The sequence below is a fragment of the Pseudomonas sp. Sample_16 genome (genome assembly GCF_004307665.1).
Taxonomy (GTDB): domain Bacteria; phylum Pseudomonadota; class Gammaproteobacteria; order Pseudomonadales; family Pseudomonadaceae; genus Aquipseudomonas.
In genome coordinates, this window is record NZ_RCOB01000105.1 from 1 (window position 1) to 52995 (window position 52995).

A 52995-nucleotide genomic window follows, 5' to 3' on the forward strand; every position below is an offset into this window, starting at 1 on the left:
CATCCTGTCGGTGGTGGGCCTGGGCTTTATCCTGTTGTTGTCGCTGTTCGTCTAAACACACTGCACTGATCGTTTCCACGCTCCGCGAGGGAATGTCGCCATGGAAGCTCTGCGTCCACTGTGACGCGGAGCGTCACGGGATGCATTCCCACGCAGAGCGTGGGAACGATCAAGCACAAAAAAACCGCATCGCTGCGGTTTTTTGTGGGTGAAACAAATTTCTGTCAGTCGATGCATTTGTGGCGAGGGAGCTTGCTCCCGTCCGGCGGCGTAGCCGTCGTAAAATCGGCTAACGCGTTATGCCAGAAGAACCGCGGTGACCAGTTTGGGGTTCGCTTCGCAGCCCAGCGGGAGCAAGCTCCCTCGCCACAGGAATGTTGTTGCCACAGGTTTTGTGTCAGGCGTTGGTTTTCGGGGCCAAGCCATCCGCCCTGAACATCCCGCGAATCCCGCGCACCGCCTGGCGAATCCGGTCCTGGTTTTCGATCAGCGCAAAGCGTACGTGATCATCGCCATACTCGCCGAAACCCACACCCGGCGAGACGCAGACCTTGGCCTCGGCCAGCAGTTTCTTGGCGAACTCCAGGGAGCCCAGGTGCGCATAAGCCTCTGGAATCTTGGCCCAGACGTACATCGACGCTTTCGGGTTTTCCACCATCCAGCCCAGCTCGTGCAGGCCTTTGACCAACACATTGCGGCGCTGCCGATACTGCTCGGCGATGTCGCGCACGCACTGCTGATCGCCTTCCAGAGCGGCAATCGCCGCCACTTGCAGCGGCGTGAAGGTGCCGTAGTCGTGGTAGCTCTTGATCCGCGCCAAGGCGTTGACCAGCTCCGGGTTGCCGACCATGAACCCGATGCGCCAACCCGCCATGTTGTAGCTCTTGGACAGGGTGAAAAACTCCACCGCAATATCCTTGGCGCCCGGCACTTGCATGATCGACGGTGCTTTCCAGCCGTCGTAGACGATGTCGGCGTAGGCCAGGTCATGCACCACCAGCACGTCGTACTGCTTGGCGAGGGCGATCACCCGCTCAAAGAAATCCAGCTCCACGCACTGTGCGGTGGGGTTGGACGGGAAGCCGAGAATCATCATCTTCGGTTTCGGGATCGAGCCGCGAATGGCGCGTTCCAGTTCCGCGAAGAAGTCCACACCGGGCACCAGCGGCACCGAACGCACCTGGGCGCCGGCAATCACGGCACCGTAGATATGAATCGGATAGCTCGGGTTCGGCACCAGCACGGTGTCACCCTGGTCGAGGGTGGCGAGCATCAAGTGCGCCAGGCCTTCCTTGGAACCGATGGTGACAATGGCTTCGCTTTCCGGGTCGATGTCGACCTCGTAGCGATTCTTGTACCAGTTGGAAATCGCCCGGCGCAGGCGCGGAATACCTTTGGACGTCGAGTAACCGTGGGTGTCTTCGCGCTGGGCGACGGTGACGAGTTTGTCGACGATGTGCGGCGGCGTGGCGCCGTCGGGGTTGCCCATGCTCAAGTCGATGATGTCTTCGCCACGACGACGGGCGGCCATCTTCAGCTCGGCGGTGATGTTGAAAACGTAAGGGGGGAGTCGATCTATGCGCGCAAAGCGGCGCGGCGAACCTTGTTCGGCCATTGTTGCCTCGGATAACGTAAGCGCCCGGAACCGTCCGAGCGACGCAGGTCTGTGGTGACCTGTGGCGGAATGTACGACCAGCTGTGGCAGACTGTCCAGCCTCCTTGTAAACAAATTTTTCCGAAGGAAATGGAACGATGGAATTCACCAGTGGCTTTTTGCTGAGCCTTTCGCTGTGCCTGGACATCGGCGTGGCCAACATCGCGATGATCACCCTGGCGATGCAACGCGGCTATTTTCAAGGCTTTGCACTGGGCCTGGGGACTTGTGTCGGCGACCTGGTCTACGCGGTGCTGGCGCTGGCCGGCATGACCGTTTTGCTGCAATACGAAACCGTCCGTTGGGTGTTGTGGATCGGCGGTTCGGCGCTGCTGGTGTACTTCGCGGCGAAGATGATTTACTCGGCGATCCACCATGAGGCGCTGTTGGCGCAGACTGCTGAAGTCGGCCACAACTCCCATCGCAAGGAATTCTTTCGCGGGATTTTTCTCGCCATGTCGTCGCCCAGCGCCATTCTCTGGTTCGCGGCCGTGGGCGGCACGCTGATCGCCCGTTCCGGAGGCGGGGGTGGGTTGAGTTCGGCGCTGTTCCTCGGCGGCTTCCTCTGCGCCGGGCTGCTGTGGTGCGCAGGCGTGTGCTTCGCGGCGAGCCACGGTGGCAAGTTGCTCGGCGACAAATTGCTGCGTTACTCCTACATGGCATCGGCGGCGATCTTCTGCTACTTCGCCGTCTACGTGATCCTGTCTGGCTACAACGAGTTTGTGGGCTCTGGCGCCGTCGAGCAGTTGCACGCCTTGTAACTTGGCGATGCGGGATTGGCTTCTATACTCCCTGCCAAACCCACTTTTAAGCGCCAGGAGTCGAGTCATGGATGAACAAACACGTGTTGAGGTGTCCGAACCCCGCATTGAGCACGGGCACTTTCTGCTGATTGCAGGGCTTGGCGGAAAATTTACCCAGCAAACCGTGAAGGGCATTCCCGATCTCTGGGAAAAATTTATCCCCCATATTGGCAATGTTCCAGGGCAAAAAGGCGAAGTGACCTACGGTGTCTGCTGCAATTTCGATGGCCAGGGCGGTTTCGATTACATCGCCGGCGTCGAGATCAGCAAGCTCGACGATTTGCCGGAAACGTACCGCTGGGTAGAGGTCCAGCCCCAGCAATACGTAGTGTTCGAGCACAAGGGTGCGCTGGAAGACCTGCCGCAAACCTTCCAGTACATCCACGGTACGTGGTTGCCGCAGTCCGGACACGAGCAATTGGCCGCTCCGGAGTTCGAGCGCTACAGCGAAGATTTCAACCCGAAGCTCAACACCGGCAAGCTGGAAATCTGGCTGCCGATCAAGGCGTAATCGAGGCATCGGAGAGTAGATCGGTAGATTCGTCTCTCGATGTCGCGCAGCCGCTGATTTATGATCCCGGCCTTTCCCTCGCTGATTCCGAGCTGCCATGAACACCGTCATCCGCAATGTCACGCCCGCTGACCTGGACCGCTGCTACGCCATCGAAACCGTTGCCTACGAAGGCGACGAAGCCGCCACCCGGGAAAAAATCGCCACCCGCATCGCCACCTGGCCTGAGGGTTTCATCGTTGCTGAAGTGGATGGCGTGGTAGCCGGTTTCATCAACTCCGGTGCGGCATTTCAGGTGGAAATGTCCGACGAGGCGTTCAAGGAGCTGATTGGCCACGACCCGGCCGGACCGCACGTGGTGATCATGTCGGTGGTGGTGCATCCGGATTATCAGGGGCAGGGTTTGGCGAAACGCTTGATGGGCGAGTTCATCGAGCGCATGCGCGCGCTGAACAAGGCCAGTATCAACCTGATGTGCAAAGAGCGGCATATCCCGCTGTATGCCGGGTTCGGCTTTGCCTACATCAAGCCATCGGCGTCCGACCACGGTGGCATGGCATGGCACGAGATGGCTCTCAATCTCTAAATCCGACGCAACCCCCTGTAGGAGCGAGCCGGCTCGCTCCTACATTGGTTTTGTATTGATCCCCGGTTAGAAAAACAACCCCATCCGCCGCTCATACCCGATCCGCCCCTTGTACGCCTCGCCACTGTCGACAAAACCATACCTGGCATACAGCGCAATGGCGGTGTCGTTGTCCGCATCCACCGACAATTCCAACCCTTTGATCTCCGGCCAAGCCTGGCGCGCAGCCTCGGGCAAGGCTTGCAGGCAGGCCTTGCCGTAGCCTTTGCCTTGCGAATGTTGGTCGACTTGCAGGGCATGCAGGGTGGCGCTGTGTTCATTGGCCCATTCCGGCAATACCGGGGGGCGCTTGAGCAGCAGGAAGGCCACCGGAATGTCTTCAGCCAGCAGGGCAAATCCTTTGACCCCCGGGCCGGGCTTGGACAACAAGGTGTGCAATGCACCGTGGATGTCGCCGCAGAACTTTATCTGCTCGGGATGTACTTCAATGGCCTCGATCTGTTGGCGCTGCAGCGCATTCAGGCTTTCGTATGGCATGAGTCGGGTTGTCACGGGACGGTCCTTTTTCCAACATGATTAGAACCCCGGATTCTAGCGATTCCGGTGGATTGGATTATTTTTATTTCACCTGTCGATTCAGCGGATCGCCAGACGACTATGGGTGTCTTCCAACAAAAACCACGGAGAACCACCATGAACTCGCAAACCCAGATCCAGAACCTCATCGAAAGCTATCGCCAGGCCGTCATGGCCAAGGACGTGGATAAAGTCATGGCGCTGTATGCCGATGACATCGTCTCCTTCGACGCGGTCAAGGCTTTGCAATTCAAGGGCAAGTCCGCCTACCGCGCCCATTGGCAGGAGTGCATGCAAATGTGCCCCGGCCCGCACATCTTCGAGTTCCACGAAGTCACCATCGAACCGTCCCAGGAAATCGCCTTCGCCCACTGGCTGGCCCATTGCGGCGGCACCAACGACAAGGGCGAAACCCAGGCCTGCTGGATGCGCGTCTCGCAGTGCTACCGGCAGGAAGCGGGGTTGTGGCAGATCGTCCATGAACACTGGTCGGCACCGTTCGACATGCAAACCGGTGCACCGCTGTTCGACCTCAAGCCCTGAGATTTTTTTATCGCAAACAACGCCAAGGTGCCGATCTGCGGCCATAGTTGATCCGTTCGATGAAGGAGAACGCGATGAAGTATTTATGCCTGGTCTACAGCGATGAGCACCTGCTGCATTCGCTGCCGGAGAGCCCGCACGACTCCGAGTGCATGGCTTATGCCGAGTCGATCCAGGGCAGTGGCCGGATGGTCGCCGCCGAGGCGCTGGAATCCGTGCAGACCGCCACCACCGTGCGCATGCGCAACGGCAAAATGTCGATCACCGACGGCCCGTTCGCCGAAACCAAAGAGCAGTTGGCCGGTTTCTACCTGATCGATGCCAAGGACCTCAACGAAGCCATCCAGGTCGCCGGGAACATCCCGGCGGCGCGGGTCGGCAGCGTTGAAGTGCGCCCCGTGCGCCAGTTGAATCCTTGACTGATGGTGGCGCAAGCGGTCAAGGCGCGGGTCGAACAGGTTTATCGTGAAGACTCGCGGCGCATCCTGGCAACGTTGATTCGCTTGCTCGGCGATTTCGACCTCGCCGAAGAAGCTTTGCACGAGGCGTTCTTCGTCGCGGTCGAACGCTGGCAACAGGACGGCGTGCCGGACAACCCACGTACGTGGCTGGTGTCTACCGGGCGCTTCAAGGCCATCGACGTGTTGCGTCGGCGTGCCCGGTTCAATGCTTCGCGGCCATTGTTGCTAGCGCAACTGGAGGCGCTGGAGCAGGCGGACTGGAGTGACGAAGACGTGGAAGATGATCGCTTGCGCCTGATCTTCACCTGTTGTCACCCGGCATTGGCGGCGGATGCCCAGGTGCCGTTGACCCTGCGGGAAGTCTGCGACCTGACCACCGAAGAAATTGCCCGAGCCTTTCTCTCGGCGCCGGCCACCATCGCCCAACGCATCGTGCGCGCCAAGGCAAAGATCCGTGACGCAAAAATTCCCTATCAGGTGCCCTCTCTGGCGGAATTACCCGAACGCCTCGACAGCGTGCTGCGGGTGATTTATCTGGTGTTCAACGAGGGTTATTCGGTGTCTATCGGCGCACAGGTGACCCGCGAAGACCTTACCCGCGAGGCGATTCGCCTCGGCCGGTTGCTGATGGAATTGCTGCCCGAACCGGAAGTCATGGGCTTGCTGGCAATGATGCTGTTGCACGAGTCGCGGCGGGTGGCCAGAACGTCTGCGAGCGGCGAACTGATTTTGCTGGATGAGCAGGACCGAACGTTGTGGAACGGCGCAATGATTGCCGAAGGTTGCGCGCTGGTGGAGCGGGCGTTGAGCAGTCGCCGATTCGGCCCCTACTGCCTGCAAGCGGCGATTGCCGCAGTTCATGCCGAGGCCCCCTCGGTGGATGAAACCGATTGGGAGCAGATCGTCGGCCTCTATGACGTGTTGCTACGGGCAGTGCCTTCGCCGGTGATCGAGTTGAATCGGGCGGCGGCGATTTCCAAACGCGATGGACCGTTGGCGGGTTTGATCCTGGTCGAGGCGATTCTGGCGCGCGGTGATTTGCTCGATTACCACTTGGCACATTCGGCGCAGGCGGAGTTTTGCCGGCAGCTGGGGCGGGTGGAGCAGGCGCGGGCCGCCTATGAGCGGGCACTTGAGTTGACGCAGCAGGCGCCGGAGCGGCGGTTTATCGAGGGGCGGCTCAAGGCGTTGGAGTGATGTGACTTCGCCGGCCTCATCGCGGGCAAGCCCACTCCCACAGTGGTTTGAGGTGCACACAACTTTTGGTATCGACACAAATCCCTGTGGGAGCGGGCTTGCCCGCGATAGGGCCGAAGGACCTTCACTCCAACATCTTCCCCAACAACCAACTCCCCGCCGGCCCCGGTGGATGCAATCGCGACCACAGTGCATCCACCGACACCGTTTTCGGCCAGCCGCGCACGTGCAGTTCCTGCAAGGTGCCCGGGCCGAAGCGCGCCACCAGCCAACGCGGCAACGGCGCCCAGCCAAATCCACCCTGAGCCATTTCCAACAGCATCAAATAACTCGGCGCTGACCACATGCGGCCCTTCGCCCGGCTTTCATAAGGATTGACGATGGTCGCCAGGCGCAACTCGCGGTGTTGCTGCAACACGTCCTGGTCAATGTGATCCAGCGCGGCCAACGGATGCATCGGCGACACGAACAGCGCAATCTCCGTGCGTTCGTCCACTGTCGAACTGACCAGGTCCGGCGGATAGCTGTCCTGCATTTCAGCAAAGGCGAGCTGCGCCCGACCGCTTTGCACCAACGCCACCAAGTCATCGCATTCGGCGATCAGGCATTCGAGTTCCAGGTCCGGGTAACGCTGTTCGAAGGCGCTGAGCGAAGCTTCGAAGCGGTCGGACTGGTACGTGTCGGAAAGGGCGACCGTCAGTTTCGCCTCAACCCCTTGCGAGAGCTGGCTGGCAGTCATTTCCAGGCGACTGGTGGCGGCCAGTATGTCTTCCGCCCGTTGCAGTACTACTCGTCCGGCGGGCGTCAGGCCGGGTTTGCGGCTGCTGCGGTCGAACAACGTCAGGTTCAGGTCGATTTCGAGGCTGGCGACAGCTGCGCTAATGGTCGACTGACTCCGGCCCAGCTTTCGCGCGGCAGCGGAAAACGAACCTTGGGTGGCGGCTTCGACAAACGCCAGCAGCACTTCATGAGAGGCCATGAACTATCGCCTTGATCGATGGTTATTGATTATGAAGTATCGGTTTGTTGGCAGATCATGGCAACCATCGTTACCCAAGGAGTCCTGGCCATGAGCGCCAACAAATCCATCACTGAACGTATCTTCCAGGCGATCGGTTTCGAACTGCTGGCCATTCTGATCTGTACGCCCTTGCTGGCCTGGATCATGGAAAAGCCGATGCTGGAAATGGGGGCGGTCACCTTGCTGATCGCGGCACTGGCGCTGGCCTGGAACGTGATCTTCAACGGCCTGTTCGACCGGTTGCTCAAGCGTTTTGCCATTGCCCACAACGCCTGGGTCCGTGTGGTGCACGCGCTGCTGTTCGAAGGCGGACTGGTTGCCCTTGGCGTGCCCTTGATCGCGTGGTGGTTGAACGTCAGTCTGTGGCAGGCGTTCCTGCTGGATATCGGCGTACTGCTGTTTTTCCTGCCGTACACCTACCTTTATCACTGGGTGTACGACGTGGTCCGCGAGCGGTTGGTTATCCGCTCTACGTGTAACGCGTAACCTGTAGAGGGGCGATCACCAGCGCGACGCCCCTCTACAGAAGTGGCGCTTAGTAATCCCGCCGTTTGCGGAACGCCCAGCGCCCCGCGATCACGGTAAACGTCGCCACCAGCGCCACCAGAATCCAGAACCTTTCCGGGTCCTGGGAAAGCGGCACTCCGCCGACGTTCATGCCGAAAAAACCGGCAATGATGTTGATCGGCAACGCCAGTACCGTTACCACCGTCAGGGTGAACAGCGTGCGGTTGCTCTGTTCGTTGAGGTTGGCGGCGATTTCTTCCTGCAACAGCTTGATTCGCTCACCCAACGCCGTCAGGTCGTTGATGATCAGTGCGAATTCCTCGGTGGATTTGCGCAGCTCTTTGACGTCCTCCTTTTGCAACCATGGTGGCGGGCGATTGAGCAGGCGCAACAACGATCCCGGTTCCAGCGCCAGCAAGCGTTGCAGACGTACCAGCACGCGACGGTTGGCGCCCAGTTCGGCGCGGTTGGTCGACAGGCGTGACGACAGTAATTCGTCTTCGATCTGATCCACACTCTGGCTGGTCTTGCGCACGATCTGTGTCAGCACTTCGCCCTGATCGCGCAACAGGTGCACCAGCAATTCAAGGGGCGAGCGAAAGCGTTCGCCGGCCTTCACCGAGGAACGCAACTTGTCCACCGAGTGCAGTGGTTGCAGGCGCGCGCTGATGATCAACCGACTGCGCGCGCAGACCCACAGCGTCGAGACGTCCGAGGAGACCATGCTGCTGAGGTTGAACACCACATCGTTGACTACCGCCAGCAACGCCGAGTCGACATGCTCAATGCGCGTCGACCGTGAGCCTTCATGCAAGGCTTCGAAAAACTCACCGGGCAATTCCAGATGGCTTTTCATCCAGCGCTCACACGCAGCATGGGCGAGGTTCAGGTGCAGCCAGAGGAACTGCTCGTCGTCCTCCGGTTGTTGCAGGCAGCGCAAGGGGTTGGCGGAGTCGATTTCCTGACCGCGCTCGCCAGGGCGAAAACTGAAACCGTAAAGCAGGCCGAACAGATCCGGATCGCGATGGCTTTGATCGATGCTGTGGTTCATGAGAGCTCGCAAAGAGAGGCGCCCGTCGCGGGTTTTACAGGTTCACGTGAGCCGCATCATCGCAAGGCTGGATGACGTTTTTGTGACAGTCATACAGCGCAAACGATTGCCGTGCCGGCGGTCGGATTTTACTCAAGAACCGCTCTGGCACGCCGATCACGCTTGAGTTAAGTTGCGCGCCCTTGACCATTCGCCAAGGTCGCAGACAGGGATGTCCGGACACCTTTCACGCCTACCGGGGCGTGTCTCATTCCTGCCATGAGTACTTTCCGATGTTGTTTTTGCAAAAGTCCCTGAGAGCGCAAATTCTCGCCCTGTTGAGCGGCAGTCTTTGCGCGATGTTGCTGATCGCCCTGGCCTGTTTTCACTTTCTCTCCAGCGGCGTGCAGAGTTACACCAACCTGATCGAAGGGCCGCTGCACACTTCACAGTTAATCGATGAGGCCAATTTACAATTCAAGGTGCAGGTGCAGGAGTGGAAAAACGTCCTGCTGCGTGGCAAGCAACCGGCAGACCTGAACAAGTACTGGTCGCAATTCGAAGACCGTCAGCGTGATGTGCAAAATATCCTCGGCGAACTGGCAGGACAGAAGGGCATCGAGACGTCGCTCAAAACCCGCATCGAACGCTTGCGCGACGAGCACCGTCAGTTGGGCGCCGCTTACCAGAAGGGCCGTGATGCCTACATCGCGGCCGGTGCCGACCCGGCGGCGGGCGACGCCGCGGTCAAAGGCGTCGACCGAGCAACCAGCGAGCAGATGAGCGAACTGGTCAGCGAACTGCGCAAGCAGGGTAACGAGCAATCGAAGTTGATCAGCGCCGCAGCAGATCGCACCGTGTGGCTGGGGCTGATCATCATGCTCGCCTCGGGGCTGATGATCGGTTTGCTGAGTCTGTGGCTGGTGAACCGTAAACTGGTCGAGCCGATTCGCCAGTTGATCGAGTATGTGGCACAACTCAGCCAGGGGCGTTTCGCCCAGCGAGTGGCCAGCACCCGTCAGGATGAACTGGGCAAACTGGCGATGGCCGCCAACACCCTGCGTGATTTCCTCGCCGAAACCTTCAGCCGTTTGCAGCGCAGTGCCTCGGACCTGGACAGTGCCAGCGGCGAACTGAATTCGATTGCCACTTTGATGGCTGGCGGCACCAACGAGCAATTCAACCGCACCGATCAAGTGGCCACGGCGATGAACGAAATGTCCGCCACCGCCCAGGAAGTCGCCCGCCATGCCGCCGATGCAGCACGCGCGGCTGATGATGCCGACCAGTCGGCGCAGCAGGGTGAAAAAGTCATGCAGGGCACCATTCACACCATCACGCAAATGCGCGGCGAAATCGCCAACACCGCCACCGTTATTCGCCAACTGGAAACCGACAGCGGACGTATCGGCAAGGTGCTGGAAGTGATCCGCGGCATCGCCGAGCAGACTAACCTGCTGGCCCTCAACGCCGCCATCGAAGCGGCCCGTGCCGGTGAAGCCGGGCGCGGTTTCGCGGTGGTCGCCGATGAAGTACGCAGCCTGGCGCAACGCACGGCGGCGTCGATCATCGAGATCAACCAGATCATTCAAACCGTGCAGACCGGTGCGATCGATGCGGCGCAAGCGATTGAAAGCGGTCAGGCGCGCAGTGATGAAAGCGTCGAGCAAGTCACCCAGGCCGGGGCCATGCTGGAGCGCATCACGCTGGCCGTGGAAGCCATCCGCGACATGAATCGCCAGATCGCCACGGCGGCTGAAGAACAAACGTCGGTGGCGGAGGACATCTCGCGCAACCTCACCGAAATCACCAGCATCGCCAGCACCAACCTGGATAACGTGCAGCGCACGGAAGCGGCGAGCAACAATTTGCACGGCTTGTCGGGAGAATTGAATGAGGTGACGTCACGGCTGAGTGCATAACGAAAAGGCCCGTCAGCCCGAGCAATCATTCAGACGCAAAAAAGCCGCACGATCGTCAAATCGTGCGGCTCTTCGCGGTGTGCATCAGTCGTCTTTTTTGTTCTTCAGGACTTCGCCGGTGGCGGCGTTCAGATCCACGTCCCATTCAACGTTTTTCGCGTCGCGCAACTCGACTTCGTACTCGTAACCGTTGAAGTGGTTATCCAGGTCACTGTCGGTAATTGTCGCACCCGGATGCAGTTTCAGAACGATCTGGTTCAACTCTTCCAGTGGCTTGATCTTGCCTTCCTTGACCAACTGAGGAATCTGGTCGACTGGAACATCAGCCTGGGCCAAACCGGCGGTGAGCATCAGGGCGGCAGCGGTGAACAGAGCAGTCAGCGTCTTCATGAGTTCATTCCTTGTGTGAGCTGTTTAAGTGGGATCAGGTTAACTTTGGTAACTTAATCCACCCTTAAAATTCCCTTTGATGTCTTGCATCAATCACTGTGGGAGGGTGGCTTGCCCGCGATGGGGCCGTCAGCTTCAACATCAACGTTGAATGACTACACGGCTATCTCGGGCAAGCCACGCACAGGTTTAATACCCAATATTCTTCAACAGCTGATCGACACTCGCGGCGGCCGGGCGTTTATAGAACTTCAACAACTCGCTGGCGCGGTTGGTAAAAATGCCGTCGACACCGGCATCCATGACCTTTTGAAAATCCACCGCATCGTCGACGGTATAGACGTGCACCAACAGTCCCTGATCGTGGGTGTACTGGTTCATCCACGGTTGCACCAGGTCCGAGTAACTCTGATCGCCACCTTTGGTCAGTGTCGCGGAAGGACCGGTGCCGATCGCGCCCTGGGCTTTGGCGTAGTCGACCCAGCGCTGGAATTCGGCTTTGTCCTTGGGTGCCTGGCTGGCGTAGTAAGCGGCTTTGTCTTTCTCGCCGGATTCGGCAAACGGCACTTTGGATTTCGGTTCGATGCTGCCTTCGCCCACCCACAGCAGAAGGATTTTCGGTACTTGGGGCATTTCCTTTTGCAGCAGTTCCAGGCTGCTCTTCTCGAACGTTTGCAGGATCACCTTGCCTTTACCCTGACCGACCGCCAGCTCGCTCTTCGCCAGTTTCGATCCGGCCGGGCTCAGCCAGCCGCGGTCATGGAGTTTGTCCTTGAGATCGCGTTCGATGCCGGGAAACTGCTTGGGCTCCTTGGTTTCGATGTACAGGCCTGGCTTGTGCAGCGGGTTGCCCTGGGCGATGTCGATGATCTCATCGAGCGTCAGAATTTTCAGGCCTGCATAGGATGGACGCGCGCGATCGGGGTACGCGGTGTTGAACCAACTGCCGGCATCCAGGGTTTTCAGTTCGGCCATGGTAAACGCATTGGCGGGGCTGTCTTTGCGCTCGGGGAATTTGCTGGCGACATCGGTGGTGCGTTGCAGGTTGTTGTCGTGCAGGGCGAACAGCACACCGTCCTTGCTGCGTTGCAGGTCCAGTTCCAGGTAATCGGCGCCCAGGTCACGGGCCAGCTTGTAGGCGGCAACCGTGGACTCCGGTGCGTCGAACGAGGCGCCACGGTGGGCGATCACCGCCGGGTGCGGGATGCCCAGGCGCGTGGCCAATGCTGTGGGACCGGGCTCGCTGGCGGCTTGGACCTGCCCCAGGCCGAGCCAAAGACTCAGCAGCAGGGCGCTTTTGGTGAAGGTTGCAGGCATGCTCGAGATCCTTTCGCGATGGTTTCAAAGAAGTCCCTTTTAGCAACTGAGCGTCATCAACGCTATCGCAAGACCGACACAAACGTATTGAAAGCTGATTTTCGTCAGCGTTTTTGTGCGCTCGTTTGCAGTACGCTTGGCGGCAATTTCCCCTGCAGAGGGAAACAGCCATTGCTCGCCCTGTGTGTAAACCGACAATAAACACTGTGAGGTTTACCATGCGCATCACGTCCCAACTCATCTGCCAGGCCGCTGACCAACTCAAAGGCTTCGTAGGCCTCAACCGCAAGACCGGCCATTATCTCGTGCGCTTCAGCGAAGACTCTTTCGGCAGGGACGTGGCGGATGACGGCATCATTCCCGCCAGTGAATTCGTCTGGGCGCCCGGCTTCGAGGGCACCATGATCCTCAAACGCGAGCTGATTCAATTGCTGCTCGATCAGAACATCGACGAGCGGATCAACATCACCGAACCGCTGCGGGTTTACATGAAACGGCGAGAGGTGCCGGAGATTTCGGCGCTGCGGAGTTTGGTTCGTGGTTGAGGTTTTCATGTCGACTGGGCTTCAGAGCTGAACCCATAACCCGCTTCGACTCGGTATTCATGGCAACTCGTAGCAGGCCAGAAACATGTCCAGCGCCGACTCTGCGACGGTGGTCTGCATTTCGGGCGAAAGACTTGGCAGCCCCATGGAAACTTGCGGCCAGAACGCGAAGGATTTGAGCATTCCCTGAATCTGCTGCGCGGCAAATGCCGGGTCGACTTGTTTCAATCGGCCATCGGCCTGCGCAGCGCGAATCCACACGGTCAGGCTTTCTTCCCGCTCACCCATTCGAGCGACCATGTTCTGTGCGCGCTCGGGGGAATGGATGGTGGCAGCGATGGCCACCCGCGCCAAATCGAGAAAGTTTTCATCACCCAGCATCTGCAACTTGGCCATCAGCATCACGCGCATCTGCTCGCGTAATGGCTGTTGTGGGTGGTAGGACATTTCCTGCTCCGCCGTCACCCGAGTCCACAATTGATTAAGAATTTCGGCGAACAACTCTTCCTTGCTCGGAAAATGGTTATACACCGTGCGCTTCGACACGCCAGCGGTGGCGGCAATCTTGTCCATGCTGGTGATGTCGAAACCGTTGGCACGGAACTCAGCAATCGCGGCTTGAATGATGGCTTCGCGTTTTCGGTCGGTCAGGCGCTGTGCAACTGTCATAAATCCGCTTCGGCAGAGAGAAAAGGAAAATTACACTCGGTAGTTTACTTGTGGGCGGGATTGATGCAACCTTGAAACTACACTGTGCAGTGTAATGTTTTGTTAATCCTGCGCGGTAAACACTAGAGTGTTCGGCTAATGCGTGCGTGCCTTGGCCATTTATCGTCCCAAGCGGAAAATCGCCAACGCGCGGTTTTTCTGGAGTCATTCAGTTATGGCCAATTCAGTTTCCCCGGCGAATAACGCGTCTACCCTTGATGCCTCTCGACAGGCTCAAGGGCAATTCCAGAACCACACGCCGATACAGCGTTTAAGCATCGGCAAAACCCTGCGCATCTTGTGGAACGCGATGTTCCGCAAACCGCGCGACACCCGCCCGACGGCACCCGTCCCCGTGCAAGCGCTGACGCAAGCGGCACTGATTGCCGCGCCGAACCACAGCGTCTATCGCCTCGGTCACTCCACGTTGTTGCTCAAACTGCGGGACAAGTTCTGGATCACCGACCCGGTTTTCGCCGAACGTGCCTCGCCTGTGCAATGGGCTGGCCCCAAGCGCTTTCACCAGCCACCCATCAGCCTGGAAGAGCTACCGCCGATTGAAGCCGTGATCCTGTCCCACGATCACTACGACCACCTGGATTACCAGGCCGTGCTCAAGCTGGCGGACAAAGCCAACTATTTCCTCACTCCGCTGGGCGTGGGCGACACGCTGATCAGATGGGGTATCGACGCCAGCAAAGTCCGCCAACGGGACTGGTGGCAAGGCACGGAAGTCGACGGCATCCAGTTCATCGCCACCCCCTCGCAGCACTTTTCCGGCCGCGGCCTGTTCGACGGCAACAGCACCCTTTGGGCTTCGTGGGTGATGATCGACGGCGACACGCGCATCTTCTTCAGTGGTGACAGCGGCTATTTCGATGGTTTCAAACGCATCGGCGAACAGTACGGCCCGTTCGACCTGACGTTGATGGAAACCGGCGCCTACAACGTCGATTGGCCACACGTGCACATGCAACCCGAACAAACCCTGCAGGCCCACATTGACCTCAAGGGCCGCTGGCTGCTGCCCATCCACAACGGCACCTTCGACCTGTCGACCCACGCCTGGTACGAACCCTTCGACCGCATCCTGGAGTTGGCCTGGGAGCGCAGTATTTCGATTACCACGCCGCAAATGGGTGAGGCCTTCTCCCTGAGGCATCCGCAACGGGGCGGGGCCTGGTGGCAGGAGGTGGAACAGCGGATGTTTGAGGAGCAACAGAGCGTCGGATGAGCGGCTACGGCTCGCGACGAACTTTCGTACGAGCCCTGGTGATTTAAGACGACGGATAAATCTGACTGATTCTTTAGGCTGATTCGCGGGTGAGGTCATTGACCCGCAATCAGTCAGAGGATTTGTACATGGATGTATCTTTTAATGGCCGCATGACGCGGCTAGCCAGCATTGTCCTGTTATCGATGGCATCTAGCGCAGCCTATGCGCATAACCTGATATCCGAAACCAGGCTGGAATATTTAGGTGTCGATGAGCTCAACCAGAGGATGGAGCGTGGTCAACTGAGCTCCGTCATGCTGGTCAGGCACTTATTGCAACGGATCGAAAGGCTGGACAAACAGGGGCCGGCAATCAACGCGATCATCGAACTGAACCCCGACGCACTGGACATTGCACAAGTCCTCGATAAGGAACGCCAAGGTGGGCATGTTCGCGGTCCATTGCATGGCATTCCTGTGCTGCTCAAAGACAACATCGATACCTCCGATTCAATGCAGACCAGCGCCGGTTCATTGGCTCTGGTTGGGCAACCTGCAGCGCAGGACGCCTTTATCGTGCAGCGTCTGAGGGATGCCGGAGCGGTCATTCTCGCAAAGACCAACCTTAGCGAATGGGCTAACTTCCGCGATCCGGCCGTTCCCGATGGCTGGAGCGGGCGAGGTGGGCAAACCAGAAATCCCCACGTGTTAAGCGTAACGCCATGCGGCTCCAGCGCCGGTTCGGGCGCAGCGCTCGCGGCGGGTTTCGCACCGCTGACGGTTGGAACGGAGACGATCGGTTCGATCATCTGTCCTGCATCACTCAATGGCGTGGTCGGTATCAAACCCACGGTGGGCTTGCTCAGTCGCAGTGGCATGGTTCCCGTGACCTACAAACTCGATACGCCGGGGCCGATGGCTCGCACAGTTCGTGATGCTGCATTGTTGTTGAACGCCATGCGTGGCAGCGATCCAAATGACCCGATTAACAAGCCTTCTGTCATTGATGCAACGGATTACACCGCTTTACTGCGCACTGATGCACTGGCGGGACGCCGTATCGGCTTTCCATTGAAGTTCGGCACCAGCGCCGAGGGGCTTGAAAGCGATCCGCAATTTTCCAGGGCTCTGGAAGTGATGCAGGCTGCCGGCGCCATCCTGATTCCCGTGGAACTTACCGATCCGTTATCGGAGCAGGTAGATGAGGCGCTATGGATGGGTATCAAGCGTGATTTGCCGAGGTATCTGGCAACACGTACCGCAATGTCTGCTCCCACGCTGGACGCAATCGTGCGCTTTAACGAGGCCACGCCAGGTGATCCGGCTTACGGGCAAAGCGTCCTGAGCGCGGCCAACAGCATCGATTTCGATGAGCGCACTTACAATGCGCTATGGCAAAAAATCCGCCATGAAAACGCTTCTGTCATCGACGACTTGCTGAACACCCATCAACTCGACGCCTTGGTGCTGGATGTCGGCTCCCCCGGTTTGAATGTCATCCCGTTGGCAGGCTACCCCGGCATCATGATGCCGTCGGGAGTGGACGCAGACGGCGTACCGACCTCGGTGTTCTTCTACGGCGCTCCATGGAGTGAAGCCAAGCTTCTGGCACTGGCTTACGGCTATGAACAAGCCGCACACGCGCGGCAGACCCCTGCTTTCAAACCGTAGACATTCACTCGGCAAAGACCACCTCAAGCCGGCCCTCTCTTCGCGATCGGGGGGCCGACTTGACGACGATTTGTACATCGCGGCCGAGCAACAACAAACACTCCATCATCTTGGATTCGCTGATCCCGCGAAACTTGCCTCGCAGCATTTCAGAAAGCTTGGGTTGTGAAAGCCCCAGAATTTCTGAAGCCTGAATCTGGGTCAAATGGCGAGCCTTGATGATTTCCCCAATTTTTGCCGCCAACTGCGACTTGACTCGCATTTCATTGGAGTGGGGTATACCAAGGTCTTCGTAAACGTTGCCGCTGCTCTCTTCGATTTCAATCATTTTCCAATCCTTTCGCGTGATCCTGAGCTGCTTGTAGCCTTTTTCTGATCAAGTCGATATCGCACTGCGCAGTTTTAATGCCTGAAACCGACTTTTTCTGAAAACAGTGCAGAACGTAGATAGCGCTCCTGAAGCGAACGGTATAAACGGCGCGGTAAGTGTTCGTATCGAAGTCCTCAATCAACTCAAGGACCCCGGCACCTCCAAAGCTCTTGAGATGCTTGGCGTCTGGATGCCTCTTGCCGTTTTGCGCTAACTCGAGAGCGTGACCAAAAACATCCTGTAAATCTGCGGGTAACTGCTTGAGGTCCTTTTTGCTGCTGTAACCCACAGGAGTGGCTTCCTTGTACTCATGCGAAAATATACCTATATGGGAATAAACGTCAATCGTTGCCTTTACTCACTCCACCATTGCAAAATCCGCTCGCCCAACCGGATTCGGCGTAGACCCTCTCAGATTCATCCCACGCCCTGGTGCAAAACCGGGGAAAAACACCAAACCTTCCGATTCAAACCGGTAAGCCAAGGCCAACCGAGTGACATCCAGCACGTCCTGTTGCGCTTCGAAGCGCTGTATGGCTTCGACAGAAACCGACGCTTCCCGCGACAACTCTTCCACGCTCCAGCCCAGCATTGCTCGGGCCTGGGCGCAGTGGATCGGGGTGAATTGGAAAAGGGCGATACGTTCCAGGGTGATTTTCATCGCTTGAGAGGCCATGGGTATTCTCCGGGCTCGAGAGTGTTGATCCAAAATGTACTGTGTTTTTGTACAGTTGTTTTGAGCCCGAATCAAATCGAATTTTCAGTTCACACGCTTCCACCTGACAGGTGGCAAGCGTCAGCGTGGTGAACAAACCACAGGTTGCTCATCGGCGCTGATCTTCAACTGCGCCGAAGCAGCCAGCAATTTCTTCAGCCGCGTGCACAAGGGTAAAAAAATTACCCCGCTGGCTAAACCTCCGTCGCCCGTTATTGAAGACGATGGGAGCGATGAGCTTGCCGAACAGTGGCTGGTCCATGCGACCACCGTGCAACGCAAACACGTGCTGTATGTCATCCATGTGCAGACCCGTTATTGCATGATTTTCGCCGACGCGAAAAAGGCGGATGTCGACGGGTTCCTTAGGCGTTTCGTCGACCGTTGGATAGAGGGCCTGATCCGTCATGCCGGGCAACATGACATGCTTCGCTGGGTTGACGCCGAGCAGATGATGGAGGGTTTCGAGGAGAGTTGCCGCGATTACGCGTTTTACAAACGCGGCCATCGAGGTGCGCAAAAGCATATCAATGAGATCGCCTGGGTTTTCGAGGATTGCGCCGCCCAATGGGGGACTTTGCCCACTGACGAGTTTTCTGCCGGACGCTTCGATGGCGATATGAACGACACGCTTCGAGGGAGCAAAGGGCACAAGGACTATTACTACCCGGATGAGGAAATGATGGCTCACTGGTTGCGCCGGTACGCTGGCCTTGATGAGCCCAGCGTTCAAGCCGCACTTGAACGGCGCATGGAAGTGAAACGGGAAATCTGGGAATTTGAGCGGCAACAGGCGCATGACGCTCAGTATTGAATTACTGTCCGGTCAACCCCGGCGCCTCCCGCACTAGAAAGTGATCCAGATTTTCGATGCTGGCGCTGAATACCCCGAACGTCTGCTCGGGGTTTTTCTTGCTCGGTACCTGCTTCAACTCCGGCGTCACGCCATAAAAGAAGCAATACAACGCCTGCCCACTTTCGATGGCGTGCTTGATCTCCTCCAGGAACGCCTTGCGCTTGCGGTAGGTGTCGATGAGCTTCTTGCTCAGGTAAACATTGACCGAGTAAGGCTTCTTCTCGAACCAGACCTTCTTCTCGAAATCGATGCGAAAGCTCTGGGTGTAGTCCTTGATCTGCTTGACCTTGCCCCAGTAAATCAGCCCTTTGTTGTCTTGCAGGTATTCGATTTTCTTGAAGAACGAAGCGTAGGGCGCGGTATGTTCGCCAATCTTCAGCGGCATGCGCTTGAGCAAATCCTTGTCGTCGAAGTTCGATACGAAACATTCCACCGGGTGGGCGAAAACGCTGGTCTTGTCCGGGGCCGAGTCGCGGCTCGGCTGCTCGACGCCAGCGACGGCCGAAGACGTTGAAGGCTCATCAGGCTGAGTACCGGCGGACGCCGCAGCACTGGACGGCTTACGCACATACGCACGCCGGGTCAGTAACAATTCAGACGGGAAATTTTCCTCTCGACTGTCATCCGTTTCCGCTTCTTCCACACCCAACGCCGGCGTCTTCAGACTCACATAAGGACAACCCTCGACATGCCGCGTGCTCGGCAAATTCTTGAAGTGCGGCGTGCGTACGTAATTCACGTTCTTGGCGTTAAACGTGCCCAACTCGTTCGCTACATCGAAGGCGAGGCGGCAAGCATTGTTGGGGCATTGGAAATGCTCCTTCGCGGAATCGAAGGCCATGGTTTCGTCGAAATTCAGATCGCGCACGTCATAGATCGACAGCTTTTCGTCGAGGCTGAGGCAGTAGGCGAGGTCGAATTTCATGGGGCTTGGATCCGTGGAAGCAGGGTGACGTATTAATAGCGGGAGGCGGGGCGTGTTGCACTCATTGTTTTCATTCTCAATCCAATCGCTCACCCTGTTTCATTGGTTGGTACAAGTTCCTATGAAGTACTCCAATCCCGCAGGAAATCTAACGCCTAAAATTTCGGACAGCGCCATTACTTGAGACTCGTTCAAAAGTAACTCTCCCGGTTCCATTTCAGCGAGGGGCTTTGATTCAACGAGTTGAGCGACTTTTTCATTGAGTTCAATGCCATCGATGTCCAGTTCGAATTGTAAAGAATCGTCCTTCTTCTCGTCCGGATAAAAGCCAGTGATTGATAGGTAGCGCATGTGTTATTCCTTAATTTCTTGTGGTTTTCCTACCCGGTTTCGCTGGTTTTGTTTGCTTGCCGGTAGTGTGGTTATATTCACCAAGGTGAATCCCCAATTTGTCGAACTTTTCTACGGCATTACTTTTGTAGTCCCATTCATAAATTCGTCCCTTACGGTCAACCCAACGGGCGCGTTTCTTTCCACCTCCTTGAACAGATGACTTTGATTTTACTCGGACTGCATCGGGGAAAGCGGGTAGCGTTTTCGGGTGGTCATAATACGAATGATCTCCCATTTGGCTAATAACAATATAAACGGGCTTCACCAAAGCCCCCACCGGAAACACAAGAATAAAATCCTTGTACTCAGGCGGATAAATCGGATTGACGATGATGCCGTCAGCCTGTTTCGTCGGCGGATAAACCCAAATGTGCGGCGCTTGCGGGGCGGCTTCCAGCTTGGGGATGCCGAGAATGTCCGAGCCGTCTTCGGCGGGCGTCCAGATCAGTTCGATGCCTTCCCCAAGATCGGCAACGTACTGGCTACCGCGCAAAGCCACCTGCACGACATCGACCATTTCCCAATCGCGGTTCTTGCCGGTGTAAAAACCGTAACCCTTGAGGCTGCCGTCATCTTGCTGCTCGATGTTCAGGCGAACCCGCGTGCGGGCCTGTTCGAGAGCGCGCAGTTGGTCTTCGCTGTAGAGAGCGCTGTCGCCGAGAGTGGGTGCCCAGAACAGTGCGACCACGCCGGTCAACGCCGCCGTTGTCGCCGCGCCAAGCGCTCCCCCGGCGCCTATGACCGAGGCCATGAGCGCGGGGGCACGAAGTGCCAGTTGACCAATGCCCAGCGCAACCGTCGAGCCGCTGATGGTCTGCAAATCAAGCAGACCGTCGTCATCAACCTCCCTGGCACCCAGCAAGACGATGTCGCCATAGTCTTCAAGGCTGTCAGTCGGCACCATTCCTGAAGGATTGGAGTAGTTGATGACCGCGTCCGGCAACTTGCAGGATTTGGCGAACACGCATCCGACGCGGGGCACTTCATTTTTTATCGGAACCACCCCGAGCCGATCTTCGAATGCTTGCTGTCGGGCGAGCATCGCCTCGTAAGCCGAATGCCGGGCCTCGCGCTCGGCCAGTTCGCTGGGCGTCATCAAGCGATAGGTGACGTGATGCCCGTCACCCGATGGCGGGTTTTTAACCTGGGGAATGTCCTTGTTGCCAGCCACTGACTGTCCTTGTGCGTTCGTGCATCGGTGGCCCTAGGGCAGGGCTGCGCGACGTTAACGAACCAGAGGGACTGTGGCAGTAGGATGTTTCTGGGATGACGGCAGGAATTGTCTGTGTTCGTGCTCGGTTACTCAGGTTTCAACCGTTTCACCTTTGTATAAAGCAAAGCTGTGAACTCATCCCGATCACTCGAATGATGACAACGTCGATGACAGTTTGGGCATAACGCAACAGCATTGCTTGGGCGATCTGAACCTTCTTGTGCCAAATGCTTAACGTGATGAACCTCAAGGAACGGCATGCCCGACTTCTCAAATGGAGCCGGCTCGCCACATCCTTCGCACTTACCTTCAGCCTGCTGGCGAACCCACGCTCTTACTACCGGATCGCGTAAAAAAGACTTTCCACTGGAATGAGTCTGCGCGGGTTTCTCAATTCCCTTCGGCACCACTTTAATCGGTTGTCGCTCAAGCTTTGCAGCTCGCCGCTCCAGCGTTGCCTCGTCGGCTGTCGGGGCAAAGTCTTCAGGGGTTACAGGGCCAGGAGCATTGAGTGCTTCGCGAATGCTCTTCGCAACATTGGCACCGACATTTTTGGCAGGCTTGTATCCCTTGATAGGTTTTCGACCCAGCTCGACCATAACCGTAGAAATGTTCTGCATCCGAAACTCAACAGAACCTTTGGTGCGACCAACCAAAGCACCCTCGCGCAGGACGCGATTTTCATGAGCTTTGTTGATCGCCTGACCATTCTGCTCGCGAGAAAGCATGCTGAGATAGGCATCGACGGCCGCCCGAATCTCCACCTCACTCCAATCGCCGTTGCTGTTCTCCGTATCCATACAATCGCCGAGAGTTAAATACTCCCGGACGATACTGAGTGGCCACTACAACTGTCTACGAAATTTCCTACAGAAAATAGAAACGGATCTCGCATGATCCTACAAACACATCGCTAACCCATCGAGTGCTTTGACGACTGAAATATTTGCGCAACCCTTCGCCACCATGGTTTTGCCACCTTAACGCGTCGTTGGGTCTGATCGCTCAACAGATACGGCATATCCCGAAGTCGAATCCAACCTTCATCCTGCCAATGCAGCAAACTCAATGACATCTGCGGCCAATCCAACAAACTCAGCATCGGCCTATCCGAACTTTCAGGTTGCTTCGCATCGCGTAACGCCGATACCACCTGATGAGTCAACCACTCACGCAACAAGCGATTCCCTGGAACGTAGTGATAAACCAGCAGCGCATAAACGCCAGATTCACTCAGCATCAGCTGTTTTTCTGGTTGCCGGAAATACTCAATACATAGAACGCGTCGCTGATCCTTGTCCAGCTTGTTGACCATACGATCACTCAAATGGACACCCATCAATCGACCGATATCGCGGGCACAGAACCATGGCTGGTTTTCAAGGAGTAGAGCGTGAAGGAAAAGGTTATGGCGGGTGAAAACTGTCGGAGTGTAGGTATCAGGTATTACGGATCGGTGTTGAGTTCCTGCAGGCATAGCCATTACCTCTACGTAGGTAGGTGAAGGGGGGCCGGAACCCGACGTAGAGGACTTAAGAAATCCCAACAGGCTCTTTCTCTCACAAGGGTCCGCATATAAGGCTGATTCCAGCATGCGTTCAGTGTGAGCAAGTAGCTTCTACGTTGGGCGTTTCTTAGGCACCTGCAATGGAGCTTAGAAGTGCTTTGATCGTCTATCAATAAGGAAGGGGCTGGATTTGCTGTAGGAGGTTTAGCTGCTACTGAGATTGCGAGTAGGCGTTTTCCTACCCAACAAAAAGCCCCGATCAGATCGGGGCTTTTTGATTTTTTGATTTGCCGATTCAACTCGTCAAATCGCGGCTAGCTCAGGAATCAATCCCAGCTCAACGCCCCACCAGTCTGATACTCAATAACCCGCGTCTCAAAGAAATTCTTCTCTTTCTTCAAGTCCATAATCTCGCTCATCCAAGGGAACGGGTTAGTGGTCCCTGGGTACTCTTCCTTCAAACCGATCTGCGACAGGCGACGGTTGGCGATGAACTTGAGGTAGTCCTCCATCATCGCCGCGTTCATGCCCAGTACGCCGCGAGGCATGGTGTCGCGGGCGTATTCGATTTCCAGTTGGGTGCCTTGCAGGATCATTTGCGAGGCTTCTTCCTTCATTTCGGCGTCCCACAGGTGCGGGTTTTCGATTTTGATCTGGTTGATCACGTCGATGCCGAAGTTCAGGTGCATGGATTCGTCGCGCAGGATGTATTGGAACTGCTCGGCGACGCCGGTCATTTTGTTGCGGCGGCCCATGGAGAGGATCTGGGTGAAGCCGCAGTAGAAGAAGATGCCTTCCAGTACGCAGTAGTAGGCGATCAGGTTGCGCAGCAGTTCTTTGTCGGTTTCGACGGTGCCGGTTTCGAACTTCGGATCGGAGATCGAACGGGTGTATTTCAGGCCCCAGGTGGCTTTTTTCGCGACCGATGGGATCTCGTGGTACATGTTGAAGATTTCACCTTCATCCATGGCCAGCGATTCGATGCAGTACTGGTAGGCGTGGGTGTGGATCGCCTCTTCGAAGGCCTGGCGCAGGATGTACTGGCGGCATTCCGGGTTGGTGATCAGGCGGTACACGGCCAGGACCAGGTTGTTGGCAACCAGGGAGTCGGCGGTGGAGAAGAAGCCGAGGTTGCGCATCACGATACGGCGTTCGTCGTCGGTCAGGCCTTCCGGGTTTTTCCAGAGGGCGATGTCGGCGGTCATGTTGACTTCTTGCGGCATCCAGTGGTTTGCGCAGCCGTCGAGGTACTTCTGCCAGGCCCAGTCGTACTTGAATGGCACGAGTTGGTTGAGGTCGGCGCGGCAGTTGATCATGCGCTTTTCGTCAACGGCGACACGGGCGGAGGCGCCTTCGAGTTCGGCGAGGCCTTCGGCGACGTCGAGGGAATCCAGGGCAGCCTTGGCGCGGGCCACGGCGGCGGAGTCACTGGCGGTCACGGCGCGGGCTTCCAGCGCAGCGGCACCGCCGGCGCTGTCGAGACGGTCCATGTTGGCTTCGGTGGCGTGGCCAGCGTTAGCGCTCTTGACTGCTACTTCCGTGTCTTCTTTGTCGAATTCGTCCCAGCTCAGCATGACGTGTCGTCTCCTGCGTGAGGGCCAGATTGCCCGTGTGAAATGGATGAGTCGGTATTTCACACGGCCGTACTGGCCGCGTTGGATCTAAAGGAATCGTTTTTTGCACTCGCCAAGGCAGGCAATAAAACAGAATTTTGTACGGGGTTCCGAGAGCCTCTGATGGGCGCAATCAGCATCGAATGCTGTTGCGGGGCTTCAGACTGGCTATTGATCCCTGTAAGGGGATATTGCAGGCCCGTTTAAGGCGGCATTATAGGGAAATTTTCACGGGCGTGGTGGGGCGAATCCGCGCATGGAGCGGTCGAGAAGCAGGGTTTTTCGGTCGGAGCGAGGGTTTACAGGGCTTTGGCTGAGATTGGCGATGGCAAAATTTTTTTTGGCAAATTTGAGTTTGCTCAAAAAGTAATCAAAAAAAGGCTTTTTTCACTACATCTTGTGTTTCTGGATGCTTTTCGAGAGTTCCAAACACAACTGAGCCCGACCGAAGCCGGGCTGGAATCGACCTTCAGCAATCGCTGATATGATCCGATTCGGTGCAGTTACTCAGCCGCTGGAGCAGCCATTGCCCATGACGCTGTAACGCAAGATATGCCGTTGGCCTTTGGAGTCGTCATATTCCATTTTCATCGGGACAACTTCGCACACATTGGGGACTTCGCTCATGGAAACAACTTTGGCGATGTCCAGGTGCATCGAGTAAGTGTATTCCTCGATAGCCGGTTGTTGCTGCGCGACATCAGTCTGAACCTCGTCTGCCATGGCGGTTGCGCACAGACTGCTGAGGGCCAGAACCAATAAAGCTTTCATTTAAGTTTTACCTTTCTTGAGGCGAGAGGGGACACGCAATCTTTTTGGGATTGCGTGTGAATCTTTACAACTTGGGTTTGGGTTAACTGCCTTCGTGGGGGCTGTAACGTGGTTAACTCAGGTTGCCGGGTTGGCGAGGTGGATTTTAGGCGTGGGGGGGTCGTTCATATAGCCGTGCTTTTGATAAACACTTTTGACGGTTTTCGTAACAATCCTTCGAAACCTTTGTGTACGGCTATGTAGGGGCCGGCTTGTTGGCGAAATTGGCGACGCGGTGTGTCGGGCATAGCGTCATCGCTGGCAAGCCAGCTCCCACAGGAAATGGGGAATCTAGCTCGTCTGGAGTAGGACGAATTACCTCTGGCTTGGCAGGCTGAGTCGCTATTCACGACAAAATGTGTGGGCTTGTTACTACCATCGTCGAATGGTTCTATAGGCCCGGCCCGGGCTACAACGGTGCCATACAAAAACAACTATTCCACCGAGGTAAGAAAGATGAGTGCGGCTTCCCTGTATCCCGTTCGTCCCGAGGTTCTGGCCAATACGTTGACCGACGAGGCGACCTACAAGGCCATGTACCAGCAGTCGGTCGTCAACCCGGACGGCTTCTGGCGTGAACAAGCCAAGCGCCTCGACTGGATCAAGCCTTTCACCACGGTGAAGCAGACGTCCTTCGACGATCACCATGTCGACATCAAGTGGTTTGCCGACGGCACCCTGAACGTTTCCTACAACTGCCTCGACCGTCATCTGGCCGAGCGCGGCGATCAAGTGGCGATCATTTGGGAGGGCGATGATCCTTCCGAAAGCCGCAACATCACCTACCGCGAACTGCACGAGCAAGTGTGCAAATTCGCCAACGCCCTGCGCGGCCAGGATGTCCATCGCGGCGACGTGGTGACGATCTATATGCCGATGATCCCTGAAGCCGTGGTCGCCATGCTGGCCTGCACCCGGATCGGTGCGATTCACTCGGTAGTGTTCGGTGGTTTCTCGCCTGAAGCCCTGGCCGGTCGCATCATCGACTGCCGCTCGAAAGTGGTGATCACCGCCGACGAAGGCATTCGTGCCGGCAAGAAAATCCCGCTCAAGGCCAACGTCGACGACGCCCTGACCAACCCGGAAACCAGCAGCATCCAGAAAGTCATCGTGTGCCAGCGCACCGGTGGCGACATCAAGTGGAACCAGCATCGCGACATCTGGTACGAAGACCTGATGAAAGTGGCCGGCACCGTTTGCGCGCCGAAAGAGATGGGCGCTGAAGAAGCGCTGTTCATCCTCTACACATCGGGTTCCACCGGCAAGCCAAAGGGCGTGCAGCACACCACCGGCGGCTACTTGTTGTACGCGGCCATGACCCACGAGCGCGTGTTCGACTATCGCCCGGGCGAAATCTACTGGTGCACCGCCGACGTCGGCTGGGTCACCGGCCACAGTTACATCGTCTACGGCCCGCTGGCCAATGGCGCGACCACGCTGCTGTTCGAAGGCGTGCCGAACTATCCGGACATCACCCGGGTGGCGAAAATCGTCGACAAGCACAAGGTCAACATTCTCTACACCGCACCGACCGCGATCCGCGCGATGATGGCGTCGGGCACCGCCGCCGTGGAAGGCGCCGATGGCAGTAGCCTGCGCTTGCTCGGTTCGGTGGGCGAGCCGATCAACCCGGAAGCCTGGGACTGGTACTACAAGAATGTCGGCAAGTCCCGTTGCCCGATCGTCGATACCTGGTGGCAGACCGAAACCGGCGGCAACATGATGAGCCCGCTGCCGGGCGCTCACGCACTCAAGCCGGGTTCGGCGGCGCGTCCGTTCTTCGGTGTGGTGCCGGCTTTGGTGGATAACCTGGGCAACATCATCGAAGGCGAGGCCGAGGGCAACCTGGTGATTCTCGATTCGTGGCCAGGCCAGGCGCGCACGCTGTATGGCGATCACGACCGCTTCGTCGACACCTACTTCAAGACTTTCCGTGGCATGTACTTCACCGGTGACGGCGCACGTCGCGACGCCGATGGTTACTACTGGATCACCGGTCGCGTCGACGACGTGCTCAACGTTTCCGGCCACCGCATGGGCACCGCCGAGATCGAAAGCGCGATGGTCGCCCACCCGAAAGTCGCCGAAGCCGCTGTGGTCGGTGTGCCGCACGACATCAAGGGGCAGGGCATCTATGTCTATGTCACCTTGAAAAACGGCGAAGAGCCGAGCGAGCAACTGCGTCTGGAACTGAAAAACTGGGTGCGCAAGGAGATCGGCCCGATTGCTTCGCCGGATGTCATCCAGTGGGCGCCGGGGCTGCCGAAAACCCGTTCGGGCAAGATCATGCGGCGGATTCTGCGCAAGATTGCGACCGCTGAGTACGATGGTCTGGGGGATATCTCGACCCTGGCGGATCCGGGTGTGGTGCAGCATTTGATTGATACGCACAAGACGATGAACGTCGCTTAACCCGCCGTTCCTGAGTCACCGAAGCCCCGCCCGGCATTGCCTGGCGGGGCTTTTTCGTATCGATCGTTCCTACGCTCTGCGTGGGAATGCCGCCATGGACGCTCCGCGTCCGCCGTTGACCTTGTGACGCAGAGCGTCACGGGATGCATTCCTGCGCGGAGCGTGGGAACGATCGACGGAGGAGCCAATAATTATCGGTTTCGTCTGTAGGGTGTTTCCCTATGTTACCCGTCACCGTTCAAGTAACTGAATGTGTAACCGTGCGTCCAATAACGAGGCATTGGGAAACGCAAAGCCTCGTTTCAACACCTCTGAATCGGTCATAAAAAATAAGACCCAACGCTACACTTGCCGGATTAGAAGGCTTTGCCAATAATAGGCCCGCAATTTGCAGCATGGATCGGTTCACTGTCTTTTGCATCTGCATGAATTTGCAGGGCTGTCAACGTGCCCAAGCGGCTTTCTCGGTGCTTCTGTAATTAGTTGTCGCATTGAAGAAATATCGGCTTCGGGCCTGTCGTTAGAATGCCGATCACTCGCTCGTCGTTGCTGGTGTTGATTTTTCAACATCGGCTTCTCAGGACGCAGCACTGTTTTGCGGTTCCACTCATTCGCATATTGGGCTGTCGCTCACTCTGCCGTTTTAGCCCTTTACCGATGGAGTCCCAACATGAAGAAACTCGTGCTGCTTGGCGCCCTGGCATTTGCCAGCGTGCTGTCCCTGCCAACCTTCGCCGATGAAAAGCCTGTGAAAATCGGTATCGAAGCGGCTTACCCTCCGTTCGCTTCGAAAGCACCGGATGGCAGCATCGTTGGTTTTGACTACGACATCGGCAACGCCCTCTGCGAAGAGATGAAGGTCAAGTGCGTGTGGGTCGAGCAAGAGTTCGACGGTCTGATCCCGGCACTCAAGGTGCGCAAGATCGACGCGATCCTGTCGTCGATGTCGATCACTGAAGACCGCAAGAAATCCGTGGATTTCACCAACAAGTACTACAACACCCCGGCTCGCCTGGTAATGAAGGCCGGCACTCAGGTCAGCGACAACCTGAGCGAGCTCAAGGGCAAGAACATCGGCGTGCAACGTGGTTCGATCCACGAGCGTTTCGCCCGCGAAGTCCTGGCCCCGCTGGGTGCCGAGATCAAGCCTTACGGTTCGCAGAACGAAATTTACCTCGACGTAGCCGCCGGCCGCCTCGACGGCACCGTGGCAGACGCTACGCTGCTGGATGACGGTTTCCTGAAAACCGACGCCGGTAAAGGCTTCGCGTTCGTCGGTCCGGCGTTCACCGACGTCAAATACTTCGGCGACGGCGTAGGTATCGCGGTTCGCAAGGGTGACGCACTGAAAGACAAGATCAACACCGCGATCACTGCCATTCGCGAGAACGGCAAGTACAAGCAAATCCAGGACAAATACTTCGCCTTCGATATCTACGGCAAGTAATACGTCCCGGCGACAAGTCCGAAATGGCGCAAGCAACAGGATCTCTGAGGTTTGCGCCATTTTTTCATCCCAACTTTCGAGGACCTGAATCATGTTGAAAGGCTACGGGGCTGTCATCCTCGATGGCGCTTGGCTGACGCTTCAGCTCGCCTTGTCATCCATGGCCCTGGCCATTGTCCTGGGCCTGATCGGCGTGGCACTGCGTCTGTCGCCGGTTCGCTGGCTGGCCTGGCTGGGCGATCTGTACTCCACCGTGATTCGCGGCATTCCCGACCTGGTGTTGATCCTGCTGATTTTCTACGGCGGTCAGGATTTGCTCAACCGCGTCGCGCCAATGCTCGGATACGACGACTACATCGACCTGAACCCGTTGGCCGCCGGTATCGGCACCCTGGGTTTCATCTTCGGCGCGTACCTGTCGGAAACGTTCCGCGGTGCGTTCATGGCGATCCCCAAGGGGCAGGCTGAAGCGGGCATGGCTTATGGCATGAGCAGTTTTCAGGTGTTCTTCCGGGTGTTGGTGCCTCAGATGATTCGCCTGGCGATTCCAGGCTTCACCAACAACTGGCTGGTACTGACCAAGGCCACCGCACTGATTTCCGTGGTGGGTCTGCAAGACATGATGTTCAAGGCCAAGCAGGCGGCAGACGCCACCCGCGAACCTTTCACCTTCTTCCTCGCAGTGGCGGCGATGTACCTGGTGATCACCAGTGTTTCGTTGCTGGCATTGCGTCACCTCGAGAAGCGCTACTCGGTAGGCGTAAGGGCGGCTGAGCTATGATCTTCGACTACAACGTCATTTGGGAGGCCTTGCCGCTGTACTTCGGTGGCCTGGTGACCACCCTCAAACTGCTCGCGCTGTCGCTGTTCTTCGGCCTGCTGTGTGCGTTGCCGCTGGGCCTGATGCGCGTCTCGAAGAACCCGGTCGTCAACATGACAGCCTGGCTCTACACCTACGTGATTCGCGGCACGCCGATGCTGGTGCAGCTGTTCCTGATCTACTACGGTCTGGCGCAGTTCGAAGCGGTACGCGAAAGCTTCCTCTGGCCATGGCTATCGAGCGCAACGTTCTGTGCGTGTCTGGCGTTCGCCATCAACACCAGCGCCTACACCGCGGAAATCATCGCCGGCAGCTTGCGCGCCACGCCGAACGGCGAGATCGAAGCGGCCAAGGCCATGGGCATGTCGCGGTTCAAGATGTACAAGCGCATCCTGCTGCCGTCGGCCTTGCGCCGGGCGCTGCCGCAGTACAGCAACGAAGTGATCATGATGCTGCAGACCACCAGTCTGGCCTCCATCGTGACCCTGATCGACATCACCGGTGCCGCGCGCACGGTCAACGCCCAGTTCTACCTGCCGTTCGAGGCGTACATCACGGCCGGCGTGTTCTACCTGTGCCTGACCTTCATCCTGGTGAAACTGTTCAAACTGGCCGAGCGCCGCTGGCTGGGCTACCTGGCCCCGCGGAAGCACTGATATGGAACGCATCGACCATTCACTGCCGTGGAGCCATTTGGGCAGCGAGCGCCAGATTTCGGTGTTCCGCTTCGGCAATGGCGAGCGCAAGGCCTACATCCAGGCCAGCCTCCACGCCGATGAACTGCCGGGGATGCGCACCGCCTGGGCGCTGAAACAGCGCCTGGCCGAACTCGAAGCCCAGGGCCTGTTGAACGGCGTGATCGAACTGGTGCCGGTGGCCAATCCACTGGGCCTCGGTCAGTTGCTGCAAGGCAATCATCAAGGACGTTTCGAAGCGGGCAGCGGCAAGAACTTCAATCGCGATTTCGTCGAGTTGAGCGCGCCTGTCGCCGCACAACTCGATGGCCATCTCGGTGATGATCCGCACGCCAACATCCGTTTGATCCGCCAGGCGATGGCTGATCATCTGGCCGCGCTGCCACCGGCCAGCAGCCAGTTGCAGGGCATGCAGCGCATCTTGCTCAGTCATGCGTGCACCGCGGATGTGGTGCTGGACCTGCATTGCGATACCGACGCGGCGTTGCACATGTACGCCTTGCCGCAGCATTGGCCGCAGTGGCGTTCGCTGGCTGCGCATTTGAACGTGCGGGTGGGGCTGCTGGCTGAAGATTCCGGTGGCAGCTCCTTCGACGAAGCCTGTTCGCTGCCGTGGCTGCGACTGTCGCGGTTGTTCCCGGATGCGCAGATTCCTCTGGCGTGCCTGGCGACTACCCTTGAACTGGGTGGTCAGGCGGATACCGGTCGCGTCGAAACCGAGGCGTACGCCGAAGGCATTCTGGCGTTCCTCGCCGAGCAAGGGCTGATCAGCGGCGACTGGCCGAAACCTGCGCAGGAGGCTTGCGAAGGCCTGCCGTTTGAAGGCACCGAATTGTTGTTCGCACCGCACCCCGGTGTGGTGAGTTTTCTGCGTCAACCCGGTGAATGGGTTGAGGCGGGTGATGAAATTTTTGAAGTGATCGATCCGCTGGCGGATCGGGTCAGCACGGTGTGTGCTGGTACGTCCGGGGTGCTGTTTGCCATTGAGCGGCTGCGTTATGCCCAACCCGGTTTCTGGCTGGCCAAGGTGGCGGGGCGCGAAGCGCTGCGTCACGGGCGCTTGCTCAACGACTGACTGTTTTTGTGAGAACCGACCGCATGTACAAACTTGAAGTCCAAGACCTGCATAAACGCTATGGCAGTCACGAAGTGCTCAAGGGCGTGTCCCTGAAGGCGGCGGCTGGCGATGTGATCAGCATCATCGGCTCCAGTGGCTCCGGCAAAAGTACCTTCCTGCGTTGCATCAACCTGCTGGAGCAGCCGCACGCGGGCAAGATCCTGCTTAACAACGAAGAGTTGAAGCTGGTGGCGAACAAGGACGGCGCGTTGAAAGCCGCCGACCCGAAACAGCTGCAACGCATGCGTTCGCGCCTGTCGATGGTGTTCCAGCATTTCAACCTGTGGTCGCACATGACCGCACTGGAAAACATCATGGAAGCGCCGGTGCATGTACTCGGCGTGTCGAAAGCCGAGGCCCGGGAAAAAGCCGAGCATTACCTGAACAAGGTCGGCGTGGCCCATCGTAAAGACGCTTACCCGGGCCACATGTCCGGCGGCGAGCAGCAACGCGTGGCGATTGCCCGTGCGCTGGCGATGGAACCGGAAGTGATGCTGTTCGACGAGCCGACTTCGGCGCTCGACCCGGAACTGGTGGGCGATGTGTTGAAGGTCATGCAGGCCCTGGCCCAGGAAGGCCGGACCATGGTCGTGGTGACCCACGAAATGGGCTTTGCCCGTGAAGTGTCGAACCAGTTGGTGTTCCTGCACAAAGGTGTGGTTGAAGAAAGTGGCAACCCGCGCGAAGTGCTGGTGAACCCGCAATCCGAACGTCTGCAGCAGTTCCTGTCGGGCAGCCTGAAGTAATCGGGACTGCCGTTGTGCACCGCGATAGTGCATGCTTCGCGATCCAAGGCTGGCCTCGACTCAGTGGAAGCTGGCTTGCCAGCGATAGCGGTGAGTCAGTTTGCATCTCTGGCACAGACACACCGTCATCGCTGGCAAGCCAGCTCCCACAGTTTGATCTGTGTCGGTTTCGAGATTTGCGTTCATTTACGGGCTAGCATTGGCCCATGCCTTCATCACTGTTCTTCGTTTCGGATCGCCCACCATGACTGCCCATCGAATTGGTTTCCTGATTTGGCCCAGCACTAAAGCCCTGACGCTTGCGCTGGCTGAGGAGGCCTTGCGTGTTGCTCAGCGTGTGCATCCGGACGTCGTCTACGAGTTGTCGTTCCTGCAAGCCGAACCGCCGGCCGAAGGCCAATGGCAATTGCCCGGCGAAGCCTGGACCGGCAAGCTCGAAAACTTTCAGAAATTGTTCCTGCTCGCTGACGAGCCGCCGACTACCCTGGCGCCGGCGCTCAGCAGCGCGCTCAAGCAACTGGTGCGTGCCGGTTGCGTGATTGGCGGTCTCTCGGCCGGTGTTTATCCGTTGGCGCAACTGGGTTTGCTCGATGGTTACCGCGCCGCCGTGCACTGGCGCTGGCAAGACGATTTTGCCGAGCGTTTCCCGAAGGTCATCGCCACCAGTCATTTGTTTGACTGGGATCGCGATCGCCTGACCGCGTGTGGCGGCATGTCGGTGCTTGATCTGCTGCTGGCGGTGCTGGCCCGTGACCACGGTGCTGAACTGGCCGGTGCGGTGTCGGAAGAACTGGTGGTCGAACGCATTCGCGAGGGTGGAGAACGCCAGCGCATTCCGTTGCAAAACCGCCTCGGCTCCAGCCATCCGAAGCTCACCCAGGCAGTGTTGCTGATGGAAGCCAACATCGAAGAGCCGCTGACCACCGACGAAATCGCCCAGCACGTGTGCGTGTCCCGTCGGCAGTTGGAGCGGATTTTCAAGCAATACCTCAATCGCGTACCAAGCCAGTATTACCTGGAACTGCGCCTGAACAAGGCCCGGCAAATGTTGATGCAAACCAGCAAGTCGATCATCCAGATCGGCCTGTCGTGCGGCTTCTCCTCCGGCCCGCATTTCTCCAGCGCCTACCGCAACTTCTTTGGCGCCACGCCGCGGGAAGATCGCAACCAGCGGCGCAGCAGCAGTCCGTTCGAATTGTCGTCGGTGCCTTCAGAGCGCGGGTGACACGTTCACATCGATGCCTGGGCGATTTGTCCGGGCGCGATCGCGCTGTCACTCCTCGACCTCACTCTCGCCAGAAGAGGACGTCTCTATTTCGGCGCGGTCGACGACTCCATCAATGCCAAAAGACTCGCCGGTTCGTCGATAGTACGCGATGAATCGTTGCAGGCTTTCTTCGGAGAAGGGGTTCCCGCCGAGCTTGATTTTCCTGGCGACCCCCACAGGCAGTTCGAGAATGTCGCTGGGGATTTCACTGATCGCGTTGTCAGTAAGGTTCGCCACTTGCAACGTTGTACGAGTCAGCAGGCCCGGCGGAATCTCGCTGATACCTGTGTCATACAGCATCAGGGTCTTCAGTCTCGGCATTTGACTGATGTCGGCAGGTAGGCCCAGTGGGTTGCCGCCCAGAACCAGATGTTCGATGTTCTCCATGCCCGCCAGTGCCGCCTGTGTTTGCGAGGTCAGCGTGATCAGGCAATCGGTCAGCACCAGTGTCTTCAGCTCGCTCATATTGAATACAGGGCTGGGAACCGTGCTCAGGGCAAAGTCGCTGATGGTCAGGTTCTGCAAGTTGGGGAAGCAGCGTAAAAAGCCCTCGGGACGCGATGTCGCTTTGTTTTCGCCGTCCATTTGCAGGCGTGAGACGTGTTTGAATTGCGCGCTCAGTTGGGGCAGGTCGCCATTGATGACCTCGTCGGTGTACAGCTCATAGTGCGGTTCACCTGCCGCATTCACGCCTTCCATATCGGATTCACGACGCCAGCACTGCTCTACGGTTTCCTTGAACGCGTCGCGGGCCAAGTGTTCTTCTGTGAGCTGTGCGTTGGTAAAAGGCTGACCTGTTTGCGGATGCACGGCGGGCAGGTCTGAGGTCCATGCGGCCAGATCGTTGCGCAACGTGGTGTACTCGGTTTCCAGGCGCGTCAGTTCAGTGCGGCCGGCCTCCAGGTTGCCGGGTTGCAGGTAGATGAAATCGCTGGCTTCCTCCCTGTCCAGAAGTGGGTATAAAACTTGGACTCGATCGATATCAGCCGGGGCGGCCATGACACCGAAGTCCTGGAGGGTCCGTTGGAAATAGCTCTTGATCTGTTCGCGAATCGCCAATGTGAGTGGATTATTGCCAAAGTCCATGCCCTTGCTGATGCGCGAGGGGAGATTGAAAAAGTCCGGGTCAAGATCGGTTATCTGGTTGTCATTGAGGATTGCAGTACGCAGTGACTGATGCCCCAGCAAACCTTCCGGAACGTTGCTGATACCCGTATTGGAAAGATCGATGTAGTTGAGTTCAGACATCCCCTGCAATCGGGGGGCAAGACCCAGAGGGTTGCCGTAGAGATCCAGTGTCACCAGGTTGCTGAGGGAAGAAAGTGTCGCTTGTGTATCCGGCGTCAGTACGATGCCGCAGTCGCTCAGCAGTAGTTGATTGAGCCTGGGCATGCTGGACAGCGCTGGCGGGAGTTCGCCCAGGGCAACGTTTCTGAGTTCGAGGCGGGCAAGCCCGGTGAAGTGTTGGAGGAAACCCATGATGCCTTGCGGCGCGCCGCTGTTGGTCATCGATAGCGTTGAAATGCGGCTGAAATCTGCGCTGATGGTCGGCAGTTCTCCCACGATCGGCTTGACGAAACTCAACAGATATTCGACGTCGGCAGGGTCGTCGGTAATGCTGGCAGTGATCTGCCGTCGCCAGCCTCTCTGCAGCTCATACCTGAACGCGGCACGGTTCTCCCGGTTTTCCGCCAGCTGCGCGACGCTCAACCTGTTACCGGTTTGAGGGTCGAGGTGGGGCGCCTGATTGACCCAGTCCTGCAAATCATTGTTCAGTTGCCCGTACTCACCTTGCAGGCGGGCGAGTTCCGCATGAGCACCGGCGGGGCGGGTGTGCAGGTAATCGATGACTTCCAGCACTTCTTGCGGGTTGAGTGCCGGCCAGAGTTGGCGAACCCTGCGTACCAGATCCGGCTGGCCTGACGGGAGTTGATCGTAGCCGTCGGCGCCTCCAAGCAGGCGCATGGTCGCCGGGTCATAGGCCGGTTTGAGTATTGGATTGTCCTCCAGAATGTTGCGTAATTCGCCGCGCTCCAGCGAATGTTCGCGCAGCGCGTGTTCAAGTTTTTCGCCTTGATGGATGTTGATCTTCAGTGCGTTTCGCTCCGCGTCGGGCAGGGCATGAAGAATGGCCCGACTCAGTTCTGTTGCGCCGCTCAGGCTCAAGCCCTCGTCGTCGTAGGCTTCGTATCGACCATCTTCGCGCCGTACCAGCACTTTGCGGATGGCGGCGTCCTGTTTGCCAATGCGGGTGCGGGTGCGGCCGTTATAGGCGTAGTCCTGAATGTCTATACGGATTTCGGATGTCCAGCCTGGCAGGCGCTCAAGTGAATGGAGGCGCAGCAGATCGGTGTCCGGATTATCAAGCGATGGCAGATCAAGTCCTTCGTAGGCTCGCGTCAGCCGTACTTCTTGCATCGCCCAGCGGGCAAGGTCCTTGAGGCGTTTGGGTACTTCGCCGGTTTGCAGCAGTTGCAGTTCGGGGCTCGTGGCGCTATCGATCAATTCGCTCGCCACGCTCAGCGGCAGCCCCGTGGTGGTGTCGATCAGTTTTTGAACCAAGGCATTCTGGGGGCGTTCAAGAGCGCGGTATCGACTGTCGAACAGTGATGCTCGTTGTCGGGCGGCGGTCTGGGCGAGTTTCTGTCTCAATGAAGTGGCGCGTGCGTCAAGCGAGAGAGAGGGCGCATGTCGATGTTCTTCCAGAAGGGTTTTTTGCTCGCTTTCATTCAGCTGGGCAAGCACGCTTTTGAGCACGTCACCCTCGATCAAGCGACCTTCCTGAACCTCAATGCCTGAGTGTGCCGCCGTTGTGGTTTCCCAGACGATGTTGCCCCGGGCATCAAGCAGGCTGATGCCTATGCTGTCGGGCCACAGGAAATGCTCGGTGAGCAATTGCAGTTGGGTTTGGGAATCAGCCTTTGAATACTGTTCGTGACGCCCGCTGTTGAGGCGGTCGATAAACGTTTGCAGGTCTTTATCGAGGTTGAGGCGCTTGAGGGTATCGGCCAGTAAGGACGGAATGGGTTCGTGCTCGACATGCATTCTGCGCAGGGTGTTCTCATGTAAACCGCTGGCCTTGAGTGCGCGTTCGCGTTCGGCGGGAGACAGCTTTTCGCTCAGGTGACCCAAGCGCTGCAATAGGGTGTTTTTGTCCCACTCCAGTGGTCGGTCGAGTTCTGTCTGCCAGGCGCCGCTGCCGTTGTGCTTGAGCGCGGGGCTGTAGGCATCGGGGCGGCTGGGATGCTCGATACGGTAGTCGCCGGTTGGCTCCTGTCTGACGGCGAAGCGTTTGCCCTCGATGCGGGCGATGGTTTTGCCGTTGTGTTGATGCAGGCCTGACGTGTCGGGAACCGATTGCCGGGGCAGCGGCGCGGCCTGTTCATAAGGGCTCAGGTCGGGTTTCCAGTAAAGGGTCTTTCCATTGGCTGCCTGCACCGGTTTGAACCGGTCAATGAAGGCGATGACCTCTGCGGGCAGAGCCTTGCGAAACTCGCCTGCGGCAACGACCCCACCTGCGGCGAAGGCCCCCAACTGGATCAATGTCTCAACCACTGTCATCAGGTGCTCGAAGGCTTCGATGGTCTGCCCTTGCGCCCAGTCGATAATCCCTTCAAAGGCATCGTTGACCAATTGATAAGCCATGTAAGCCAGCATCAATTCGCCCACAAACGGCACAAAAGGCAGGGCGACGAAAGCGGCGAGCTGCACAATGGCGGACAGCACGCCGGTAAAGGAGTCCCAGAGTGCCCAGCGAGCCTTTTGGTCTGCCATTGCGGTAGACACCGCGATGACCCGGGCGTCGTTGAGAATTTTGTTCAACTGCGCGCGGTAGAGATGGGGCCATGGGCCGCGATGGATCGGCGTGACAGAAAATTGCAGATTGGGCCGCTCTGTCGGCGTTTCACGCCATGATGGCAGCGCTTCACCGTAGTGGCGTTGATGCCAGGTGACATGGCTCAGGCGATCGGCCAGGTTGCCAAAGAAATGCCCGCGGTCTTCGTGAGCGACAAAACGACTGAAAAATTGTTGGTAATCCGGGGTGCGCAGTTGGCGAGTGAGGGTTTGCATCAGCTCGGCCGTCGAGGTGTACTCCTTGATCGGGTGCTCCGGGTCATCGGGGATGTAGGCCACGACCCGTGCGACATTGCGTGCGCGTTCAAGGTTAGGTGCAAACACGACGATGCCGGTCAGCCTGGCGGACATGATCGTCAAGTCGTGGCACAGCAGGGGCTCGTTTCCAAGTTTGATACCTTGATTGCCTTCAGCCAGCGCCTGGATCAGTTGAAAGAAGTCGTCCTGAATGTCGCCGTTCATGCGAGCCAGATGCAGCGCGGCCTTCAATGCGGCTTTCTGGCTGGCCTCGACCCTGGAGCGCAGCACAGTCGCCGCCAGCGGGTTGGAAATCCCGAGATTATCCTCCAGGTAGGTGCGGTATTGGCCGCCGATGTCCAGTTCACGACATAACCGGGTAAAGGCCTGCACCGTGATCGTCTGCTTGAGCGCGGGCAAGGTATCGAACTGCCCGGTCGAGGACGGCTCAGTGATGAACGTCGAGTCGGGCTCGTAGGCATCCTTGTGGGTTTCCTGTTCTTCAAAGTTATGCAGTGCCGCATTCAACAGCGACACGGTCCAGGTGCGAGCGGCGCCTGACTTGATCGGAAACCAGGGAATGGTCGCGGGAATGTACAGGCGCAAGAACGTGCCTTTGACGTCCACGTCCAGTCCGAATCGTGCTTTCAGAGCGTTTTTGAGCAGTGGTTCAGCAAAAGCGTAGGCGTCCTGCAGGTTTTCCAGTGTGCGGTCGACTCGGTTTTGTGCGGTCCAGTGCGCGGCATTCAGCCGTCCGAGTTCAGCGTGTTGCGCAGCCGGCGCCGCGCGCAAACCACTCGTCAGTATCGGGCGTGCGCTCTTCAGCGCCAGGCGTCTGGCCGATGATGCGTTCCCGAGCCAGTGGGGAATCGTATGGGTGAGAGGCGGGCAGTGAGTGTCGGTGTGGGCGATATACGTTGCGTCAGCAGAGGCTGTCCGCGTTTGCTCGTCGGGTAATTGCATCTTGCAGGTCCATTAGCGCTCAAAGAGCGTCAAGGGAAACAGGCTGCATCGTTTCCGGTGCGGTACATATTTATTGCGCAGGCATTCATCTCTCGCCAATCCTGCCGCAAATCGGCGCCAGCAGTTTAAACTGCGCCTTTGCGACCCTATATGTCGCATTGCCGTAAACCCGGGAAAATCCGGGGTTTGCGCTATAAGAAGTTGTCGCTTGGCGGCAAGGCCGGGCTGAAAACTGTCCTTACAATCCTCACCAAGCTCGCCAGTTTCAGGCGAGTGTTTTCTCTTCAGGAGACTCCGATGTCCGTTGAGCACGCTGCGGTACAACGCGCCGATTTCGATCAGGTAATGGTTCCCAACTATGCGCCTGCCGCATTCATTCCTGTGCGTGGCGCCGGTTCCCGCGTTTGGGACCAGTCCGGTCGCGAGCTGATCGACTTCGCCGGCGGGATTGCCGTGAACGTATTGGGCCATGCGCACCCGGCGCTGGTCGGTGCCTTGACCGAGCAGGCGAACAAGCTGTGGCACGTGTCCAACGTGTTCACCAATGAGCCGGCCCTGCGCCTGGCCCATAAGTTGGTCAACGCCACATTTGCCGAGCGTGCTTTCTTCTGCAACTCCGGCGCCGAAGCCAACGAGGCCGCCTTCAAGCTGGCCCGTCGTGTCGGTTTCGACCGTTTCGGCAGCGAGAAGTACGAAATCATCGCCGCGCTCAACAGCTTCCACGGCCGTACCCTGTTCACCGTTAACGTCGGTGGCCAGTCGAAGTACTCCGACGGTTTCGGTCCGAAAATCACCGGTATCACCCATGTGCCGTACAACGATTTGGCCGCGCTCAAAGCCGCCATTTCCGACAAGACTTGCGCGGTAGTGCTGGAGCCGATCCAGGGCGAAAGCGGTGTGATCCCGGCCGAACTCGAATACCTGCAAGGTGCCCGCGACCTTTGCACCGCGCACAACGCGCTGCTGATCTTTGACGAAGTGCAAACCGGCATGGGCCGTACTGGCCACCTGTTCGCCTACCAGCATTACGGCGTGATTCCGGACATCCTCACCAGCGCCAAGAGCCTGGGCGGCGGGTTCCCGATCGCGGCCATGCTGACCACCGAAGACCTGGCCAAACACTTGGTTGTCGGCACCCACGGCACCACTTACGGCGGTAACCCGCTGGCTTGCGCTGTCGCGGAAGCGGTGATCGACGTGATCAACACCCCGCAAGTGCTGGCCGGCGTCAAGGCCAAGCACGACAAGTTCAAGGCACGCCTTGAACAGATCGGCGAAAAGTACGGCCTGTTCACCAAGGTCCGCGGCATGGGCCTGTTGATCGGTTGCGTGCTGAGCGATGCCTGGAAAGGCAAGGCCAAGGACATTTTCAACGCCGCTGAACAAGAAGGCCTGATGGTCCTGCAAGCCGGCCCGGACGTGGTGCGTTTCGCCCCGAGCCTGGTGGTCGAAGACGCCGACATCGATGCCGGCCTGGACCGCTTCGAACGTGCCGCGGCAAAACTGACGCAAGCCTGATAGACCCTTCGACGCCTGACGATTCAGGCGTCGAACCCAATTTTATATGCCGGGCACATTCCCTGTGGGAGCGGGCTTGCCCGCGATGAGGGCCTGGCAGCCGACTTCATTGTTATCTGACAGGACGCCATCGCGGGCAAGCCCGCTCCCACAGGATTCGGGCATGTTTTCTATAGATATCTTAAGAGAAAAGGAGTGACACCATGCTGGTGATGCGCCCCGCGCAAATGGCTGATCTGGGCGAGGTACAGCGTCTGGCTGCGGACAGCCCGATTGGTGTCACTTCCTTGCCGGATGACGTTGAACGCCTGAGCGACAAGATCGCCGCGAGCGAAGCCTCGTTCGCTGCCGAAGTGAGCTTCAACGGTGAAGAAAGCTATTTCTTCGTTCTCGAAGACAGTGCCACCGCAAAACTGGTCGGCTGCTCGGCCATCGTGGCTTCGGCCGGTTATTCCGAGCCGTTCTACAGCTTCCGCAACGAAACGTTCGTACACGCCTCTCGCGAGCTGAAGATCCACAACAAGATCCATGTGCTCTCGCAGTGCCACGACCTGACCGGCAATAGCTTGCTGACCAGTTTCTACGTGCAGCGTGAACTGGTGGGTTCGCCTTGGGCCGAGCTCAATTCCCGTGGCCGCTTGCTGTTTGTCGCCAGTCACCCGGAGCGTTTTGCCGATTCAGTGGTAACCGAAATCGTCGGTTACAGCGATGAAAACGGCGACTCGCCATTCTGGGACGCCATCGGTCGCAACTTCTTCGACCTCAACTACGCTGAGGCCGAGCGCTTGTGCGGCTTGAAGAGCCGTACGTTCCTCGCCGAACTGATGCCGCATTACCCGATCTATGTGCCGCTGCTGCCGGACTCCGCGCAAGAAGCGATGGGCCAGGTGCACCCACGGGCGCAGATCACCTTCGACATCCTGATGCGCGAAGGCTTCGAGACCGATCACTACATCGACATTTTCGACGGCGGCCCGACCCTGCATGCCCGCGTCTCGGGGATCCGTTCGATCGCCCAGAGCCGCGTCGTGCCGGTGAAAATCGGCGAGCCGGTCAAAGGTGTCGGTCGTCAGTACCTGGTGGCCAATGCCCAGTTGCAGGATTACCGCGCCGTGATGCTCGAGCTCGACTACGCGCCGGGCAAACCCGTGACCCTGGATCTGGAAGCGGCCGAAGCCCTGGGCGTCGGCGAAGGTGCGAGCGTGCGCCTGGTGGCGGTTTAACGCCTGCCTGGCCTGAATGCTTGCAAGAAAAGCAGCGAAGTTTCACGGGTGGCGCAAGCGGCCCGTTTGAGGAGATAGCATGATCGTTCGTCCCGTACGCAGCAGCGATTTACCCGCTCTGATCGACCTGGCCCGCAGCACTGGCACCGGCCTGACCACTTTGCCGGCCAACGAAGAACGTCTGGCCCATCGTGTCGGCTGGGCCGAAAAGACGTTCCGCGGCGAAGCAGGGCGGGGCGATGCGGACTACCTGTTCGTGCTCGAAGACGACGACGGCCGCGTGGTGGGTATTTCCGCCATCGCCGGTGCCGTCGGTCTGCGCGAGCCGTGGTACAACTTCCGCGTCGGCCTGACGGTGAGCGCCTCGCAAGAGCTGAACATCTATCGTGAGATCCCGACGTTGTTCCTGGCCAACGACCTGACGGGTAACTCCGAGCTGTGCTCGCTGTTCCTGCACGCCGATTACCGCAGTGGCCTCAACGGTCGCATGCTGTCCAAGGCGCGGATGCTGTTCATCGCCGAATTCCCGCAACTGTTCGGCAACAAGATCATCGCCGAGATGCGTGGCGTTTCCGATGAAGCCGGGCGTTCGCCGTTCTGGGAAAGCCTGGGTCGACACTTCTTCAAAATGGAGTTCAGCCAGGCGGATTACCTGACCGGCGTGGGCAACAAAGCGTTCATCGCCGAACTGATGCCGAAGTTCCCGCTGTACACCTGCTTCCTGTCGCCGGATGCGCGCAACGTGATCGGTCAGGTTCACCCCGACACCGAGCCTGCATTGTCGATGCTCAAGAGCGAAGGTTTCAGCTACCAGGGCTACGTCGACATCTTCGACGCCGGCCCGGCCATCGAATGCGAAACCGGAAAGATCCGCGCCGTGCGCGACAGCCAGGCGCTGGTGCTGGCCATCGGCACGCCGGGTGACGACGCCACGCCGTTCATCATTCACAACCGCAAACGCGAAGACTGTCGGATCACGGCCGCGCCGGCACGTCTGGCCGCCGGTACGCTGGTGGTCGATCCGCAGACCGCCAAACGTCTTCAACTCAACGCAGGCGATCAAGTGCGCGCCGTGGCGTTGTCCGCTGCCCGGGAGTCGAAACAATGAAGTCGCTATACATCGCAGGTGAATGGCTGGCAGGCCAGGGTGAAACCTTTGAGTCGCTCAACCCGGTGACCCAGCAAGTGCTGTGGTCCGGCAGCGGCGCCACCGTTGATCAAGTGGAATCGGCCGTGCAAGCCGCACGGCAGGCGTTTCCGGATTGGGCGCGTCGCTCGCTGCAAGAGCGTATTTCGGTACTGGAAGCCTTCGCCGCTGCGTTGAAAAACAACGCCGACGAACTCGCGCGCACCATCGGTGAAGAAACCGGCAAACCGCTGTGGGAAGCCGCGACCGAAGTCACCAGCATGGTCAACAAGATCGCGATCTCGGTGCAGAGCTATCGCGAGCGCACTGGCGAAAAGAGCGGCCCGCTGGGCGATGCCACCGCTGTACTGCGTCACAAGCCACACGGCGTGGTGGCGGTGTTCGGTCCTTACAACTTCCCTGGGCACTTGCCCAATGGTCACATCGTGCCGGCGCTGCTGGCCGGTAACACAGTGCTGTTCAAGCCAAGCGAACTGACCCCTAAAGTCGCCGAACTGACGGTCAAATGCTGGATCGAGGCCGGTTTGCCGGCCGGCGTGTTGAACCTGCTGCAAGGCGCACGCGAAACCGGTATCGCCCTGGCGGCGAACCCGGGCATCGACGGGCTGTTCTTCACCGGTTCCAGCCGCACCGGCAATCACCTGCATCAGCAATTCGCCGGTCGTCCGGACAAGATTCTTGCGCTGGAAATGGGCGGCAACAACCCGCTGGTGGTTGATCAGGTCGCCGACCTCGATGCTGCGGTGTACACCATCATTCAATCGGCTTTCATTTCCGCCGGTCAACGCTGCACCTGCGCGCGCCGCTTGCTGGTGCCGCAAGGCGCATGGGGCGACTCGTTGCTGGCGCGCCTGGTGGCCGTCAGTTCGACGATTGAAGTCGGCGCATTCGATCAGCAACCGGCGCCATTCATGGGCTCGGTGGTTTCCCTCGCTGCCGCGAAAGCGTTGATGGATGCACAAGAACATCTGCTGGCCAATGGCGCCGTGGCACTGTTGGAAATGACTCAGCCACAGGCGCAGTCGGCGTTGTTGACCCCCGGCATCCTCGATGTGAGCGCTGTGGCCGATCGTCCTGACGAAGAGCTGTTTGGCCCGTTGCTGCAAGTGATCCGCTACGCTGATTTTGAAGCGGCGATCGCTGAAGCCAACGACACCGCCTACGGTCTGGCCGCCGGCCTGTTGTCGGACTCCGAAGCGCGTTACCAGCAGTTCTGGCTGGAAAGCCGCGCCGGTATCGTCAACTGGAACAAGCAACTGACCGGCGCCGCGAGCAGCGCGCCATTCGGCGGCGTCGGCGCCTCGGGCAACCACCGCGCCAGCGCCTATTACGCGGCGGATTACTGCGCGTACCCGGTGGCCTCGCTGGAAACCCCGAGCCTGGTGTTGCCTGCCGCTCTCACGCCTGGCGTGAAGATGGTGTAACGCCCAATCGCGGGCAAGCCCGCTCCCACAAGTCGGTGGCGTTCACACATCTTGTGTACGACGCAGTCACTGTGGGAGCTGGCTTGCCAGCGATGGCCACACCTCGGTCTCAAAGAATGTACTGAAGCCATAACAACAGATTCTCGTGGAGCCTCGCTGATGAAATCCTATGAAGTCAATTTTGACGGTCTAGTGGGGCCGACCCATAACTACGGCGGCCTGTCCTACGGCAACGTCGCGTCCCAGAGCAACAGCCAGCAGTCTTCCAATCCCAAGGAAGCCGCGCTGCAAGGCCTGGCGAAGATGAAAGCGCTGATGGAAATGGGTTTCCAGCAGGGCGTGCTGGCGCCACAAGAGCGCCCGGACGTGGCGGCATTGCGTCGCCTGGGTTTTGCCGGTACCGACGCCCAGGTCATTGAGCGTGCTGCGAAGGAAGCCATGCCATTGCTGGTCGCCAGTTGCTCGGCGTCGAGCATGTGGGTAGCCAACGCCGCCACCGTCAGCCCGAGCGCCGACACGGCTGACGGTCGTGTGCATTTCACCGCCGCCAACCTCAACTGCAAATATCACCGCAGCATCGAACACCCGACCACCAGCCGCGTGCTGGGTGCGATGTTCGCCGACCAGAACCACTTCGCTCATCACGCCGCGTTGCCGGCCGTGGCGCAGTTCGGTGACGAAGGCGCGGCCAACCACACGCGTTTCTGCCGCGAGTACGGCGAAGCCGGCGTCGAGTTCTTCGTGTTCGGCCGCAGTGCGTTCGATACCCGCTACCCGGCACCGCAGAAATACCCGGCACGCCAGACGCTCGAAGCGTCCCAGGCCGTGGCCCGCTTGCATGGCTTGAGCGATGACGGCGTGGTGTATGCCCAGCAGAATCCATCGGTGATCGACCAGGGCGTGTTCCACAACGACGTGATCGCCGTAGGCAACGGCGAAGTGCTGTTCTATCACGAGGACGCTTTCCTCGAGACGGACAAGATGCTCGCCGAATTGCAGAGCAAACTCGCCAAAGTCGGTGGGAAATTTCAGTCCGTGTGTGTTCCGCGTTCCGCGGTAAGCGTGGAAGACGCCGTTCGGTCCTACCTGTTCAATAGCCAACTGCTGTCGCGACCTGACGGCTCGATGCTGTTGATCGTGCCGGAAGAATGCCGTGGCAATGAGCGCGTCTGGCAGTACTTGCAGGGTTTGACCAGCTCCGGCGGCCTGATCCGCGAAGTAAAAGTCTTCGATCTCAAGCAAAGCATGCAGAACGGTGGCGGCCCTGCTTGCCTGAGGTTGCGTGTCGCGCTCAACGAAACCGAACTGGCGGCGGTCAATCCAGGCGTTATCATGACGGCACCGTTGTACGGCACTCTGACCGAATGGGTCGAGAAGCACTACCGCGACCGCATGACCGAAAACGATCTGGCGGACCCGCAATTGCTGCTTGAGTGCCGGACGGCACTGGATGAACTGACGCAAATCCTTAAACTGGGCGCGGTTTATCCATTCCAGATCAATTGATCGACGGCGCGCTGCCGCGCATGACGGCGCGCCGCTTCATCTCAAACGAGAGCGAAAACACATGAGCGATACCCTGCAGCTGATCCTTGAAGACACCGACGGCACGCAACTGGAAACTTCCTGCACCCGCGTTGCGGTCCTGTGGCAAGGCAAAGAGCTGTGGATCCAGCAAGACGGCCGCGGCCAATTGCTGATCGGCGTGGACGTCGAAGAAGGTGACGCCGAATACGCGAACCTGCTGCTGCGCCCATTGGCGACTAATCTGGTAAGTCTGCAACTGGAAATGGAACCGGCTGAACCTGGCGACGACGAGGATCATGTTCACGGCCCGGATTGCAATCACGACCACTAAGGAAACAGCTCTATGCTCGCCCTCGGCAAACTGCTTGAACTGACCCTCGCCGGCCGCGAACCGGCGGAGAAGACTCAACTGACTGTCGAAGGCGTGCGCATGCGCTGGCTGAGCGAAGGGGCGCTGGAAGTCCGGCCCCCTGAAGCTCGCGACAACGGCCTGGACCTGCTGCTGTCGGCGGGGATCCATGGCAACGAAACAGCGCCGATCGAGTTGCTCGATCGCCTGTTGCACGACATTGCCCGCGGCGACCTCAAGCCGCGTGCAAGAATTCTGTTCCTGTTCGGCAACCCGGAAGCGATTCGCAAGGGCGAGCGTTTCGTCGAGCAGGACGTCAATCGACTGTTCAACGGTCGTCACGAACAAAGCAGCGGCTCCGAAGCGCTGCGCGCCTGTGAGCTCGAACGGCTGGCGGCAAGTTTCTTCAGCCTGCCGGATCGCCAGCGTCTGCACTACGACCTGCACACTGCGATTCGCGGTTCGAAAATCGAGCAGTTCGCCTTGTATCCGTGGAAGGAAGATCGCCAGCATTCGCGCCAGGAACTGGCCCGGCTGCGTGCCGCCGGCATGGAAGCGGTGCTGTTGCAGAACAAGCCGTCCATCGTCTTCAGCTCCTATACCTACGACAAACTCGGTGCCGAGTCCTTCACCCTTGAACTGGGCAAGGCTCGGCCGTTCGGGCAGAACGACGGGGTGAACGTCTCCCGGCTGGAAACCCGTCTCAAACAGATCATCGAAGGCACCGAGCCTGATTTGGCGGCGCAGGTGCTGGACGGTTTGCAGCTGTTCAGCGTGGCACGGGAAATCATCAAGCACAGCGACAGCTTCCGGCTTAACCTGCCAGCGGATATCGAGAATTTTTCGGAACTGGAAGTGGGTTACCTGTTGGCCGAAGACATCGCCAACACCCGTTGGATCATCGAAGAAGAGGGCGCCCGGATCATCTTCCCGAACCCCAAGGTGAAGAACGGGCTGCGCGCCGGCATCCTGATCGTGCCGACCAGCGACGAAAACCTCGCCTGACGTTCGCGCAATGATCGTTCCCACGCTCCCGCGTGGGAATGCCTCAATGGACGCTCTGCGTCCGCCATTGCATGTGACGCGGAGCGTCACGGGCTGCATTCCCACGCAGAGCGCAGGAACGATCAATTTAGCCTTTAAACAGCTACCGCACGCGGCTCAGTACGACGCAACGCACGGATCTTGCTCAACGTGTCGGCACACGTCTTCGCCGCTTCCTGGCCTTTGTGCACAAAATGCTCGAAGAAGAACTTGTGATGCAGTTCTTCACCGGCATGGAAGTGGTGCGGGGTCAAAGACACCGAGAATACTGGCACTTCGGTTTCCAGTTGAACCTGCATCAGGCCGCTGACCACCGACTGGGCAACGAACTCGTGGCGATAGATCCCGCCATCGACCACCAGGGCTGCGGCAACGATGCCAGCATAACGACCGGTCTTGGCCAGCAATTTGGCGTGCAGGGGCATTTCAAACGCACCGCCGACTTCGAAGAAGTCGATATCGGATTCCTGATAACCCTGGGCAATCATTTCGGCGACGAAGCCTTTACGGCTCTGATCAACAATATCCTTGTGCCAGCAGGCCTGGATGAACGCTACGCGCTCGCCCTGATGGTGTTTGCTCTTGCTATCGATTGCGGTGGGTTGCATGTTCTGACTCCTGTTTGTGTAAAAAACAGGGCATATGAATCGAATGGGATTTAAGGGTATGCGCGCCGACGTGAGTGTCTGCGGGCAGCCCTTTGGCGCCAATCCCGTTCTCTCTTCATCCGGACTATGACCGTCGGCCCCGGGATCACACCGGGTCTGCTGACCTTGCTGTCAGGCACCGCCGAAGCCGTGCTGCCATCAAGCGCTCGCGGGCTATGCGCATTGCGCGCAATTACCGCCGGTGGGGAGTTGCACCCCGCCCTGAGAACGTTTTTGCCGCCGTAAAGTTTGGCGGCGCAGCGTTTTTAACACATATTTCCTGCGTGCGCATCGGTGCTTTTGGATGATTGTTATCGAGTATTTCGCTGTATTAGTGGGCAATATCCTTGCGCCAGGGTTGAATATTCATTGGCATGACCGCAGTAATTCTTTCTGAAAGGGATTTCCCCTGCTTACCGAGGCCAGATTCATGAGCGTTATCGATCTTCGCAGCGACACAGTCACCCAACCCACCGCCGGCATGCTCGACGCGATGGCCACTGCCGCCACGGGGGATGACGTTTATGGTGAAGATCCGACCGTCAACCGTCTTGAAGCCGAACTGGCCCAGCGCCTCGGTTTTGCCGCAGCCCTGTTTGTGCCGACCGGCACCATGAGCAATCTGTTGGGCCTGATGGCCCATTGCGAGCGCGGCGACGAATACATCGTCGGACAGCAGGCCCATACCTATAAGTACGAAGGAGGCGGTGCAGCCGTTCTCGGTTCGATCCAGCCGCAACCGCTGGAAGTGCAGGCCGATGGCTCGCTGGATCTGAATCAGGTCGCCGCCGCCATCAAACCCGATGATTTCCACTTCGCCCGTACTCGCTTGCTGGCGCTGGAAAACACCATGCAGGGCAAGGTGCTGCCTCTGGAGTATCTGGCTCGGGCTCGCCGTTTTACCCGTGAGCATGGGCTGCAACTGCATCTGGACGGAGCGCGGTTGTACAACGCAGCGGTCAAACTCGGCGTCGACGCCCGGGAAATCGCTCAGCATTTCGACTCCGTCTCCGTCTGCCTGTCCAAAGGCTTGGGGGCGCCGGTCGGTTCGGTGTTGTGCGGCTCGGTCGAGTTGGTCGGCAAGGCCCGGCGCCTGCGCAAGATGGTCGGTGGCGGGATGCGTCAGGCCGGGATTCTGGCGGCAGCAGGCCTGTATGCCCTGGATCACAACGTTCAGCGCTTGGCTGACGATCACGCCAATGCGCAATGGCTGGCCGAAGGCCTGCGCGCGGCAGGTTACGAAGTCGAGCCGGTTCAGACCAACATGGTTTACGTATCGATGGGCGACAAGGCCGAGGTGATCAAGTCTTTTGCTGCTGAGCGAGGTATCAAGCTCAGTGCCGCCGCACGTCTGCGCATGGTCACGCACATGGATATCAGCCAGGCGCAAATCGAGCAGGTCGTCGCGACATTCGTCGACTTTTCCCGTAAGTGATAGCGTTACCGCTCCAATTGACTGTTTCTATCGTATAAACACGCTGTACCCCGCGCGCAGGGCCGATATAATGCGGCCCTTTGCCGTCGCTTCGTCTGTTGACGTTTCGAACAGGCCTTTGGCCGCAGCCTCCGTGGAAGAACCTAATGAAAAGCGCAGAAATCCGTGAAGCCTTCCTTCGCTTCTTCGAAGAGCAAGGCCACACCCGTGTAGCCTCCAGCTCTTTGATTCCGGGCAACGACCCAACCCTGCTGTTCACTAACGCGGGGATGAACCAGTTCAAGGACTGCTTCCTGGGCCAGGAAAAGCGCGCGTACACCCGCGCGGTATCCAGCCAGAAATGCGTGCGCGCCGGCGGCAAGCACAACGACCTGGAAAACGTCGGTTATACCGCCCGTCACCACACCTTCTTCGAAATGCTGGGCAACTTCAGCTTCGGTGACTACTTCAAGCGTGACGCCATCACTTACGCCTGGAACTTCCTGACGTCCGACAAATGGCTGAACCTGCCCAAGGAAAAGCTTTGGGTCACCGTCTACGCCAGCGATGACGAGGCGTACGACATCTGGACCAAGGAAATCGGCGTTCCGGCCGAGCGCATGGTGCGCATCGGCGACAACAAGGGCGCGCCGTACGCTTCCGACAACTTCTGGACCATGGGCGATACCGGCCCGTGCGGACCTTGCACCGAGATTTTCTACGATCACGGCGCCGACATCTGGGGCGGCCCACCGGGTTCGCCGGAAGAAGACGGCGACCGCTACATTGAAATCTGGAACAACGTGTTCATGCAGTTCAACCGCACCGCCGATGGTGTGTTGCACCCGCTGCCAGCACCGTCGGTGGACACCGGCATGGGCCTGGAGCGGATCAGTGCCGTACTGCAGCACGTTCACTCGAACTATGAAATCGACCTGTTCCAGAGCCTGCTGAGCGCTTCGGCCAAGGCCATCGGCTGCACCAACGACGCCCAGGCTTCGTTGAAAGTGGTGGCTGACCACATCCGTTCCTGCGGTTTCCTGATCGCTGATGGCGTATTGCCGTCAAACGAAGGTCGCGGCTATGTACTTCGCCGGATCATCCGTCGCGCTTGCCGTCACGGCAACAAACTGGGCGCCAAGGGCAGCTTCTTCTACCAGATCGTTGCGGCCCTGGTCGCCGAGATGGGCCAAGCGTTCCCGGAACTGAAATCCCAGCAGGCGCACATCGAGCGCGTGCTGAAAGCCGAAGAAGAGCAATTCGCCAAGACCCTGGAACAGGGCCTGAAAATCCTTGAACAGGATCTGGCTGAACTCAAAGGCGACGTGGTGCCGGGCGATGTGGTGTTCAAACTCTACGACACCTACGGTTTCCCGATGGACCTGACCGGCGACATCGCCCGTGAGCGCAACCTGACCCTCGACGAGGCAGGTTTCGAGCGTGAAATGGAAGCCCAGCGCGTGCGTGCGCGTTCCGCCAGTTCCTTCGGCATGGACTACAACAGCCTGGTCAAGGTTGATGTCGATACCGAGTTCACCGGTTATACCGCTCACAGCGGTTCCGCCAAAATCGTTGCTATCTATAAAGACGGGCAATCGGTTGACGTACTGAGCGAAGGCCAGGAGGGCGTGATCGTCCTCGATCAGACGCCGTTCTATGCGGAGTCCGGTGGTCAGATTGGCGATTGCGGCTTCCTGCAAGCCGGTGCTGCACGTTTCGACGTGCGCGACACCACCAAGACCGGTGGTGCGTTCCTGCACCACGGCGTGCTGGATTCGGGCAGCCTGATCGTGGGCGCTCCGGTGGAGACTCATGTCGACGCCGAAGTGCGTCACGCGACTTCGCTGAACCACTCGGCCACTCACTTGCTGCACGCCGCGCTGCGTCAAGTGCTGGGCGATCACGTTCAGCAGAAAGGTTCGTTGGTCGACAGTCAGCGCCTGCGCTTCGACTTCAGCCACTTCGAAGCGATCAAGCCTGAACAGCTGAAAGCGCTGGAAGAAATCGTCAACGCCGAGATTCGCAAGAACTCCGCCGTTGAAACCGAAGAAACCGACATCGAAACCGCCAAGCAGAAAGGCGCCATGGCGTTGTTCGGCGAGAAGTACGGCGACAACGTTCGCGTGCTGAGCATGGGTGATTTCTCCGTCGAGCTGTGCGGCGGTATCCACGCCAACCGTACCGGCGACATCGGCCTGCTGAAAATCATCAGCGAGGGCGGTGTTGCGTCTGGTGTACGTCGTATCGAGGCAGTCACCGGTGCTGCGGCGCTGGCCTACTTGAACGCGGCAGAAGAACAACTCAAGGAAGCGGCCAACCTGGTCAAGGGCAGCCGCGACAACCTGATCGACAAGCTGTCGGCTGTGCTGGAGCGCAACCGTCAGCTGGAAAAGCAACTCGAGCAGTTGCAGGCCAAGGCAGCCAGCGCGGCAGGCGACGATCTGTCGGCTTCGGCTCTGGATGTCAAAGGCGTGAAGGTGCTGTCCGTGCGTTTGGACGGTCAGGACGGCAAAGCGCTGCTGGCGCTGGTCGATCAGCTGAAAAACAAACTCGGCCGCGCAGTGATCCTGCTCGGCAGTGTCCATGAGGAAAAGGTCGTTCTGGTTGCAGGCGTAACCAAAGACCTGACTGGCCAACTCAAAGCCGGTGATTTGATGAAGCAAGCCGCTGCGGCAGTGGGCGGGAAGGGTGGTGGTCGTCCGGATATGGCGCAAGGCGGCGGTACCGACGCCAGCGCTCTGGATACGGCACTGGCTCTGACCGTTCCGTTTGTAGAGCAGGGTCTATAAGGCAGCGCCTCCGGCTCGCAGTCTAGTGGCGGGCCGGAACGCTGTTTGAGTGATTATTTGGGCGCCCTTCATGGGCAGAGGCGGCTTTGAAATGGCTTTGATCGTACAGAAATTTGGAGGCACCTCGGTCGGTACTGTCGAGAGAATCGAGCAGGTCGCCGACAAGGTTAAAAAATTCCGCGATGCCGGCGATGACCTGGTGGTTGTGCTGTCTGCAATGAGCGGCGAAACCAACCGTCTGATCGATCTGGCCAAGCAAATCAGTGGCGGCGATCAACCGGTTCCGCGCGAGCTGGATGTGATCGTTTCCACCGGTGAGCAGGTGACGATTGCCCTGTTGGCCATGGCATTGATCAAGCGCGGTGTGCCTGCGGTGTCCTATACCGGCAACCAGGTGCGGATTCTCACGGATAGCGCGCACAACAAAGCGCGTATCTTGCAGATTGATGACCAGAAGATCCGCGGTGATCTGAAAGCCGGTCGTGTGGTGGTTGTCGCCGGTTTCCAGGGCGTCGATGAGCACGGCAACATTACCACCCTCGGTCGTGGCGGTTCCGATACCACCGGCGTGGCACTGGCAGCAGCCTTGAAGGCTGACGAATGCCAGATCTACACCGACGTCGACGGCGTCTACACCACCGATCCGCGCGTGGTCTCCGTGGCTCAGCGCCTGGACAAGATCACCTTTGAAGAGATGCTGGAAATGGCCAGCCTCGGCTCCAAGGTGCTGCAGATCCGGGCGGTGGAATTCGCTGGCAAGTACAACGTTCCGCTGCGCGTACTGCACAGCTTCAAGGAGGGTCCGGGCACCCTCATTACTATTGATGAAGAGGAAACCATGGAACAGCCGATCATTTCCGGCATCGCTTTCAACCGCGATGAAGCCAAGCTGACCATCCGTGGCGTGCCAGACACCCCGGGCGTAGCATTCAAGATTCTCGGCCCGATCAGCGCCGCGAACATCGAAGTCGACATGATCGTGCAGAACGTAGCGCACGATAACACCACCGACTTCACCTTCACCGTACACCGCAACGACTACCAGGCGGCGCAAACCGTACTGGAAAAGACCGCTGCCGAGATCGGTGCCCGTGAAGTCATCGGCGACACCAAGATCGCCAAGGTGTCGATTGTCGGCGTTGGCATGCGCTCTCATGCGGGCGTCGCCAGTCGCATGTTCGAAGCTCTGGCCAAGGAAAGCATCAACATCCAGATGATCTCGACTTCGGAAATCAAAGTCTCCGTAGTGATCGAAGAGAAATACCTGGAACTGGCTGTGCGCGCTCTGCACACGG

General features: G+C 58.5%; 48 protein-coding genes and 1 riboswitch. Of the genes, 29 read left to right on the forward strand and 19 right to left on the reverse strand.

The window, feature by feature from the left end; translation table 11 throughout:
• Positions 1–397: 397 nt before the first annotated feature.
• On the reverse strand, positions 398–1615 hold the full coding sequence (gene alaC, locus D8U69_RS14995; protein WP_056852593.1) for an alanine transaminase: 1218 nt from the start codon (positions 1613–1615) through the stop codon (positions 398–400).
• A gap of 137 nt (positions 1616–1752) precedes the next feature.
• On the opposite strand from alaC, the gene D8U69_RS15000 reads away from it, so the two are divergent.
• From D8U69_RS15000 to D8U69_RS15010, 3 genes are all read left to right on the forward strand, one after another.
• The gene (locus tag D8U69_RS15000) at positions 1753–2415 is read left to right on the forward strand and encodes a LysE family transporter (protein ID WP_130905166.1); all 663 of its coding nucleotides are present in this window, start codon (positions 1753–1755) and stop codon (positions 2413–2415) included.
• A 67-nt stretch (positions 2416–2482) separates the two neighbouring features.
• Positions 2483–2968 (forward strand): GyrI-like domain-containing protein, encoded by a 486-nt coding sequence (locus D8U69_RS15005; protein WP_130907623.1) that lies wholly within the window; start codon positions 2483–2485, stop codon positions 2966–2968.
• A gap of 97 nt (positions 2969–3065) precedes the next feature.
• On the forward strand, positions 3066–3554 hold the full coding sequence (locus D8U69_RS15010) for an N-acetyltransferase (RefSeq protein ID WP_130905164.1): 489 nt from the start codon (positions 3066–3068) through the stop codon (positions 3552–3554).
• A 66-nt stretch (positions 3555–3620) separates the two neighbouring features.
• Here the strand turns inward: D8U69_RS15010 and D8U69_RS15015 are convergent, their stop codons facing one another.
• Entirely contained in the window at positions 3621–4106 is a 486-nt protein-coding gene (locus D8U69_RS15015; RefSeq protein ID WP_130905163.1) for a GNAT family N-acetyltransferase, read from the reverse strand.
• 141 nt (positions 4107–4247) lie between these two features.
• Between D8U69_RS15015 and D8U69_RS15020 the strand changes: the two genes are divergently transcribed.
• The 3 genes from D8U69_RS15020 to D8U69_RS15030 all read left to right on the forward strand — a co-directional run bounded on the left by D8U69_RS15020 (position 4248) and on the right by D8U69_RS15030 (position 6331).
• Complete coding sequence (locus D8U69_RS15020) at positions 4248–4673, forward strand: nuclear transport factor 2 family protein (protein WP_056852588.1); 426 nt, start codon at positions 4248–4250, stop codon at positions 4671–4673.
• Positions 4674–4747: 74 nt separating this feature from the next.
• Positions 4748–5092, forward strand: a complete 345-nt coding sequence (locus tag D8U69_RS15025; RefSeq protein ID WP_056852587.1) for a YciI family protein — start codon at positions 4748–4750, stop codon at positions 5090–5092.
• 3 nt (positions 5093–5095) lie between these two features.
• Positions 5096–6331, forward strand: coding sequence for an RNA polymerase sigma factor (locus D8U69_RS15030; RefSeq protein WP_130907624.1), 1236 nt, complete (start codon positions 5096–5098; stop codon positions 6329–6331).
• Positions 6332–6455: 124 nt separating this feature from the next.
• Here D8U69_RS15030 and D8U69_RS15035 read toward each other — a convergent pair whose 3' ends face one another.
• Positions 6456–7310: a LysR family transcriptional regulator gene (locus D8U69_RS15035; RefSeq protein WP_056852585.1), complete on the reverse strand. Its 855-nt coding sequence runs from the start codon at positions 7308–7310 to the stop codon at positions 6456–6458.
• A 90-nt stretch (positions 7311–7400) separates the two neighbouring features.
• Here D8U69_RS15035 and D8U69_RS15040 point away from each other — a divergent pair, with 90 nt between their 5' ends.
• Entirely contained in the window at positions 7401–7838 is a 438-nt protein-coding gene (locus tag D8U69_RS15040) for a multidrug/biocide efflux PACE transporter (RefSeq protein ID WP_130905160.1), read from the forward strand.
• A 49-nt stretch (positions 7839–7887) separates the two neighbouring features.
• Here D8U69_RS15040 and D8U69_RS15045 read toward each other — a convergent pair whose 3' ends face one another.
• On the reverse strand, positions 7888–8910 hold the full coding sequence (locus tag D8U69_RS15045; RefSeq protein WP_130907625.1) for a transporter: 1023 nt from the start codon (positions 8908–8910) through the stop codon (positions 7888–7890).
• A gap of 275 nt (positions 8911–9185) precedes the next feature.
• On the opposite strand from D8U69_RS15045, the gene D8U69_RS15050 reads away from it, so the two are divergent.
• Positions 9186–10811, forward strand: coding sequence for a methyl-accepting chemotaxis protein (locus D8U69_RS15050; protein ID WP_130907639.1), 1626 nt, complete (start codon positions 9186–9188; stop codon positions 10809–10811).
• 84 nt (positions 10812–10895) lie between these two features.
• On the opposite strand, the gene D8U69_RS15055 is transcribed toward D8U69_RS15050, so the two are convergent.
• Positions 10896–11201 carry a PepSY domain-containing protein gene (locus tag D8U69_RS15055; RefSeq protein WP_130907626.1) on the reverse strand — a complete coding sequence of 102 codons (306 nt, stop codon included), beginning with the start codon at positions 11199–11201 and terminating at the stop codon, positions 10896–10898.
• 189 nt (positions 11202–11390) lie between these two features.
• A complete protein-coding gene (locus D8U69_RS15060; RefSeq protein WP_130905158.1) occupies positions 11391–12518 on the reverse strand; it encodes a glycerophosphodiester phosphodiesterase in 1128 nt (375 codons plus the stop codon).
• A 218-nt stretch (positions 12519–12736) separates the two neighbouring features.
• Between D8U69_RS15060 and D8U69_RS15065 the strand changes: the two genes are divergently transcribed.
• On the forward strand, positions 12737–13063 hold the full coding sequence (locus D8U69_RS15065; protein WP_056852581.1) for a DUF2025 family protein: 327 nt from the start codon (positions 12737–12739) through the stop codon (positions 13061–13063).
• A 57-nt stretch (positions 13064–13120) separates the two neighbouring features.
• Here the strand turns inward: D8U69_RS15065 and D8U69_RS15070 are convergent, their stop codons facing one another.
• On the reverse strand, positions 13121–13732 hold the full coding sequence (locus tag D8U69_RS15070; RefSeq protein ID WP_056852580.1) for a TetR/AcrR family transcriptional regulator: 612 nt from the start codon (positions 13730–13732) through the stop codon (positions 13121–13123).
• 214 nt (positions 13733–13946) lie between these two features.
• Between D8U69_RS15070 and D8U69_RS15075 the strand changes: the two genes are divergently transcribed.
• Complete coding sequence (locus D8U69_RS15075) at positions 13947–15005, forward strand: MBL fold metallo-hydrolase (RefSeq protein ID WP_130907627.1); 1059 nt, start codon at positions 13947–13949, stop codon at positions 15003–15005.
• A gap of 128 nt (positions 15006–15133) precedes the next feature.
• Positions 15134–16657 carry an amidase family protein gene (locus D8U69_RS15080; RefSeq protein WP_130907640.1) on the forward strand — a complete coding sequence of 508 codons (1524 nt, stop codon included), beginning with the start codon at positions 15134–15136 and terminating at the stop codon, positions 16655–16657.
• Positions 16658–16661: 4 nt separating this feature from the next.
• On the opposite strand, the gene D8U69_RS15085 is transcribed toward D8U69_RS15080, so the two are convergent.
• The 3 genes from D8U69_RS15085 to D8U69_RS15095 all read right to left on the reverse strand — a co-directional run bounded on the left by D8U69_RS15085 (position 16662) and on the right by D8U69_RS15095 (position 17703).
• Positions 16662–16985 carry a helix-turn-helix transcriptional regulator gene (locus D8U69_RS15085; protein ID WP_130905154.1) on the reverse strand — a complete coding sequence of 108 codons (324 nt, stop codon included), beginning with the start codon at positions 16983–16985 and terminating at the stop codon, positions 16662–16664.
• Positions 16978–17316, reverse strand: a complete 339-nt coding sequence (locus tag D8U69_RS15090) for a type II toxin-antitoxin system RelE/ParE family toxin (RefSeq protein WP_130907628.1) — start codon at positions 17314–17316, stop codon at positions 16978–16980. Before D8U69_RS15090 ends, D8U69_RS15085 begins: the two co-directional genes overlap by 8 nt.
• 69 nt (positions 17317–17385) lie before the next feature.
• Positions 17386–17703: a helix-turn-helix transcriptional regulator gene (locus D8U69_RS15095; RefSeq protein WP_056852576.1), complete on the reverse strand. Its 318-nt coding sequence runs from the start codon at positions 17701–17703 to the stop codon at positions 17386–17388.
• 202 nt (positions 17704–17905) lie between these two features.
• Here D8U69_RS15095 and D8U69_RS15100 point away from each other — a divergent pair, with 202 nt between their 5' ends.
• Positions 17906–18556, forward strand: a complete 651-nt coding sequence (locus D8U69_RS15100) for a hypothetical protein (protein WP_241668664.1) — start codon at positions 17906–17908, stop codon at positions 18554–18556.
• 1 nt (position 18557) lies between these two features.
• Here the strand turns inward: D8U69_RS15100 and D8U69_RS15105 are convergent, their stop codons facing one another.
• The 7 genes from D8U69_RS15105 to D8U69_RS15135 form a co-directional block, all read right to left on the reverse strand.
• Positions 18558–19523, reverse strand: coding sequence for a hypothetical protein (locus D8U69_RS15105; RefSeq protein ID WP_130905150.1), 966 nt, complete (start codon positions 19521–19523; stop codon positions 18558–18560).
• A 99-nt stretch (positions 19524–19622) separates the two neighbouring features.
• Positions 19623–19874 carry a pyocin S6 family toxin immunity protein gene (locus D8U69_RS15110; protein WP_130905149.1) on the reverse strand — a complete coding sequence of 84 codons (252 nt, stop codon included), beginning with the start codon at positions 19872–19874 and terminating at the stop codon, positions 19623–19625.
• Positions 19875–19884: 10 nt separating this feature from the next.
• Positions 19885–21087: an S-type pyocin domain-containing protein gene (locus tag D8U69_RS15115; RefSeq protein WP_130907630.1), complete on the reverse strand. Its 1203-nt coding sequence runs from the start codon at positions 21085–21087 to the stop codon at positions 19885–19887.
• 128 nt (positions 21088–21215) lie between these two features.
• Complete coding sequence (locus D8U69_RS15120; RefSeq protein WP_130907631.1) at positions 21216–21929, reverse strand: HNH endonuclease; 714 nt, start codon at positions 21927–21929, stop codon at positions 21216–21218.
• A gap of 113 nt (positions 21930–22042) precedes the next feature.
• Positions 22043–22576 carry a Bro-N domain-containing protein gene (locus tag D8U69_RS15125; protein WP_130905168.1) on the reverse strand — a complete coding sequence of 178 codons (534 nt, stop codon included), beginning with the start codon at positions 22574–22576 and terminating at the stop codon, positions 22043–22045.
• Positions 22577–22962: 386 nt separating this feature from the next.
• Positions 22963–24210: a ribonucleotide-diphosphate reductase subunit beta gene (locus D8U69_RS15130; protein WP_007992761.1), complete on the reverse strand. Its 1248-nt coding sequence runs from the start codon at positions 24208–24210 to the stop codon at positions 22963–22965.
• A gap of 546 nt (positions 24211–24756) precedes the next feature.
• Positions 24757–25020 carry a DUF2790 domain-containing protein gene (locus D8U69_RS15135; protein WP_056852566.1) on the reverse strand — a complete coding sequence of 88 codons (264 nt, stop codon included), beginning with the start codon at positions 25018–25020 and terminating at the stop codon, positions 24757–24759.
• A 495-nt stretch (positions 25021–25515) separates the two neighbouring features.
• Here D8U69_RS15135 and acs point away from each other — a divergent pair, with 495 nt between their 5' ends.
• The 7 genes from acs to argR all read left to right on the forward strand — a co-directional run bounded on the left by acs (position 25516) and on the right by argR (position 33521).
• On the forward strand, positions 25516–27471 hold the full coding sequence (acs, locus tag D8U69_RS15140; protein WP_056852565.1) for an acetate--CoA ligase: 1956 nt from the start codon (positions 25516–25518) through the stop codon (positions 27469–27471).
• Positions 27472–28141: 670 nt separating this feature from the next.
• Positions 28142–28918 carry an ABC transporter substrate-binding protein gene (locus D8U69_RS15145; RefSeq protein ID WP_056852564.1) on the forward strand — a complete coding sequence of 259 codons (777 nt, stop codon included), beginning with the start codon at positions 28142–28144 and terminating at the stop codon, positions 28916–28918.
• A gap of 91 nt (positions 28919–29009) precedes the next feature.
• Complete coding sequence (locus D8U69_RS15150; protein WP_007934894.1) at positions 29010–29699, forward strand: ABC transporter permease; 690 nt, start codon at positions 29010–29012, stop codon at positions 29697–29699.
• On the forward strand, positions 29696–30394 hold the full coding sequence (locus tag D8U69_RS15155; protein WP_056852563.1) for an ABC transporter permease: 699 nt from the start codon (positions 29696–29698) through the stop codon (positions 30392–30394). Before D8U69_RS15150 ends, D8U69_RS15155 begins: the two co-directional genes overlap by 4 nt.
• Before the next feature lies 1 nt (position 30395).
• Positions 30396–31508, forward strand: a complete 1113-nt coding sequence (locus tag D8U69_RS15160) for a M14 family metallopeptidase (RefSeq protein ID WP_130907632.1) — start codon at positions 30396–30398, stop codon at positions 31506–31508.
• 23 nt (positions 31509–31531) lie between these two features.
• On the forward strand, positions 31532–32296 hold the full coding sequence (locus tag D8U69_RS15165) for an ATP-binding cassette domain-containing protein (RefSeq protein ID WP_007971015.1): 765 nt from the start codon (positions 31532–31534) through the stop codon (positions 32294–32296).
• Between the two features lie 244 nt (positions 32297–32540).
• A complete protein-coding gene (argR, locus tag D8U69_RS15170) occupies positions 32541–33521 on the forward strand; it encodes a transcriptional regulator ArgR (protein ID WP_056852561.1) in 981 nt (326 codons plus the stop codon).
• Between the two features lie 48 nt (positions 33522–33569).
• Here argR and D8U69_RS15175 read toward each other — a convergent pair whose 3' ends face one another.
• The gene (locus tag D8U69_RS15175; RefSeq protein ID WP_130907633.1) at positions 33570–38618 is read right to left on the reverse strand and encodes a DUF6543 domain-containing protein; all 5049 of its coding nucleotides are present in this window, start codon (positions 38616–38618) and stop codon (positions 33570–33572) included.
• A gap of 297 nt (positions 38619–38915) precedes the next feature.
• Between D8U69_RS15175 and D8U69_RS15180 the strand changes: the two genes are divergently transcribed.
• From D8U69_RS15180 to astE, 7 genes are all read left to right on the forward strand, one after another.
• Positions 38916–40136 carry an aspartate aminotransferase family protein gene (locus D8U69_RS15180; protein ID WP_056852559.1) on the forward strand — a complete coding sequence of 407 codons (1221 nt, stop codon included), beginning with the start codon at positions 38916–38918 and terminating at the stop codon, positions 40134–40136.
• A 203-nt stretch (positions 40137–40339) separates the two neighbouring features.
• A complete protein-coding gene (gene aruF / locus D8U69_RS15190; protein WP_056852558.1) occupies positions 40340–41359 on the forward strand; it encodes an arginine/ornithine succinyltransferase subunit alpha in 1020 nt (339 codons plus the stop codon).
• 79 nt (positions 41360–41438) lie between these two features.
• Positions 41439–42467: an arginine N-succinyltransferase gene (gene astA, locus D8U69_RS15195; protein WP_130907634.1), complete on the forward strand. Its 1029-nt coding sequence runs from the start codon at positions 41439–41441 to the stop codon at positions 42465–42467.
• On the forward strand, positions 42464–43930 hold the full coding sequence (gene astD / locus D8U69_RS15200) for a succinylglutamate-semialdehyde dehydrogenase (protein ID WP_130907635.1): 1467 nt from the start codon (positions 42464–42466) through the stop codon (positions 43928–43930). The genes astA and astD overlap by 4 nt, the downstream gene beginning before the upstream one ends.
• 159 nt (positions 43931–44089) lie before the next feature.
• Positions 44090–45436, forward strand: coding sequence for an N-succinylarginine dihydrolase (gene astB, locus D8U69_RS15205; RefSeq protein ID WP_056852555.1), 1347 nt, complete (start codon positions 44090–44092; stop codon positions 45434–45436).
• Positions 45437–45497: 61 nt separating this feature from the next.
• Positions 45498–45788 (forward strand): hypothetical protein, encoded by a 291-nt coding sequence (locus D8U69_RS15210; RefSeq protein ID WP_056852554.1) that lies wholly within the window; start codon positions 45498–45500, stop codon positions 45786–45788.
• 12 nt (positions 45789–45800) lie between these two features.
• Entirely contained in the window at positions 45801–46811 is a 1011-nt protein-coding gene (astE, locus tag D8U69_RS15215) for a succinylglutamate desuccinylase (RefSeq protein WP_130907636.1), read from the forward strand.
• Positions 46812–46945: 134 nt separating this feature from the next.
• On the opposite strand, the gene D8U69_RS15220 is transcribed toward astE, so the two are convergent.
• Positions 46946–47458: a 6,7-dimethyl-8-ribityllumazine synthase gene (locus D8U69_RS15220; RefSeq protein ID WP_056852552.1), complete on the reverse strand. Its 513-nt coding sequence runs from the start codon at positions 47456–47458 to the stop codon at positions 46946–46948.
• Positions 47459–47560: 102 nt separating this feature from the next.
• Positions 47561–47731, reverse strand: a riboswitch (FMN riboswitch).
• A gap of 196 nt (positions 47732–47927) precedes the next feature.
• Between D8U69_RS15220 and ltaE the strand changes: the two genes are divergently transcribed.
• The 3 genes from ltaE to D8U69_RS15235 all read left to right on the forward strand — a co-directional run.
• Positions 47928–48932: a low-specificity L-threonine aldolase gene (ltaE, locus tag D8U69_RS15225; protein WP_130906390.1), complete on the forward strand. Its 1005-nt coding sequence runs from the start codon at positions 47928–47930 to the stop codon at positions 48930–48932.
• Between the two features lie 146 nt (positions 48933–49078).
• Positions 49079–51700 carry an alanine--tRNA ligase gene (gene alaS / locus D8U69_RS15230; RefSeq protein WP_130907637.1) on the forward strand — a complete coding sequence of 874 codons (2622 nt, stop codon included), beginning with the start codon at positions 49079–49081 and terminating at the stop codon, positions 51698–51700.
• A 91-nt stretch (positions 51701–51791) separates the two neighbouring features.
• Positions 51792–52995: aspartate kinase (locus D8U69_RS15235; RefSeq protein WP_130907638.1), on the forward strand; the 1204-nt coding region annotated here is incomplete at its 3' end.

Bases quoted from the DNA above. Each gene is read 5' to 3' on its own strand.
- alaC (WP_056852593.1), bottom strand. From the start codon at position 1,615: ATGGCCGAACAAGGTTCGCCGCGCCGCTTTGCGCGCATAGATCGACTC.
- D8U69_RS15000 (WP_130905166.1), top strand. From the start codon at position 1,753: ATGGAATTCACCAGTGGCTTTTTGCTGAGCCTTTCGCTGTGCCTGGAC.
- D8U69_RS15005 (WP_130907623.1), top strand. From the start codon at position 2,483: ATGGATGAACAAACACGTGTTGAGGTGTCCGAACCCCGCATTGAGCAC.
- D8U69_RS15010 (WP_130905164.1), top strand. From the start codon at position 3,066: ATGAACACCGTCATCCGCAATGTCACGCCCGCTGACCTGGACCGCTGC.
- D8U69_RS15020 (WP_056852588.1), top strand. From the start codon at position 4,248: ATGAACTCGCAAACCCAGATCCAGAACCTCATCGAAAGCTATCGCCAG.
- D8U69_RS15025 (WP_056852587.1), top strand. From the start codon at position 4,748: ATGAAGTATTTATGCCTGGTCTACAGCGATGAGCACCTGCTGCATTCG.
- D8U69_RS15030 (WP_130907624.1), top strand. From the start codon at position 5,096: ATGGTGGCGCAAGCGGTCAAGGCGCGGGTCGAACAGGTTTATCGTGAA.
- D8U69_RS15035 (WP_056852585.1), bottom strand. From the start codon at position 7,310: ATGGCCTCTCATGAAGTGCTGCTGGCGTTTGTCGAAGCCGCCACCCAA.
- D8U69_RS15040 (WP_130905160.1), top strand. From the start codon at position 7,401: ATGAGCGCCAACAAATCCATCACTGAACGTATCTTCCAGGCGATCGGT.
- D8U69_RS15045 (WP_130907625.1), bottom strand. From the start codon at position 8,910: ATGAACCACAGCATCGATCAAAGCCATCGCGATCCGGATCTGTTCGGC.
- D8U69_RS15055 (WP_130907626.1), bottom strand. From the start codon at position 11,201: ATGAAGACGCTGACTGCTCTGTTCACCGCTGCCGCCCTGATGCTCACC.
- D8U69_RS15060 (WP_130905158.1), bottom strand. From the start codon at position 12,518: ATGCCTGCAACCTTCACCAAAAGCGCCCTGCTGCTGAGTCTTTGGCTC.
- D8U69_RS15065 (WP_056852581.1), top strand. From the start codon at position 12,737: ATGCGCATCACGTCCCAACTCATCTGCCAGGCCGCTGACCAACTCAAA.
- D8U69_RS15070 (WP_056852580.1), bottom strand. From the start codon at position 13,732: ATGACAGTTGCACAGCGCCTGACCGACCGAAAACGCGAAGCCATCATT.
- D8U69_RS15075 (WP_130907627.1), top strand. From the start codon at position 13,947: ATGGCCAATTCAGTTTCCCCGGCGAATAACGCGTCTACCCTTGATGCC.
- D8U69_RS15080 (WP_130907640.1), top strand. From the start codon at position 15,134: ATGGATGTATCTTTTAATGGCCGCATGACGCGGCTAGCCAGCATTGTC.
- D8U69_RS15085 (WP_130905154.1), bottom strand. From the start codon at position 16,985: ATGATTGAAATCGAAGAGAGCAGCGGCAACGTTTACGAAGACCTTGGT.
- D8U69_RS15095 (WP_056852576.1), bottom strand. From the start codon at position 17,703: ATGGCCTCTCAAGCGATGAAAATCACCCTGGAACGTATCGCCCTTTTC.
- D8U69_RS15105 (WP_130905150.1), bottom strand. From the start codon at position 19,523: ATGAAATTCGACCTCGCCTACTGCCTCAGCCTCGACGAAAAGCTGTCG.
- D8U69_RS15110 (WP_130905149.1), bottom strand. From the start codon at position 19,874: ATGCGCTACCTATCAATCACTGGCTTTTATCCGGACGAGAAGAAGGAC.
- D8U69_RS15120 (WP_130907631.1), bottom strand. From the start codon at position 21,929: ATGGATACGGAGAACAGCAACGGCGATTGGAGTGAGGTGGAGATTCGG.
- D8U69_RS15130 (WP_007992761.1), bottom strand. From the start codon at position 24,210: ATGCTGAGCTGGGACGAATTCGACAAAGAAGACACGGAAGTAGCAGTC.
- D8U69_RS15135 (WP_056852566.1), bottom strand. From the start codon at position 25,020: ATGAAAGCTTTATTGGTTCTGGCCCTCAGCAGTCTGTGCGCAACCGCC.
- acs (WP_056852565.1), top strand. From the start codon at position 25,516: ATGAGTGCGGCTTCCCTGTATCCCGTTCGTCCCGAGGTTCTGGCCAAT.
- D8U69_RS15145 (WP_056852564.1), top strand. From the start codon at position 28,142: ATGAAGAAACTCGTGCTGCTTGGCGCCCTGGCATTTGCCAGCGTGCTG.
- D8U69_RS15150 (WP_007934894.1), top strand. From the start codon at position 29,010: ATGTTGAAAGGCTACGGGGCTGTCATCCTCGATGGCGCTTGGCTGACG.
- D8U69_RS15155 (WP_056852563.1), top strand. From the start codon at position 29,696: ATGATCTTCGACTACAACGTCATTTGGGAGGCCTTGCCGCTGTACTTC.
- D8U69_RS15160 (WP_130907632.1), top strand. From the start codon at position 30,396: ATGGAACGCATCGACCATTCACTGCCGTGGAGCCATTTGGGCAGCGAG.
- D8U69_RS15165 (WP_007971015.1), top strand. From the start codon at position 31,532: ATGTACAAACTTGAAGTCCAAGACCTGCATAAACGCTATGGCAGTCAC.
- argR (WP_056852561.1), top strand. From the start codon at position 32,541: ATGACTGCCCATCGAATTGGTTTCCTGATTTGGCCCAGCACTAAAGCC.
- D8U69_RS15175 (WP_130907633.1), bottom strand. From the start codon at position 38,618: ATGCAATTACCCGACGAGCAAACGCGGACAGCCTCTGCTGACGCAACG.
- D8U69_RS15180 (WP_056852559.1), top strand. From the start codon at position 38,916: ATGTCCGTTGAGCACGCTGCGGTACAACGCGCCGATTTCGATCAGGTA.
- aruF (WP_056852558.1), top strand. From the start codon at position 40,340: ATGCTGGTGATGCGCCCCGCGCAAATGGCTGATCTGGGCGAGGTACAG.
- astA (WP_130907634.1), top strand. From the start codon at position 41,439: ATGATCGTTCGTCCCGTACGCAGCAGCGATTTACCCGCTCTGATCGAC.
- astD (WP_130907635.1), top strand. From the start codon at position 42,464: ATGAAGTCGCTATACATCGCAGGTGAATGGCTGGCAGGCCAGGGTGAA.
- astB (WP_056852555.1), top strand. From the start codon at position 44,090: ATGAAATCCTATGAAGTCAATTTTGACGGTCTAGTGGGGCCGACCCAT.
- D8U69_RS15210 (WP_056852554.1), top strand. From the start codon at position 45,498: ATGAGCGATACCCTGCAGCTGATCCTTGAAGACACCGACGGCACGCAA.
- astE (WP_130907636.1), top strand. From the start codon at position 45,801: ATGCTCGCCCTCGGCAAACTGCTTGAACTGACCCTCGCCGGCCGCGAA.
- D8U69_RS15220 (WP_056852552.1), bottom strand. From the start codon at position 47,458: ATGCAACCCACCGCAATCGATAGCAAGAGCAAACACCATCAGGGCGAG.
- ltaE (WP_130906390.1), top strand. From the start codon at position 47,928: ATGAGCGTTATCGATCTTCGCAGCGACACAGTCACCCAACCCACCGCC.
- alaS (WP_130907637.1), top strand. From the start codon at position 49,079: ATGAAAAGCGCAGAAATCCGTGAAGCCTTCCTTCGCTTCTTCGAAGAG.